The organism is uncultured Umboniibacter sp. (assembly GCF_947497555.1).
In the GTDB taxonomy this organism is placed as follows: domain Bacteria; phylum Pseudomonadota; class Gammaproteobacteria; order Pseudomonadales; family DSM-25080; genus Umboniibacter.
Map to the genome: position 1 here is coordinate 1 of NZ_CANMGY010000012.1, position 57,671 is coordinate 57,671.

Annotated in this window: 49 protein-coding genes and 1 tRNA gene (1 of these 50 running past the window's edge); 22 read left to right on the forward strand and 28 right to left on the reverse strand. The window is 48.7% G+C overall.

Annotation, left to right across the window (positions count from 1 at the left end; genetic code table 11):
* On the reverse strand, positions 1-868 hold an 868-nt coding region (locus Q0698_RS11850), incomplete at its 3' end, for a hypothetical protein (RefSeq protein WP_298636862.1).
* A 324-nt stretch (positions 869-1,192) separates the two neighbouring features.
* Entirely contained in the window at positions 1,193-1,498 is a 306-nt protein-coding gene (locus Q0698_RS11855; RefSeq protein WP_298636864.1) for a hypothetical protein, read from the reverse strand.
* Positions 1,499-2,048: 550 nt separating this feature from the next.
* On the opposite strand from Q0698_RS11855, the gene Q0698_RS11860 reads away from it, so the two are divergent.
* Positions 2,049-3,116: a hypothetical protein gene (locus Q0698_RS11860; RefSeq protein ID WP_298636865.1), complete on the forward strand. Its 1,068-nt coding sequence runs from the start codon at positions 2,049-2,051 to the stop codon at positions 3,114-3,116.
* 160 nt (positions 3,117-3,276) lie between these two features.
* On the opposite strand, the gene Q0698_RS11865 is transcribed toward Q0698_RS11860, so the two are convergent.
* Both Q0698_RS11865 and Q0698_RS11870 read right to left on the reverse strand, forming a co-directional pair.
* Positions 3,277-3,708 (reverse strand): Lrp/AsnC family transcriptional regulator, encoded by a 432-nt coding sequence (locus Q0698_RS11865; protein ID WP_298636866.1) that lies wholly within the window; start codon positions 3,706-3,708, stop codon positions 3,277-3,279.
* 25 nt (positions 3,709-3,733) lie between these two features.
* The gene (locus tag Q0698_RS11870) at positions 3,734-5,515 is read right to left on the reverse strand and encodes a PLP-dependent transferase (protein WP_298636867.1); all 1,782 of its coding nucleotides are present in this window, start codon (positions 5,513-5,515) and stop codon (positions 3,734-3,736) included.
* A gap of 204 nt (positions 5,516-5,719) precedes the next feature.
* Between Q0698_RS11870 and Q0698_RS11875 the strand changes: the two genes are divergently transcribed.
* The gene (locus Q0698_RS11875; protein ID WP_298636868.1) at positions 5,720-6,823 is read left to right on the forward strand and encodes an NADH:flavin oxidoreductase; all 1,104 of its coding nucleotides are present in this window, start codon (positions 5,720-5,722) and stop codon (positions 6,821-6,823) included.
* Between the two features lie 90 nt (positions 6,824-6,913).
* On the opposite strand, the gene Q0698_RS11880 is transcribed toward Q0698_RS11875, so the two are convergent.
* The 3 genes from Q0698_RS11880 to rlmE all read right to left on the reverse strand — a co-directional run bounded on the left by Q0698_RS11880 (position 6,914) and on the right by rlmE (position 10,413).
* Positions 6,914-8,509: an ABC-F family ATPase gene (locus Q0698_RS11880; RefSeq protein ID WP_298636869.1), complete on the reverse strand. Its 1,596-nt coding sequence runs from the start codon at positions 8,507-8,509 to the stop codon at positions 6,914-6,916.
* Between the two features lie 158 nt (positions 8,510-8,667).
* Entirely contained in the window at positions 8,668-9,789 is a 1,122-nt protein-coding gene (rluF, locus tag Q0698_RS11885; protein ID WP_298636870.1) for a 23S rRNA pseudouridine(2604) synthase RluF, read from the reverse strand.
* 3 nt (positions 9,790-9,792) lie between these two features.
* On the reverse strand, positions 9,793-10,413 hold the full coding sequence (rlmE, locus tag Q0698_RS11890; RefSeq protein ID WP_298636872.1) for a 23S rRNA (uridine(2552)-2'-O)-methyltransferase RlmE: 621 nt from the start codon (positions 10,411-10,413) through the stop codon (positions 9,793-9,795).
* 377 nt (positions 10,414-10,790) lie between these two features.
* Here rlmE and Q0698_RS11895 point away from each other — a divergent pair, with 377 nt between their 5' ends.
* Positions 10,791-11,522 (forward strand): RNA methyltransferase, encoded by a 732-nt coding sequence (locus tag Q0698_RS11895; RefSeq protein ID WP_298636873.1) that lies wholly within the window; start codon positions 10,791-10,793, stop codon positions 11,520-11,522.
* 224 nt (positions 11,523-11,746) lie between these two features.
* On the forward strand, positions 11,747-13,108 hold the full coding sequence (locus Q0698_RS11900) for an outer membrane protein transport protein (RefSeq protein WP_298636875.1): 1,362 nt from the start codon (positions 11,747-11,749) through the stop codon (positions 13,106-13,108).
* Between the two features lie 80 nt (positions 13,109-13,188).
* Here Q0698_RS11900 and Q0698_RS11905 read toward each other — a convergent pair whose 3' ends face one another.
* Positions 13,189-13,605, reverse strand: coding sequence for a hypothetical protein (locus Q0698_RS11905; protein ID WP_298636876.1), 417 nt, complete (start codon positions 13,603-13,605; stop codon positions 13,189-13,191).
* A 127-nt stretch (positions 13,606-13,732) separates the two neighbouring features.
* Positions 13,733-14,476 (reverse strand): alpha/beta hydrolase-fold protein, encoded by a 744-nt coding sequence (locus tag Q0698_RS11910; protein ID WP_298636877.1) that lies wholly within the window; start codon positions 14,474-14,476, stop codon positions 13,733-13,735.
* A gap of 156 nt (positions 14,477-14,632) precedes the next feature.
* Between Q0698_RS11910 and Q0698_RS11915 the strand changes: the two genes are divergently transcribed.
* Entirely contained in the window at positions 14,633-16,255 is a 1,623-nt protein-coding gene (locus tag Q0698_RS11915) for an NAD(P)/FAD-dependent oxidoreductase (protein WP_298636878.1), read from the forward strand.
* 158 nt (positions 16,256-16,413) lie between these two features.
* Here the strand turns inward: Q0698_RS11915 and Q0698_RS11920 are convergent, their stop codons facing one another.
* Complete coding sequence (locus Q0698_RS11920) at positions 16,414-17,769, reverse strand: M28 family metallopeptidase (RefSeq protein ID WP_298636879.1); 1,356 nt, start codon at positions 17,767-17,769, stop codon at positions 16,414-16,416.
* An 82-nt stretch (positions 17,770-17,851) separates the two neighbouring features.
* Between Q0698_RS11920 and Q0698_RS11925 the strand changes: the two genes are divergently transcribed.
* Both Q0698_RS11925 and Q0698_RS11930 read left to right on the forward strand, forming a co-directional pair.
* Positions 17,852-18,190: a DUF962 domain-containing protein gene (locus tag Q0698_RS11925; protein WP_298636880.1), complete on the forward strand. Its 339-nt coding sequence runs from the start codon at positions 17,852-17,854 to the stop codon at positions 18,188-18,190.
* A complete protein-coding gene (locus tag Q0698_RS11930) occupies positions 18,177-20,417 on the forward strand; it encodes a patatin-like phospholipase family protein (RefSeq protein WP_298636882.1) in 2,241 nt (746 codons plus the stop codon). The genes Q0698_RS11925 and Q0698_RS11930 overlap by 14 nt, the downstream gene beginning before the upstream one ends.
* A 126-nt stretch (positions 20,418-20,543) precedes the next feature.
* Here Q0698_RS11930 and Q0698_RS11935 read toward each other — a convergent pair whose 3' ends face one another.
* Positions 20,544-21,545, reverse strand: coding sequence for an ABC transporter permease (locus tag Q0698_RS11935; protein WP_298636883.1), 1,002 nt, complete (start codon positions 21,543-21,545; stop codon positions 20,544-20,546).
* Between the two features lie 8 nt (positions 21,546-21,553).
* Complete coding sequence (locus Q0698_RS11940; protein ID WP_298636884.1) at positions 21,554-22,438, reverse strand: ABC transporter ATP-binding protein; 885 nt, start codon at positions 22,436-22,438, stop codon at positions 21,554-21,556.
* A gap of 250 nt (positions 22,439-22,688) precedes the next feature.
* Between Q0698_RS11940 and Q0698_RS11945 the strand changes: the two genes are divergently transcribed.
* Complete coding sequence (locus Q0698_RS11945; protein ID WP_298636885.1) at positions 22,689-23,207, forward strand: hypothetical protein; 519 nt, start codon at positions 22,689-22,691, stop codon at positions 23,205-23,207.
* Here Q0698_RS11945 and Q0698_RS11950 read toward each other — a convergent pair.
* Positions 23,204-24,265, reverse strand: a complete 1,062-nt coding sequence (locus Q0698_RS11950) for a DUF2855 family protein (RefSeq protein ID WP_298636886.1) — start codon at positions 24,263-24,265, stop codon at positions 23,204-23,206. The genes Q0698_RS11945 and Q0698_RS11950 overlap by 4 nt on opposite strands.
* Positions 24,266-24,345: 80 nt before the next feature.
* Between Q0698_RS11950 and Q0698_RS11955 the strand changes: the two genes are divergently transcribed.
* A complete protein-coding gene (locus Q0698_RS11955; protein ID WP_298636887.1) occupies positions 24,346-24,852 on the forward strand; it encodes a DUF1543 domain-containing protein in 507 nt (168 codons plus the stop codon).
* A gap of 454 nt (positions 24,853-25,306) precedes the next feature.
* Here the strand turns inward: Q0698_RS11955 and Q0698_RS11960 are convergent, their stop codons facing one another.
* From Q0698_RS11960 to Q0698_RS11975, 4 genes are all read right to left on the reverse strand, one after another.
* On the reverse strand, positions 25,307-26,158 hold the full coding sequence (locus Q0698_RS11960; RefSeq protein WP_298636888.1) for a DUF1853 family protein: 852 nt from the start codon (positions 26,156-26,158) through the stop codon (positions 25,307-25,309).
* Positions 26,159-26,297: 139 nt separating this feature from the next.
* A tRNA-Thr gene (locus Q0698_RS11965) sits at positions 26,298-26,373 on the reverse strand.
* 55 nt (positions 26,374-26,428) lie between these two features.
* Complete coding sequence (gene gnd, locus Q0698_RS11970; RefSeq protein WP_298636889.1) at positions 26,429-27,880, reverse strand: decarboxylating NADP(+)-dependent phosphogluconate dehydrogenase; 1,452 nt, start codon at positions 27,878-27,880, stop codon at positions 26,429-26,431.
* Positions 27,881-28,279: 399 nt separating this feature from the next.
* On the reverse strand, positions 28,280-29,830 hold the full coding sequence (locus tag Q0698_RS11975) for a response regulator (protein WP_298636890.1): 1,551 nt from the start codon (positions 29,828-29,830) through the stop codon (positions 28,280-28,282).
* 112 nt (positions 29,831-29,942) lie between these two features.
* Here Q0698_RS11975 and Q0698_RS11980 point away from each other — a divergent pair, with 112 nt between their 5' ends.
* The 5 genes from Q0698_RS11980 (at position 29,943) to Q0698_RS12000 (ending at position 35,058) form a co-directional block, all read left to right on the forward strand.
* Positions 29,943-31,073 (forward strand): M14-type cytosolic carboxypeptidase, encoded by a 1,131-nt coding sequence (locus Q0698_RS11980; protein WP_298636891.1) that lies wholly within the window; start codon positions 29,943-29,945, stop codon positions 31,071-31,073.
* 6 nt (positions 31,074-31,079) lie between these two features.
* Complete coding sequence (locus Q0698_RS11985; protein WP_298636892.1) at positions 31,080-31,565, forward strand: YajQ family cyclic di-GMP-binding protein; 486 nt, start codon at positions 31,080-31,082, stop codon at positions 31,563-31,565.
* A gap of 182 nt (positions 31,566-31,747) precedes the next feature.
* Entirely contained in the window at positions 31,748-32,155 is a 408-nt protein-coding gene (locus tag Q0698_RS11990; protein ID WP_298636893.1) for a hypothetical protein, read from the forward strand.
* 93 nt (positions 32,156-32,248) lie between these two features.
* The gene (locus Q0698_RS11995) at positions 32,249-33,892 is read left to right on the forward strand and encodes an AMP-binding protein (protein WP_298636894.1); all 1,644 of its coding nucleotides are present in this window, start codon (positions 32,249-32,251) and stop codon (positions 33,890-33,892) included.
* Positions 33,892-35,058 (forward strand): GGDEF domain-containing protein, encoded by a 1,167-nt coding sequence (locus Q0698_RS12000; RefSeq protein WP_298636895.1) that lies wholly within the window; start codon positions 33,892-33,894, stop codon positions 35,056-35,058. Before Q0698_RS11995 ends, Q0698_RS12000 begins: the two co-directional genes overlap by 1 nt.
* A gap of 106 nt (positions 35,059-35,164) precedes the next feature.
* On the opposite strand, the gene Q0698_RS12005 is transcribed toward Q0698_RS12000, so the two are convergent.
* Together Q0698_RS12005 and Q0698_RS12010 are read right to left on the reverse strand one after the other, a co-directional pair.
* Complete coding sequence (locus Q0698_RS12005; protein WP_298636897.1) at positions 35,165-35,650, reverse strand: Lrp/AsnC family transcriptional regulator; 486 nt, start codon at positions 35,648-35,650, stop codon at positions 35,165-35,167.
* 14 nt (positions 35,651-35,664) lie between these two features.
* Complete coding sequence (locus Q0698_RS12010; protein WP_298636898.1) at positions 35,665-37,038, reverse strand: aminotransferase; 1,374 nt, start codon at positions 37,036-37,038, stop codon at positions 35,665-35,667.
* 244 nt (positions 37,039-37,282) lie between these two features.
* On the opposite strand from Q0698_RS12010, the gene Q0698_RS12015 reads away from it, so the two are divergent.
* The 7 genes from Q0698_RS12015 to Q0698_RS12045 all read left to right on the forward strand — a co-directional run bounded on the left by Q0698_RS12015 (position 37,283) and on the right by Q0698_RS12045 (position 45,410).
* On the forward strand, positions 37,283-38,530 hold the full coding sequence (locus tag Q0698_RS12015; RefSeq protein WP_298636899.1) for a hydrolase: 1,248 nt from the start codon (positions 37,283-37,285) through the stop codon (positions 38,528-38,530).
* Between the two features lies 1 nt (position 38,531).
* Positions 38,532-39,554, forward strand: coding sequence for an arginine N-succinyltransferase (locus Q0698_RS12020; RefSeq protein WP_298636901.1), 1,023 nt, complete (start codon positions 38,532-38,534; stop codon positions 39,552-39,554).
* Positions 39,551-40,999: a succinylglutamate-semialdehyde dehydrogenase gene (astD, locus tag Q0698_RS12025; RefSeq protein ID WP_298636902.1), complete on the forward strand. Its 1,449-nt coding sequence runs from the start codon at positions 39,551-39,553 to the stop codon at positions 40,997-40,999. Before Q0698_RS12020 ends, astD begins: the two co-directional genes overlap by 4 nt.
* Complete coding sequence (gene astB, locus Q0698_RS12030; RefSeq protein ID WP_298636903.1) at positions 40,996-42,318, forward strand: N-succinylarginine dihydrolase; 1,323 nt, start codon at positions 40,996-40,998, stop codon at positions 42,316-42,318. The genes astD and astB overlap by 4 nt, the downstream gene beginning before the upstream one ends.
* 185 nt (positions 42,319-42,503) lie before the next feature.
* A complete protein-coding gene (locus Q0698_RS12035; RefSeq protein ID WP_298636904.1) occupies positions 42,504-43,634 on the forward strand; it encodes a S8 family serine peptidase in 1,131 nt (376 codons plus the stop codon).
* A gap of 51 nt (positions 43,635-43,685) precedes the next feature.
* Positions 43,686-44,390: a 2OG-Fe(II) oxygenase gene (locus Q0698_RS12040; protein WP_298636905.1), complete on the forward strand. Its 705-nt coding sequence runs from the start codon at positions 43,686-43,688 to the stop codon at positions 44,388-44,390.
* Between the two features lie 105 nt (positions 44,391-44,495).
* Positions 44,496-45,410 carry an EamA family transporter gene (locus Q0698_RS12045; RefSeq protein WP_298636906.1) on the forward strand — a complete coding sequence of 305 codons (915 nt, stop codon included), beginning with the start codon at positions 44,496-44,498 and terminating at the stop codon, positions 45,408-45,410.
* Positions 45,411-45,447: 37 nt separating this feature from the next.
* Here the strand turns inward: Q0698_RS12045 and trxC are convergent, their stop codons facing one another.
* The 7 genes from trxC to Q0698_RS12080 all read right to left on the reverse strand — a co-directional run bounded on the left by trxC (position 45,448) and on the right by Q0698_RS12080 (position 52,644).
* Positions 45,448-45,861: a thioredoxin TrxC gene (gene trxC, locus Q0698_RS12050; RefSeq protein WP_298636946.1), complete on the reverse strand. Its 414-nt coding sequence runs from the start codon at positions 45,859-45,861 to the stop codon at positions 45,448-45,450.
* A 57-nt stretch (positions 45,862-45,918) separates the two neighbouring features.
* On the reverse strand, positions 45,919-46,617 hold the full coding sequence (locus Q0698_RS12055; RefSeq protein ID WP_298636907.1) for a HEPN domain-containing protein: 699 nt from the start codon (positions 46,615-46,617) through the stop codon (positions 45,919-45,921).
* 50 nt (positions 46,618-46,667) lie between these two features.
* Complete coding sequence (locus tag Q0698_RS12060; RefSeq protein WP_298636908.1) at positions 46,668-47,408, reverse strand: MBL fold metallo-hydrolase; 741 nt, start codon at positions 47,406-47,408, stop codon at positions 46,668-46,670.
* A gap of 169 nt (positions 47,409-47,577) precedes the next feature.
* Positions 47,578-49,173, reverse strand: coding sequence for an NAD(P)/FAD-dependent oxidoreductase (locus Q0698_RS12065; RefSeq protein ID WP_298636910.1), 1,596 nt, complete (start codon positions 49,171-49,173; stop codon positions 47,578-47,580).
* Positions 49,174-49,194: 21 nt separating this feature from the next.
* Positions 49,195-49,788, reverse strand: a complete 594-nt coding sequence (locus tag Q0698_RS12070; RefSeq protein WP_298636911.1) for a class I SAM-dependent methyltransferase — start codon at positions 49,786-49,788, stop codon at positions 49,195-49,197.
* A gap of 32 nt (positions 49,789-49,820) precedes the next feature.
* The gene (rmuC, locus tag Q0698_RS12075; protein WP_298636912.1) at positions 49,821-51,299 is read right to left on the reverse strand and encodes a DNA recombination protein RmuC; all 1,479 of its coding nucleotides are present in this window, start codon (positions 51,297-51,299) and stop codon (positions 49,821-49,823) included.
* The gene (locus Q0698_RS12080; RefSeq protein ID WP_298636913.1) at positions 51,289-52,644 is read right to left on the reverse strand and encodes an MATE family efflux transporter; all 1,356 of its coding nucleotides are present in this window, start codon (positions 52,642-52,644) and stop codon (positions 51,289-51,291) included. Before Q0698_RS12080 ends, rmuC begins: the two co-directional genes overlap by 11 nt.
* 163 nt (positions 52,645-52,807) lie before the next feature.
* Here Q0698_RS12080 and Q0698_RS12085 point away from each other — a divergent pair, with 163 nt between their 5' ends.
* On the forward strand, positions 52,808-54,202 hold the full coding sequence (locus Q0698_RS12085) for an L-serine ammonia-lyase (RefSeq protein WP_298636915.1): 1,395 nt from the start codon (positions 52,808-52,810) through the stop codon (positions 54,200-54,202).
* Between the two features lie 150 nt (positions 54,203-54,352).
* Here the strand turns inward: Q0698_RS12085 and ggt are convergent, their stop codons facing one another.
* Positions 54,353-56,002: a gamma-glutamyltransferase gene (gene ggt, locus Q0698_RS12090; protein WP_298636917.1), complete on the reverse strand. Its 1,650-nt coding sequence runs from the start codon at positions 56,000-56,002 to the stop codon at positions 54,353-54,355.
* Between the two features lie 2 nt (positions 56,003-56,004).
* On the reverse strand, positions 56,005-57,671 hold the 3' portion of the coding sequence (locus tag Q0698_RS12095) for an amidohydrolase (RefSeq protein ID WP_298636918.1). The gene runs 22 nt beyond the window's last position; only the last 1,667 of its 1,689 coding nucleotides appear in the window; its start codon lies beyond the right edge, outside the window — the gene reads right to left on this strand; it ends in the stop codon at positions 56,005-56,007.

Consider the following 57,671-nt stretch of genomic DNA (forward strand, 5'->3'; position numbering starts at 1 on the left):
CATCCCAACGGTATTGCACGTATTCAAGGTAGTTGGCGTTATCGCTGGCGAGATCAATCACTATGCCACCGGGCGACGTGATTTTGAGCATGATTTGCCCATTCACATCGAAGTAGCGGCGGACCATATTATTGTCACCACGGGCCTCGAGGACCACCTTGCCACGGGGATCGACCGCCAAGGTTTCTTGGAAGTAGTTAGTCAGCTCGCCGTTGACGCGCCGTGCGTCCCAAAGCTTGGTGACGAATCCGTATTGGTTGTATTCATACTGGACCGCACTGTCCTCGTTGGCGGCATCGAACTGCTGGAATACTCGGCCGTACTGATCGTAGTTGGTGAAGGTATGGAACATTTCCTCATCACCTGCCACGGCGAGATTGGCGTCGACCATACGCACGGTGCCCACGGCACGACCGTAGCCGTCAAGTTGGTACTGCTCGTGATACTGCGCGTCATTGGCCGCAAAGGTATCGAAACTCACCCCTGTACTGTAGGAACTGGCACCACTCGCGTGGGCCACTTCGATGAGTTGCCCTAAACGCTCCACACCACTGTTGAAAGCACTACCGTGGGAAGTGTTTGGATCCATATAACGGTACAAGGTTAGCTCGTTGATGTTATCGTCGTTCTCCGAACCGTGGACGACCTGTTGGTACGTCTTACGGCCGTATTGATCGTAGCCGATGGACGTCACGTTACCCCGAGCATCCGTTTGCTGGGTTAGCTCGCCGAAGGCGTTGGTGACATAGGCATACGTCCCTTTATCCGCATCGGTCATACCGGTTTTGACACCGCGATGATCGTAGCTAATCAACGTCTGAATCGTTGTCCCATCCGCCACGGCATCGGTACGCGTGAGATTCCCCATGGCATCGTAGGTGAAGCGGATCTCGCCATCGAGCGAATCCACAACGCGATCCACTTTGCCGTCGGCACGTTTGAGGGTGGTGGTTGAGCGACTGTCCACCGAATTACTTTCCGTCGTACTCAGGCCGTAGGTCGCGCGTTCGAATCGCGCCGAGCGGGCCATATTTATCCTTCCCATTTAGTGATCACCCGTCAACACATATACTTAGTAACCTTCGTGAAATTTGAAGTTTTTTTCAGTAGCGTTGTTATGGCGCCATCAAGAAGAAAACAGTCTACCTCCTCGCCATGCCTTTTACACTAAACTCAGCAGCGTCAAATAAGACTATTGAATAATCTCCAGTATCTCCCGAGTCGCCTCAACCAACTTGATCACGCGCCCTTCAACCTCGATGGTTAAAGCCCCATCAGCACCTAGCGGAATAACAACCTCCGCATGCGCAACCACCTCAATATCAAGCTCTCGGCCAACCGCCAATTTCTTCTGCCAACCTGGCGGTAATTCGCCTGTTCGCTTGGCCTTTTTCTCCAAGCCAGGCGGTAGCTGGTGAGCACTAACGGGCTTAGCCTGCGTTACATTAGCCCCCGCAATGAATAGTAGGCCTGCGGCCATTATTACTAGCTTTTTCATGTTTAGTTTTCCTTACATCTCGGCAAAGTTTACTCACTCGTTAGGCTGCCATCTCTGCTCTATGGTGGAATCTGTGAGCTTGGTTGGTTAATTCGCACCTTAAATTGAATCGCCTTGGAAGAACATCGAGTGGCTCATGCAAAGCCACTAATTTTTCCGAAACGTGCTGCGTCTCTCAACCTCAAATCAACCTCCGATTGCGAGGGTAATCAGCTTCCAAAAAACCATCACTGTGGGTATGATGACTCATCGACTAAAACTGGATTTTGCCGAAACATTTAAGTATGGAGCCCAGCATAAAGAGCATGTTAGCCGCCTCATTAGCCACGGCTATCCTAACATTTCTTGGAAAAGCCAAGACGAGTTCAGCCCAAATTAATCAAGCTAATCAGCAGTATGAATCGACCTTGGCCTCGAGTGACAATAACCCCGCGATAGAGAGTACGCGACTGACATAACAACTAACCGCTAGAATACCTCTCACTTCGTCGGCTCGACCCTAGAACTTAAATTACAGCAATATAATTTTGATTTTTTAATAGGAAGTACCATGTTAAATATTATTTACATTAATTCGGGCCAAAGCCTGATGTTAGGGCTTCTGATTGTTGAACACTATCGTCAACAATCAGAGGAAGCTCTGCTAGCTATAGCAGAAGGCGCTCGACCATTTGTTGAAGAGACGGGATTTATCTATCAAAAGGATTTTTTTCTCCTTGAGGACATCAAGAGCTTCCACGGTGAATCTATCAATATCGTAGTTCGCCAGCATCCTAGTACCATCGGACAAATTTCTTTAATTCTCGATGAAATCGACTTAGGCAATATTCAGGTTTCAAGCTACGAGGACAGCTTTGCGATCGGATACCTAGAACCTCATACGTTTTCCAGACTATTACGAAAGTACAAAATAGAAGCTAGACATTCTCTCAGCTTTGATCGCTTACATCTGCTTGACATCCCCGAGAAGATCGAAGGACAGCTAGTCAGTTCTGAAAACCTTCATCACATCAGGAATTCATACCCTGTTCTATTTCACGAGGCTCAGAAGGTAATGGAGCTCTTTGATCGTCTGCAGATTAAGGAATTGACGCTAGTCGCAATGAGACCTATTGGCTCCGACAAATTTCATAGAGGCCGTTATAAATCGTCGAAACCCACTCGAACATTAGTTCGTATCGTGAATGACCTTATTCCCTACTGTGATACTCAGGACATTGTTGTATACCGACAGGATAAGAGAGACCGCGTACTCACTCGTGGAGCGATAAAACACCTCATCGCCGGCCGCCCACATTTAGCGCTAAACCTCGACGATCACTTATCGGGCGCTTTTGGTTTAGACGCCATTCTTTACCTTCTCGCAATGAGTGATATTAAACTTTCAGTGATATGTTTTAACACTTCGTTTCCGTTGAGCTACTCAAGAATTGGCAGTAACAACCAATATATTGTAGGAATAGACATTGATCGCATTGAACATTACGATTTGGTAGCTTCAGCTGAACCATCGCTCATGGAAGTCTACGACCGAATGATGCGTTATATCGAGGTTCAAGAAAACCCAAGCTTCAGTGTAGATCAATTATCGCACGGTTTATTTAGGATACGTCGGTAGCTAAAAGCTTCTTTAAAAGAATATGAAGCATTTCGTTACGCCCCGCGATTCATTGACGGCCAACCCGTTGCAACTCCTCGCGTACGCAACCGTTTTACCTTTGAAATTCAAGGTTAGTTATTAGATTCCTGTTCAGGCCGACTGCTACCGCAGCTCGGCCTCAGCCAAACACCACCGCTGTTTGCACGCCCTTCACTTCCGGATGATTGGTCAAGGTATCGAAAATCCACTCTCGCAACTGGGATGTATCCACCAGAGCTACATGAGCCACCACATCATAATCACCGCCTGTATGAAAGCTTGTTAGCACCTCTTCCTGTTCATTGAGAAAATTCAGAAAGCTCATTACTGAATCACGGGTATGATGATTCAATAGAATAGAGACCAAGACCTGTAAGTGAGCACCTAACTTATGAGGATCAACCTCGCAGCGATAGCCGGTGATGACCCCGTTTTGTTCTAAGCGCTTAACTCGCTCTAGCGCCGTGGACGGAGCAACGCCTAGCTCGGCTGCCAACTGCTTGTTCGTCATTCTGCCATCACTACCGAGTAGTTGCAGAATTTTGGCATCCACGGCATCTAATGTGCTCATCAAAGCTTTCCTCAGAATAAAAGATCTATGCTAACCGTTTTTTCAGGGACTTTCCTGCCCCAACGTGCTGCTCATATACGCGTTTAGTCTCGGCCAACAGTAACGCATCCATATTGTCGATATCAAAGCCACTACTAAAGCCTTCGCACAGCGGATCAATGTGGATTTTCGCAGCCAGATATAAGTGAGCCATCAGCTCACGAACATCTTCTGTCCCCATCGAGATCCGAATGGTCGTGGGATAAATATTGGCATCAGCCAATGCACCACCGGACAGCTCAGAATGAGAAGTTAGCGCCGGGCATAGAACTAGAGTATTCGTTTGGCCAATACTCACCTGATGACTAAAACAAGGCTCCAGTGCATCAAAAAAGCGCTTAAACGCTGCCACATCTACGTTCGCATTCTCAAAATCGACGGTAAACAGAGGTGAAGGCAACCCAAGATAATGACTGTCTAAAAGTTGTTGGTGGTTAGGATGAGCCGGCACGGCATTGGAATTCACCCGCACCATTGGGTTTGACGCTAAGAACGCGGTAAACACCCGGGTAGCAATGCCCTTATGAAGCATGCGTTGCTCCAGCGTCTTCATTCCGCTCATTACCTCCGCCGCTTTATCGGCATCAAGGAAGGCGCCTTTGATGTAATAGACGTCCCAAAACATGGTATCCGACCACTTAACTCCGTTAATGGTTTCGCCCTTGGGCATAAACATGGTCTCGATCTTGCCAATCACAACCCCCGCGGTGGTAGAGCCGCCACCTGATAGATCCTTGGTGTAGCTATGCACCACATAATCGGGCCTTTCATCGGGGTTCGTCCGCTGTAGCGGTTGGTGTAAAAAGGGTGTTGCCAAGGTTGAATCTAGAATCACGCAGTGACCTTCACGATGGGAGATCGCACAGATGTTCGGCACATCTAACACGTAGCCGTGGGGGTTGCAGGGCGACTCGAGATACACATGCAGCTTTGCCTGCTGCAGTCGATCAGCATGGCGCACCTTCACGTCATGCAAGAAGGCCTCGAAACTCGAGGCATCCAGCTCGTCAAACCACTCGATCTGAATATCCAAGCGTTGGCGCTGAGCAAAATAGTCCACCAGCAGTTGGTGCACGCCGCCATACACATTACGCGATACAATCAACACATCGCCGAGGCGTAACTTATTACTCAAAATACCGTCAATGGCGGCCATCCCGGAATTATAGTTCCAAGCCAAATATTCCTGAGTAAACGGGCCTGCCTCTAAATCAACAATAGCATTGGCCAGCGCGATGGAGGTTGGGTTGAGCAGGCGACTATAAATTTGGTGCGTTGGTTCTCTACCCGTAAAGGCATCATCTACCCACTCGGTACAGGCATAAATATAGGTTGCCGTTTTAACAACCACCGGGGTTGCAGAAAAGAGCGCGGGAACATTGTCGAAAATGGGATAGCTACCCTTCGAAAGCTGTGTAGCAGGACCGAAGTCAAACTGCTGATAGACGGAGCGAAACGGGTTTTGAAGGTTATCCAGCAGTTTCGCCATTTGAAAGGCGAGGAATTTTTTAGCATTGAAGTAACGAATTCGATCACTCTGATCTAGCGCAGGCAGGGTTGCGGTAGTCACATCCCAAAGCGACTGTAAGTTGCCCTGAGCCTTATAAAGATTATTCGTGGTGGCGATCAGCGCCTCACCATATTCGCTGTTCGGGTCAATACCAAAGTGCTGTAACTGTTCCCGAGCAAGCTCTAGGGCCGACTGAGCATGGCTGGTCTTGCGCAGCGGGGAGAGGTTCTTCATTGCCGATAGATTCTTATCGCTCATAGCTATACCTTATTTTTATTCTATTTATAGTAAAATATACCGAATAAAATATAGGTTATATTGTTGATGTTCAATGTTTTATATAATCGAATACACAAATTATAATTTAAGCTCGACCCTCCCTTCGGTAATAGACTAATCCAATTTTTCGCAGACCATGTAGAATGCTTCGTCATCATGATGAGATGAATCTAAGGAATTACCATGTCTTCAAGCGCTTCACTATTTAAGCCTGTTCAACTTGGGCCGCTCGCCCTAAAAAATGCCATCGTGATGGCCCCCATGACACGCAGCTTTTCGCCAGGTGGCGTTCCCAATCAGTTAGTGATTGATTACTACCGTCGCCGCGCCGAGAACGAAGTAGGCCTGATCATTACCGAGGGAACCGTGGTGAACCACGAGGGCTCTAATGGCTATCCCAACGTGCCGCAGTTTTACGGCCAAGGCTTAGAAGGCTGGAAGGAAGTTGTTGACGCCGTGCATGCAGCTGGCGGTAAGATCGCACCGCAGCTTTGGCATGTGGGGAATGTTCGCCGCAAAGGTGTAGAACCTTTCCCTGAAGCACCCGCATATGGCCCTTCTGAGTTGCAGAAGAACGGCGAACTACTCATCAAAGGGATGTCTCAAGAAGACATCGATGAAGTGGTAGCAGCCTTCGCACAGGCCGCTGCCGATGCTAAGTCTTTAGGTTTTGACGCTATCGAACTTCATGGCGCGCACGGTTATCTGATAGATCAATTCTTCTGGGCGGGAAGTAACAAGCGTACCGATAGCTACGGCGGTGACCTTGAGGCTCGCTCTAAGTTTGCCCGAGAAGTTATCGCGGCTTGCCGCGAAGCGGTGGGCCCAGAATTCCCAATTATCTTCCGCTGGTCACAGTGGAAACAGCAAGACTACACCGCTCGCTTATGCGAAACGCCAGAAGAACTTCAGGCTTTCCTTCAGAGCTTAATTGATGCAGGCGTGGACATTCTTCACTGCAGCACACGTCGCTATTGGGTAGCAGAGTTTGAAGGTTCGAACCTAAACTTAGCGGGCTGGGCGAAGAAACTCGTTAATGTACCGGTGATTACCGTGGGCAGTGTTGGCCTAAATTCCGACTTTATGGAGTATATGGTTGAAAACGACACAACATCCGAGGCGCACAATGTCGATGAACTGTGTGAGCGTTTAGATTCTGGCGAGTTTGATGCCGTCGCAGTAGGTAGAGCGCTTATTGCTGATCCAGAATGGGCAACTAAGTTACGCGATGGACGCTTTGACGAAATCGTTGGCTTTAATCGCGAGCAGTTAATGAAGTTAGTCTAGTCACTAGAACTTGCTCTTACTATCAATCTAGGCGAATCATTCGCCTAGATTGATCTCACTGTGACGTTAGTGCATGTGGGTTTTTTAGCCTTAGAACTCAGCGTTCTGGCTAGACAGATACTCGTCGTAAGTGCCCTGGAAATCCACCACACTGTGATCTTTGATTTCAATAATACGGGTTGCCAAGCTAGACACGAACTCGCGGTCATGACTCACGAATACCAACGTACCCTCAAAACCCATCAGCCCCATGTTCAAGGCTTCAATGGATTCCATATCTAAGTGGTTGGTAGGCTCATCCATAATCAATACGTTGATATCTAACATCATCATCTTGCCGAATAACAGGCGATTCTTTTCACCACCTGAACAGACGGAAACCTTCTTATTGATGTCGTCCGAACTAAATAGCAATCGGCCAAGCATTGCCCGAACCGCCAGATCGTCATGCTTTGGTGTCCGCCATTGCGACATCCACTCAAACAGCGTCAGGTCATTGCTAAAATGTTCAGTGACATCCTGAGGGACATAGCCAATCTCAGCATTTTCCGCCCACTTAACGTTACCCTGTTGAGGGCTTAGCTGACCCATTAAACAGCGAAGCAGTGTAGTTTTACCCGCTCCGTTTTCACCAATCACTGCAATTCTTGCACCCGCTTCGATAATAGCGTTGCCTTTGGAGAACAGAAGACCTTCTTCATAGCCATGCCCCACATTTTCCAGCTCGAGCGCTAAACGATGTAACTTTTTATGCTGCTCGAAACGGATAAATGGGGTTTGACGACTAGACGGCTTAATGTCTTCTAGCTGAATTTTATCAATCTTCTTCGCTCGTGACGTGGCCTGCTTAGCTTTCGACGCATTCGCACTGAAGCGCGCGACGAACGCTTTGAGTTCCGCAATTTCAGCGGACTTCTTAGCGTTGTCCGCGTACATTTGTTGGCGCTTCATTGTGGAAGCCTCCATGAAGTCGTCATAATTTCCTGGGTAAACGCGAAGCTCACCGTAGTCAATATCTGCCATGTGCGTGCACACTGAATTTAGGAAGTGACGATCGTGCGAGATAATAATCATGGTGCACTTACGCTGATTCAGGACATTCGACAACCAACCAATAGTGTGAATATCCAAGTTGTTGGTTGGCTCATCTAAGAGCAGCACATCGGGCTCAGCGAATAACGCCTGCGCCAGGAGCACACGAACTTTCAAGCCCGGCGCTACTTCACTCATGGGGCCGAAGTGATAGCTCTCTTCAATACCCGCTTGAATAAGAATCTCACCGGCACGACTCTCGGCACTGTAGCCATCAAGCTCCATGAACTGAGTTTCAAGGTCAGCAACTAGCATCCCTTCCTCTTCACTCATCTCTGGCAGCGAGTAAATACGATCGCGCTCGCTCTTAACCTTCCACAACTCCGCATCACCTTGGATAACGGCATCCACCACACTATAAGCTTCATAGGCGAACTGATCCTGGCTTAGCACACCCAGCTTGCAGTTCGGTTCAAAGGAAACGTTGCCCGCGGTTGGAGTCAGTTCACCACTGAGGATTTTCATGAAGGTTGATTTGCCGCAACCATTCGCACCAATCAGGCCATAGCGGTTGCCGTTACCGAATTTAGCGGAAATATTTTCAAATAGCGGTTTCGCACCAAACTGCATGGTGATGTTTGCGGTAGTAATCAAAGGGAATTCCTTGTGGGCGCACACCGTCAACGTAGGATTACGGTGAAGCCAATAGTAAATGTGGCGCCACTATACGGATAGCGGCGGCGATGAACAAGTTAGCAGTTATCGGTAGTGTGCTAGGTGATTCGCATAGAACGGGAAAGCACAGGGCTAGCTTAACGGCGACTCGACTTGCCGCCTCGTCCACCCGCAGCCCTTCCTTTAGGTGCGCCACGGCCAGCACCTGCGCCTCGTGAAGCAGTTCCTGCCTTGGCCGGCCCCGCCCCTCTACCACCACTCGAACGACCTGCGGCGTTGCGCCCACCCGCTGCTTTTCCTGCGACGGCTCGCCCACCAGCTTTGTTAGTATGAGACCCGCCTTTTTTGGCTGCTGAGCCATTGCGTTGAGCGGGAGCGCCATCACCTCGTCGGCCCGTTGACTTGGCGCTAGAGCCACTATTCCTACCGCCATTTCTGCTGCTAGGCGAGTTGCTGCGCCCAGCCTGTCCGCCAGCACCCGATCTATTGGCTGAACGCCCACCTTTCGCACGACTCCGTTTGCCGGGCTGTGCTTCACTCGATGAATTTTCAATCGCTTTTTCAAGGACATCCAGCTCTTTTTGGCTGAAGTCACGCCATTCACCTACGGGTAAACCTTTGAGGTCAACGTGCATAATTCGAACACGCTGCAGCTTGACTACATCGTAGCCAAAGTATTCGGCCATACGACGAATCTGACGATTTAAGCCCTGCACTAAGGTGATACGGAAACTATTAGGGCCTTCCTTGCTGACTTTACACTTTTTAGTCACTTCACCAAGGATGGGTACGCCATTCGCCATACCATCAATGAATTTATCGGTAACTGGCTTGTGGACGGTGACCACATATTCCTTCTCATGGTTATTGCCCGCGCGAAGGATTTTATTTACCAGGTCTCCGTTCGAAGTAAGGAAAATCAGCCCCTCAGAATCTTTATCTAAACGTCCTATGGGGAAAATTCGCGTACTGTGGCGCACAAAATCAACAATATTGTTACGGTCATCACTATCGGTTGTACTAACAATACCCACCGGCTTATTCAAGGCAATTAAGACGAACTCATCGTGCTCCGGCGGCTCAATCATCTGACCGTTGACGCGAACCTGATCTCCCGGATTGACCCGATCACCTACCGATGCGCGTTTGCCGTTAATGTAGACATTACCTTGCTCGATAAATCTATCAGCATCGCGGCGGGAACAAAGGCCACTCTCACTAATGTACTTATTAAGGCGGGTATCGGTCTTAGTAAACATCAGTTAACCCTTGAATCCTTTGCCCACTAAGTAAACTTCGCGCGAACGCGGTCGGGATGCGGCTGGCTTGCGAATCAGTACTTTATCGAATGATTCTCTAACTTCCTTGAGATATTCCTCATAGCCAACGCCTTGAAAGACCTTGGCGCAGAAACTGCCGCCGGGCTTGAGTACTTTACGGGCCATATCTAATGCCAATTCCACCAAATACATAGACGAGTATTGATCAGCGGCATTCACACCACTTAAATTGGGCGCCATATCGGACACCACAACATCTACTGGCCGACCATCAATAGCGCTCATGATTTGTTCGAAGACTTCATCTTCGGTAAAGTCACCCTGAATGAAATCGACATCATTTAAGGTATCCATGGGCAAAATATCCGAGGCAATCACTTTTCCCTTAGAGCCAACCCACGGCGCCATGATTTGCGACCAGCCTCCCGGCGCTGAACCTAGATCAATCGCCAGCATGCCTGGCTTAATCAACTTATCTTTTTTATTGATTTCGATCAGCTTGTAACTTGCGCGCGAGCGATAACCGTCTACCTGAGCCTGCTTAACGTAGGGGTCATTAACGTGTTCTTGCAACCACTTAGCACTGGTCTTAGATCGGGCCATCTTTTTATCTCAACTCGCGTGGAAGATGAATAGACATTCATCCGTTAAAGGGGTTTGCCGCATTGTACCTAGCTATGACAAGCTGATCAAAGCGGAAAGCTGCTTATATCAGCGCATTTGCCTTCATCATGACTACCTTATCTGAGCAGACTGTCATCCCGTTCGAAAGTGTAGCCTAACTCTATGCCGCAGATGATGGTTCCAAACCTCAAACCTCAAACCTCAAACCTCAAACCTCAAACCTCAAACCTCAAACCTCAAACCTCAAACCTCAAACCTCAAACCCTAAAATAGTCACTTTCGCTTTAGCCCTGTTATACTGCAAGCCAAGCTACTTGCTCAATGTTAACGCCTCTTTCCACATGGACGCTCCCGCAATGAAACTCAATGACTTAAGTAAATTGAAGCACAAGAAGTATCGTCAAAGCTTTGGCTTCTACTTAGTGGAAGGTGAGCATTTAATTCTAGAACTACAAAAGGCGGCGAAGGAGCAACCTCAGCTCTTAGAAACAGTGATCTATGTCACCGAGCGATACGCTAATTGGGAGAGCGACTTTGAGGTCATCGAGGTCTCTGACACTCGGATGGCGCAATTTTCCGATACCAAAACGCCCCAGGGCATTATTGCTCGCGTGCCCCTACCCGATAAAACTCGCTCTGGGACTGAGACTGATGCGTCGTTAAAAGCCATCTATCTGTATGAGCCGCAGGACCCCGGTAACTTAGGCACTATTCTGCGATCACTAGCTTGGTTTGGGGGCTTTAAGATCATCATGAGTCCGAACAGCGCTGACCCCTTCAATCCTAAGGTAGTCAGAGCAAGCATGGGAGCTATCTTTCATGTGCCGATGGAATTTGATGTGGGTGTTGAGGATCTCTCGGCTCGATTCAAGCAAATCGCCTACCTAGATATTAATGGTAAGAATATTCGCACACCGGAGTTCAACCAGCATCAATGCTATATCTTCGGCAACGAGGCGAGGGGCGTACCCCACGAGCTTTTAGCTCCGCTCAACGCATCGCCCTTTTCCATCCTTGGCTGTGGCGCGATTGAGTCAATGAACCTCGCTAGCGCGGTAAACATCTCCGCCTTTCAACTCAGTGACTAGCTAGGCGTCCTCTTCACAAGCAAGTAAATCTCGTCGGGTGCTTGTGCCTTGGTACCCGCTCAATACGTACTTTCTATCTCCTCCCTCGATAGTGCATTCAAGTGCACAACGCCGCAAAAAAACAGTTATTTAGTTATCGCCAAACGATCTATTGATTTAATTTATTTATATCTTTGAGGCATATAAGATCACTGCTAATTATTGACGTATTGGATCTTAGTAGTATGAAAGCTTTACCTCTTGCCGCAACTATCTCGCTACTGGCAATCTCCGCCGGAGCAAACGCCACCAACGGTTACTTTACCCACGGAATTGGCAGCCATAACAAAGCTCTCGCTGGCGCAGGTCTGGCCCAGCCCTCTCAGGCTATTGATGCCGCAAGTAATCCTGCGGCAGGCGCTCTCCTAGAAGATCAATGGAACGCGGGTCTTGCGCTCTTTTCTCCACGCCGTGAATACACGGCATCATCGAGTTTAGCGAACGGCAATGGTGGGGCATTCACCCTCGAGCCCGATACGGTTAAGAGCGAAAGTAATTGGTTTGCTATCCCCTACCTAGCGAAGAACTGGCGCCTTAGCGAAGACAGCGCAGTGACCTTTTCACTCTACGGGCGTGGTGGGATGAACACCAACTACATCGATGGCAGCGCAAGCTTTGATCCTGACGGCCCAGGCCCTGCTGGCGTGGGCACTTACCCTGGAACCTTTGGTTCGGGAGACACGGGCGTTAATCTAAGTCAAATGTTTATCGAAGCCGCCTACTCTGTCCAACTCGATTCGCTAACCCTTGGCCTAGCTCCAGTGGTAGCCATCCAGCGGTTCGAAGCCACTGGACTGAGTGCATTCGGCCCCTACACAGCGAGCTTCGCTGAGAGTGGCGGTACGGTATCGCCTACCAATCTGACTAATAACGGCAGCGATTATAGCTACGGTTATGGCGCCAAAGCTGGCGTAATTTGGCAGGCAACGGACGCCCTATCTCTGGCTACGAGCTATCAAAGCAAAATCACTATGAGTGAGTTTGACCAGTACAGCGATCTCTTTGCTGAAGGGGGAAGTTTTGGCATCCCCGCCTCATTTAAAGTTGGTTCCAGCTATGCATTCTCTCCGCAGCTAAGCATCCATTTAGATGGCGAGCGCACCTTTTACAGCGATGTTCCGTCAGTCAGCAACTCATCAACCCTCGTCTTCAACTGCCCTACCGCAGGACAAGGTGGTACCAATGTCAGCAACTGTGCTGGCGGCGCTAACGGTTTCGGTTTTGGCTGGAGTGACGTTGATGCGGTTAAGCTTGGTGTGACCTGGCAGCCTGAGAGAATGGCCAATACTACCTTCCGCGGCGGATACAGCCATGCCGACCAACCTATTAGCAACGAAGATGTACTGCTAAACATTCTGGCACCCGGGGTAATTGAACAGCATTTCACCTTTGGTGTATCGCAGCAGTTAGCAAACAATCAGACTCTTTCGGTGGCACTAATGTACGCACCTGAATCGTCCGTCAAAGGAACTAGCTTGTTTGATCCTACGCAAACTATCGAGCTCACCATGAGTCAGTTTGAAATAGAAGTTGGCTTTAGCTGGTAGTTGGAATTTTTGAATCCGTAAGACTCGGAGCTTGGGCGGTGGAATCACCGCCCTTTTTTATGCCGAATACAAGGCGTCAGCTAAACTAGCCAACCCTTTTGGCCGCCTTTACGGGCAATAAACCACAGGTCAATCGCCACAATAGCCACCACGGACTGCATAATAATAACGGCAAGCGCAAGCGTTACCTCCATTGCAATCATCACTAAGGCGATATCCTGTATCACTAAGCCAACGAGTGAAATCACGAAGAATTTAACACTCCACAACTTCTTCATAGCTAACCCTACTGACCCTAATGTCCCGCCAATCACAGCTAATGCTGTGCCCAATATCATCCAGCTTGGGCGCGCCGCGTAGATAGCCTGATCGGCCTCGGGTAATGCGGCAATTAACTCTGGGGTAATCATTAGATCGATGACAAAGGCGAACAGCCCCATCAAATTCCATAACACAGCAACGATTGCGACGGGCAGTAGCCACTTTGGTGCAGCCATAACAGACTCCTTATTGTTGTTATAAGTCTTAAAATGTAATTATCAAGAGATAGTGGATGGTAGCGGGTAGGCTACGATGCAATATCTGCGGTAATTAGGTCTAGTTAACCGTGTTTCTGCGAACTTGTCACGCGGCGGTATTAACAGCATCGCTACATATTCCAGAGGATTCAAGCATTGCTGGCCACAACGCCATCCATGTTTCCCAATCGTGCCCACCGCTTTGCTGATGAACACGCTGCGGTGGCAGCATGGACGCTAACCAGCGGATACCAAAGCCTAGGCCATCCTCGGAGCCATAACCCAACACAATTTCTGGGTTGTCGCCGGCACTAGCCTGTAGATCACGCCAGATGATTGCCATCTTGTTATCATCCGCATCCTCCTCGGCATTCAGGTAAGCCGTCAATTCATCCTCGTCACCCACATAGGGCGCCATCGCCATAATGCCGCTGATTTCCTCTGGATGCTTCGCCCTATAAAGTAGCGTTCCGACCCCACCCATGGAGGTACCCAGTAGCCAAATATTGGTTTTTCCGCTGGCCATGGCGGGCAGAACAATATCTTCGCGAAGGCGGGTAACAATAGTCTTAGTTCGATAGTAGCCAAAGTAGGCTTGTGCCCCAACGAGAGAGATGTTGGCGTTACACTGCTCGATAAGACCTACTAAACCCTGCTCTTCATACTCTTCTACCCATTGGGCAGCACCCGGTAACATCACCACCAGCGTATCACTACCTTCTGGGTCACTGTAGACAACCACGTCCATTGGCGCCTTAGCCGGGGCAATGAATGTGCAGGCCGAGAGTATTAGACCCAGCGCAGCCCCCACTGCAACTGATAATTTCAAACTCAATTTTTTGCTAATCATACGCTCGCCTCTGCTCTTGCTAACCAGAGCTTCTTCCTATATCGCTAACTACAGTCTCTTCCAATCTTGGTTTAGATTATTAAGATCTGCCAGTTTAGTTTGCGCGGCTGACTTCGAGTTCGCTACACTGAGGTTAAATGATAATAAGGATCTACCATGGCTCTCACTCCAAGCTCTATTCGCGTTGGCGGGCGGTATCGCGCTAATCGATTGAAGGAATCCTATGATGTAGTGGTCATTGGTTCAGGCATCGGCGGGCTAACCACTGCTGCTTGTTTGGCTAAAATGGGTAAAAAGGTCTGCGTGTTAGAACAACACTATACGGCCGGCGGCTTAACCCATACCTACCAACGCAATGGCTATGAGTGGGATGTAGGCGTTCACTACATCGGTGATATGGGCACCGAGAACACCATGGGTCGGCGAGCTTTTGATTATATTAGTGAGGGGCGCATTAAATGGGCTCCCATGGACAGCACCTTTGATCGAATTTTCCTAGGTGATGAATCCTATGACCTCGTGGCGGGCAAAGACGCTTATATACAGTCTCTCAAGAATGAGTTCCCTGGCGAAGAACAGGCTATTGATCAATACATAGCTTGCCTCTACCGCGTCCGCAAGGCGGTTAAGCTCTACTCAGTTGCTAAGCTGTTGCCACTCTGGCTGCTAAACATCACTCAGCGATTTCTGTCTAGTAGGATTGACGATGACTTGAATCGGCCAACACGGGATGTCCTTGAGAGTCTAACCTCCAACCAAAAGCTCATTGCCGTGCTAGCTGGTCAATGGGGTGATTGTGGCTTACCGCCAGCGCAGTCGAGCTTTGTTATTCACTCGATGATCGCTCACCACTATATTAACGGTGGTTACTACCCCGTCGGCGGTTCTGCCGTCATGGCAACCGAGATTATCCCCACTATCGAAAAAGCGGGCGGTGATGTATTCACCTACGCCTCGGTAGAGGAAATCTTAGTAGACAATAACCGAGTCTCCGGGGTTCGCATGGCCGATGGACACACCATTCCCTGTGCCACGGTAGTTAGCGCGGCGGGAGTGATCAACACTTACCAAAAACTACTGAAGCCAGAAGTGGTTCCGCCTAAGGTAGTTGAAAATATGCGCCATGTTGAACCGTCAATGGCCAGTGTCTGTCTCTATATTGGTTTGCAGGAAACGGCTGAGGCGCTCGAGCTGCCCAAGACGAATCTATGGCTCTACCCCAGCGAACGTTTTGAAACGCACGTAGACGAATTTCTGAAGGATCCCGAGAGCCCTCACCCACTCGTCTATATTTCCTTCCCCTCGGCTAAAGATCCGGACTTCCTCAATCGTTATCCGGGACGGTCGACCATTGAAATTGTCGCTCCGGGATTACATGAGACCTTCGCACCTTGGGCTGATAAACCTTGGGGTAATCGCGGCGAGGATTACGAGGCGCTAAAGGAATCAATTTCTCAGCGCTTACTGGAACAACTCTACTCTCAACTGCCGCAGCTTCGCGGCAAGATTGATTACTATGAACTTTCAACCACGCTTTCTACCGATTACTTCTGTCGCTACGAGCAGGGGCAGATCTATGGGTTGAACCATGACCCTAAACGCTTTGACCAGGCATGGCTCAGGCCGAAGACTCCCATTAAGGGCCTATATCTTTCCGGGCAGGACGTGATGACCTGCGGAGTGGTAGGAGCCATGATGGGCGGGGTACTCTGCGCGATTCAACTCGGCGGCCGAAGCTCCTTGAAGCTCGCGAAGCAGATTTTTGCGAAAGCATCTTAGGTCAGTGAATGGTTAAGCCCATCGATAGCCTGTTAAAAAGAACAAGCTCGCCACGAGATCAAGGGTCACAGGTCTTCGTCGTAATGACCTGTGATCCCACTCATCCTTCGATAAAGGCCTGAGGATTCGGCTAACGTTAATCGCCAACGCCCCGTCAATTAATAGAAGTCGCCTGCAGCGCCCGGAAAGACAACTGGGCTCTCATGCCCCCCTGCTGACACCGAGCTTACGCCGAATAGATAATTATCAATAACCATGTTCTCTACGGTGAATTCGCTTACATCACCCACCCAGCGGGAATGAGTCCATTCAGATTCCGTAGTTAGCCTCCAATGAACACGATAGCCAACCGCACCCGCAACGGGCTGCCAATTTAAAGTTGTGCTTGGCGCCACTTGGCCCGATATTGTCACGTCGGCCGGCGGAGCAGGTGCCCAAGCCAAGGCAGCTAATGACAGCGTATTCAGTGAGGTCAGTTTGGCATTGAAATCAAAGTCCACATACTCAATGGTATCGCCGTAGTGCCGTCCATCTTCATTACGAAGATCTTGATGTTGGCGGTCATAGTGCTCGTTAACTTCCATGATTCTAACCGCCGGATAGCCAGCCTGGTTAAAGGGAAAGTGATGCCCACCTCGCCCGAATCGATCTAAACGGTAAACCAACATCACATCTAAGTTGGTCATGTACTGGTCTGCCTGCACCTTGATAAAACGCGCTAAGTTTCGGGAAGCTGAATCATTCTCTCCGCCGCTGAAATAGCGTTCGCGAGCCTCTTCGGGGGTTTCACTAATTTTTACCCCTTCGGAAAAAACTCTGACACTGTGATTATTAATGACACCATTGATGCCCGCGATATTACCAATCATGTCGTTATTAATCACCGCCTGCAGGTGCCAGTCTTTACCGGCAGCATAATCCGCTAAGATTTTTCCACCATATAGGCCTTGCTCCTCACCAGACAGTGCAGCAAACACCACATTTCCCTCAAATTCATACTGCGAGAGGACCCGAGCAGCCTCAAGAACTCCGGCGACACCTGAGGCGTTGTCATTCGCTCCCGGCGAACCTGAAGTACTATTTAGCGGGTCGCTCACACGCGAATCGATATCTCCTGACATGACGACATAACGATTCGAATCTTCACGCCCTTTAAGAACCGCGATCACATTGACGATCTCAGTGGGCGTTGGTATACGCCGACCTTCAACGGTATCGCTAACTAATCGTACCTCGAGGCATCCTCCGCATGCAGCTGAAATAGCCATAAACTCATCGGTAATCCAACGTCTAGCGGCACCAATCCCCGAATCATCGGAATCCGTTTCACTTAAACTGTGACGCGTTCCAAAGCCCACTAATTTCTCAACATCTTGATGCAGTCGCTCAGCATTAGCCGATTGGCCAATATCGTATAACCTGATGTCTTCCGCCGGCGGTACAGACTGAGCACTCGCGAATGGGATAGAGAGAAGCGATATTGTTGTCGCTACAATTATTTTGTTAAACGTCATCTGGGGAGTCGCCTTTTTGCATTCGATAAGCTTTACTGTACGATATAATATCGATATTGGTCTAATAAATGAGAGGGGTTTCGTGAAACGCTATTCTAGCTTTAACGATTTTTGGCCGCACTACGTGCGCGAACATGCGAAGCCGTCTACTCGAGCGCTCCACTTTGCTGGCACCTCGCTTATTTTTCCGCTTATCTATCTTGGCGTTACCAGCAGCATTTACTGGTTTATAGCTATCCCTTTTATTGCGTATGGTCTCGCTTGGACAGGTCACTTCTTTATTGAGAAGAATCGACCCGCAACCTTCCAATATCCATTGTGGTCTCTTCGGGGGGACTTCAAAATGTTCGCATATATGCTTCGGGGCAAAATGCCTGAAGAAGTTAACCGTTGTCGAGAACTAAACCGTGAAGATAGTTAACACCTCTCTACCCTCTCTTCTACTCCTTGTCGTCGCGCTGGTTGCATCAACTCAAGCAACGGCGGATTGTCCCCCTGCAGAGGAGCGACCATGCATTGGCTTAGTCCTCGGCGGAGGCGGTGCAAGGGGAGGTGCGCATGTAGGAGTACTCAAGGTACTAGAGGAAGAAGGCATTCCGATTGATATTATTACTGGTACGAGCATTGGGTCCTTCATCGGTGGTCTCTATGCCATGGGGAAGACGCCTGAAGAAATTGAAGAAATCCTTAATTCTACTGCTTGGGAAGAGGGGCTTAATGACTCGGTGAAACGTGAGGATATGCCATTTCGACGCAAGCGCCAAACCGATGAATTCCCCATCAATCCCGAGATTGGTTTCGATGGCGCTGAAATCAAATTTCCTAAAGGCGTAGCACAAGGGCAGCGTATGGGCGAGCTCATACAACGTTCTGTTGGCAGCCTTCCCGACCTTAAAAGTTTCGACGATCTCCTCATTACCTATAGAGCCGTGGCCGCAGACATCGAAACTGGAGAAGCCGTCATTATCGATAGCGGCGCGCTGTTCAGTGCCATGCAAGCATCCATGTCCATCCCAGGTGTTGTTCGCCCCTTTGAATACAATGGACGTCTACTCGTTGATGGCGGTATCGCAAATAACTTACCGGTAGATGTCGCCCAGGACCTTGGTGCCGACATTATCATAGCTGTGGATATCGGCACTGCTCTACCTACCCGCAAACAACTCACTTCATCGGTTGCAGTACTCAATCAGTTAGTCAACTTCTCTATTAAGGCTAATGTTGAACACCAAAAGACGCTACTTGGCGAGAATGACATTCTATTAACTCCAAGAAATGACACGGTAGGTATGCTTGATTTCAGCGCCTTTTCAACATCAATTCAGGTTGGCTACAACGAAGCCGATACAAAAAGAACGGCCATTGCAGAGATCGATGTTCCTCAATCCTCCTGGGATGAATTTGCCGCGGAGCGAGACGCATTAGCCGAGCCTGAATTCCGAGTTGTGGCAATTAATGTTGAGAACAACTCCCGGCTTCGAGATGACATAATCATCGAGCGCTTGGGTTTTGACATTGGCGACAAGCTCGATCACAGCGCTGTACAGGAAGGTGTTGATCGTACCTATGCACTGGATGTGTTCGAACGAATCGACTATCACGTGGTAGATGTTAGAGAAGGCCAGATTCTTAATATCGGTGCCACCGAAAAAAGCTGGGGGCCGGGCTATTTAGACTTCCAGTTCCAAATGCAGGACGACTATAAAGGTTCAAGCGAATTCTCGCTGGGTGCAGCTTGGACAATGACCAATATTAATGACCTTGGCGCCGAGTGGAGAACGGTTGTCATTGGTGGTACAGACAAATTTATCTCTACTGACCTCTACTTCCCGTTGGAATGGGCGCCACTCAATCACTACATTACTACCGGCGTCACATATGAACGCAATCAGCTCTATATTGATACAGAAAATAGCCTGCTAGCTTATAGCATTCAAAGTGATGTCACGACATCCCTAGGACAAGGCTGGAATTTCGGTGACAGATCACGAATTGAAGCGGGCTTGTTGTATACCGATGGATATGTCGCGCTACCCGATATTGGCGATGCCGTTTTTGACGGTCGCAGAGTTCAATATAATAGTGAAGGCCTCTATGCTGAATACTTTTACGACAGCTTAGATAGTGCAGCCTTCGCGAGGAAGGGGCGTATATTCCAAATGCGTTTTGAGGATCGTAGAGACTCGGTTGACGGCAGCCGAGGTACTCCGCAACTAATGGAGGCGACTTGGCTGGAGGTTCACTCCATCGGCAACCATACCTTTAGTGGTCAAGTCCGAGCAGAAAGCCTTCGGTCTGACCAAGAAGAAGTCACTATTCGACAATCCGAGCTAGGCGGATTTTTAAATTTATCAGGCCTGCCACCTTCCAGTTTAACCGGTAATCACCTGCGCTATGCGAACATCGTCTACAGGTATCGACTACTGGAAAACGATTTCGGTTTATTTAAATCGCCGATCTACCTTGGCGCAAGTTATGAGATTGGGAATGTCTGGGATAAACGAGACCAGATTGATCATCAGAGCTTAATTGAATCGGGTTCTATATTCACTGGCGTTGACAGTCCGCTTGGGCCAATTTACATCGCTTATGCAAAAGCTGAAGGGGGTTTCGATAGCTTTTACTTCTACCTGGGTAGTCAGTTTTAGTGGCCAGCTGGGGGAACCTACGTTTCTAAATAACCACCACACGGAGTCATAGCAGGCATAATTCTGGTGGCATTAAGAGTACCGTTATCATGGCCATATTTTTGTCACCCTAATTGATTAGGCTCATTAATTTTGACGCCAAACAAATAAACGGGCTGCCAGTGAAAGCGCCACAATACAGATTCCTGATAAAACCGCCAAGGGCATCGCTATGTCCGATAGAGTCGCGCCATCTAACATGATGCTCCGTGCCGCTTCTAGCATGTGCGTCAATGGAAACAATGCGGCTAACCAATGTACTGCTTCGGGCGACCCTTCGAGAGAAAACCAGACCCCAGATAGCAACATCATCGGCCACGTAATCAAGTTTAGTAGCCCTCCCGCTAATTCCTCGCTTTGTGTGCGCGAGGCCATTAATAACGAGAGGCTAATCATGGAAGCGGCTCCTAATATCACAACCAGCAACATCAGCCAGCGCGACCCCAATACCACAAAATCAAACATGAGATCCATGGCGATAAAGATTGCACTGGTTAACAGGGTAACTACCACTAAGCGCGAAACAACCTGCGCGGCTAAAAAGCTGATAGCACTCACCGGGGTAGCTTGAAATCGCTTCAAGACGCCATTTTTTCGGTAGCGAACAATCACGTAGCCCACTCCGAATAAACAACTAAACATCATATTCATTCCCAGAATTCCAGGCACCACCCAATCTAAGTAACGAATGGCTTCACCCGTAACCGGTTTCGCCTCTAAGGGCGCATCGGTTACCGATAGAATCATACGCTCAACCACGTAACTCTTTGGTGAATCACTATTCAGCCAATAGTTTCCGTCACCCAAAATAACATCAATCTGATGATGCTGAAGCCGTTGCATCGCATCCTCTAAATTAGGATATGGAACAGCCTCGAGATACTTTAACTGGGCTACTTCAGCAACGAGTGTCTCACTACTCACCGCTTCAACCACGCCAACCTTATACAGCGCCTTATCATCGCTGCCAAACATGAAGGCGAAGCCAACAATCAATAACACTGGAAAGAGTAGGTTCCAACTCAATGTAGCTCGATCGCGGATAAATTCGATGTTACGCGCCTTAAGAATGGCTAAAAATGCTTTCATCGTATCTCCTAAGCTCGCAGTGAATGACCAGTTAATAACAAGAACAAATCCTCAAGCGTTGGCGACTCAATCCGCAAGCCATCCAACGGAATACCCTTCGCCGCTAACTGATTTACCGTTTCACCAACCTCCGACGTAGAGAACTGCAGAAAGTCACCGGCGTTTATCATTACCGAGGCAATATTTAAACTCGAAAGATCTGTTCCAGCAGGCAACTTAATTAATGACCCATCAAAATGCTTCGCTAGTAATTCCCTCGGCGTACCCTGCTCCACAATCGAGCCGGAATCAACGATAGCAATTTCGTCACACAGGAATTCGGCTTCGTCCATGTAATGAGTTGTTAACAGAATACTCTTACCACGGGCTTTAATCCGTTCAATGAGCTCCCAGAAGTGTCGTCGAGCCTGAGGGTCTAAGCCAGTAGTGGGTTCATCTAGAAAAATTAAATCCGGGTCATTAACCAATGCAATCGCCAATAAGAGCCGTTGCCGCTGGCCTCCCGACAACTTACGATTATCGCGATCAATGAAATCATTCAAAGAACAGTCTTCAATTAGCTGTTCCAACGGAAGATGCTCATGATATAGGGTTGCGAATAATTCCAGTGATTCACGAACCGTTAGAAAGTCTTGCAATGCGGTACTCTGAAACTGAATCCCAATACGCTGTGCATAATCGCGACTAATGGGTTTACCTCGGAACAGGACCTCTCCGGCATCTGGAAGCTGGATACCTTCCAAGATCTCAATAGTTGTCGTCTTGCCTGCACCATTGGGGCCAAGAAGCCCAAAACACGTACCCGCTTTAATGTCGAAACTGAGGTCATTAACAGCAGTGACTTCCGCATAGTGCTTGGAAACGTGCTGTGCAGAGAGAATAACGTCGGTCATGAGAATCCATAGCTGATGGCTGTTTTGACTTAAGACTATAGCGTGAACCACGCTAACTTTCATAGCACCCAATCAAGGTAGACGAGCACGAGTAATATTTAGATTCAAAATGATCTAATTTCATTTTTTTTCACCATTTTCAGCCTTTTTTTGCATCCAAAGCGAAACTCATTGCGTCTTTCTCTACAAAGGGTCCCCCAACGGTTGTCACGAGACTTACCGCCCTTTGTTTTTTTTAAGGAAGATAATCATGAAAACTTGGATTGCTACGACTGCTGCTGTACTAATGACTTCAAATATTGCTTTGGCTGATAATTGCCAGCCTGGTTATGAGTCCGTTGAAGATGCCATTCTTTCTACGCTCAATGAAACCAACCCAAAATCAATCAGTTCCGATGCAATGGTTCTTGGTCAGGTTTATGAGTTAAACGACCGCTATTTCGCTGTTTATGACCAATTACCCACCGGCCGAAACATCGGTAAAGTTTCCGTGGGCCATCCACAGGGAGCTGAAACTGCAGCGCTTTTCCGAACATCAGGTGATTTATACTCGAATTTGGACAACCAGCGTGTAAACCACTCAGACCGCAGCGCTGCACTTCAGCACGACGTAGCCTATTATGTGGCTAACGCATCAGGCCAGCTTTTTGTCGCTGAAGTCGGTGATAGACGATATGAAGAAGTCACTACTGAGCAAGGCGAAATGCGAGTTGCGACCAACGTTGACGACGTTGCCATCGTGGCCGCAATGATTGAGGATGACTGTTAATCTACCTGCTCATTGGGTTGCACAATCAACAGCGTTGAGGGTGCAACCTCACCATTTACTAACGAATCAAAAACCTTCACCAGCGGCTCTAACGCATCAATCAACGTTAACTCAAGCCGCGGCTCAAACCACGCCGCAAATTCTCTCAGTGATGAGATCAGAGCCATTGCTAATGCACCCCCACCTATTTCGTTTTTTAGACGTTCGAACTCCGTTGGCGCGAAGAAGAATTGCGTTCTGTCTGGCACGACTTTACCCCGACTTGTCGGTGTACCGTGAGTTGCCCCGATAAGCGACGCCCATTTAAGTTTTTCGGGGCAAGTGTCAGCTAAGCGATCTACCCAGTCAATTCGCCCGGCGAAATCAGCAACTAAGCTGTCCGTGGTTAGCCATAAGTCGTCATCGTAGGTTAACACCTCTTGATAACATCCGGTCGACGTAACAAATTCAACATTCGCAGGAGAGGTAACCGCCACCAAACGAATATCATCGTCCTTCAAAGCATGCGCCAAGGCTAACGCAGTTTTACTCGAAGCACTGGTGACGTATACCGTCTTCGCTCCCAAAAAAGTCTCGCTGCGCCACCATGACGCCAACAGCCAGCTAGTCGTAAACAACCCCTTTAGCGCGTGCTCATAGTGGCTATATTTGAACCCGAAAGGAAGTCGCTCATAATGGCGGTAAATGGGCGCATTAGCACCGCGCTTCGGGTGACTGTCTACCCAGCCAGAGCCCTTAATATCGGACGGGAGGGCTATAATCTCGTCGGCCATTGGGAACCAGCCCCAAACCTGTTCACCTACCTTAACCTTCTCACACCGACTTTCGACAACGGTTGCAATCCCCATCACTGGCACTCGACCATTCTCTGCCTGAGTAGCCGGAAAGAAATCCCAGTATTTCAAACTATCTCCCGCCAACGCGTAGCTCACATTATTCGCGGTGAGGCTAAAGCTGTCGACCTTGAGGCGAACTTCATCTACCCCTACCGAATTCTTCGGACACTGCACCACGGTGCCATGGCTGATCCCCTGCTTAGCGACTTCAAATACCTTCATTGCTGATCTATCTCCTTTAGCAACATCTCTGCTGTATTGCGATATAGTAACGATAACATTAGTTTACGGAGAAACTCGAGATGAAACTCTTTATGGCTGTATTGGGCGGAAATTGTGGCAATTCTAATATTGAAGTACACGACGTCCGCTTTGTCGTAGGCGCATCAATCGATGCCTGTTTGGACCAACTGCGCAGAGAATGGTATGGGGATGCCAAGGGCTTACATCTTGATAGCTATACAGAAATTAACTCAGTTGAAGGGTATCGCATCGAGGTTTCACATCAGGCTCCTGCCGCCAATTCGCCAGCGCTATTCTTTGTGAATGTTGGTGGCTATCTTCCTGGAAAGTTCCTCGAGTTTCATGATATAGGCCTTTACGGTTGTCACAATAGCCATGAGGCGAAACAGCTTGCGCTGAAGCAGCTACTTGCGAGCTACGAACAGAATCACCGTGACGACCTTTACGATGTTGACAATTGTATTGAGGTGAATCTTCTTGAGCGTCATTACATTCATCTTATCCCGGATGCGACAGCGGTCATGCAAGGACCAACATGGTATGGGTACAGACCCATTGACCGCTAGCCAGTAACAAATCTATCAAATAGGTAACATTACTGACTTCATTTTGCGCGGCGCACAAAATCACTATAACGGCGTCAAAGCCCCCAGAAATATAGACTTTTAAAAAGTTGGCACGGTTCTAGCTAATACTCTGGCAGGACGTGTCATCTAACAATGACGTTTCGAAAAATAAAAACAATAAATAATAAAAAAAGACAACAAATATAATAAAAACAATAAATAATAAAAATAGATTACAACAACACAAAAACAATAAATAACAATAAGAATAGCAAGACAAAAACTATAAATAATAAGAGCGAATAGAAGTAGGCGCCGTTTAATAAAGTATTATAGACAGCGCGAGTTGGGGCAACCCACTCGCCACATTCTTCCCTAGATTCATTCCACCTGATACACGTTAAAAATCCTCTTAGCCTATTCAATAGACTCGTTTAAGAACCAAACGTTCATCTCAAATAGAATTATTTTCAAGTGCTGAAATAGCTTGCTGCTGCCAATCATTGGACACCACAAAACCAACCTCAATGAGCTTCCCTGCAGTAACACTAGCAACCATAACAGGCACTTCACTCAATCTACTCATCAAGTCCGTTTTGCTCAATACCTTCAACAACTTAGCTTCGCGTGGAGCTGGCCAGCAGAGTCGAGGCACGACCACCCACTCTTCGCCCACATTGTAATTAAGAAACTGTTCCTGACTCATCCAGCTCTCATCCAATCGCCCCGAAAAGGGCTGAAAAATTCTACCAGGCAGCAGCGCCGCCTGTTTTAGCTCTCCCTCGAGCTTAGCAAGCGGACTTTGTGGCGAATGTGCGCGGGGGAATTGATTTTCAATTAGATGTTTTCGTTTAAGGCGCCAACTATCTTTGAGATTTGGACCCACAGCATGGAGTTGCTCATCAAAATTAGCCGCGAGATAGAATTTCACCGCCAGCTCAATATGGGTAACTTCAGGGGAGGCTTGCGAAGAGAGGATAAAATCAAGCTCACCGAGCGTTCTACCCTCATGATGAAGCTGTAAGCCTGCGGTTAATGACTCCGTTTCCGGCAGAGTTCTCTGCCAAGCATGAGTGATGAGGTATTCACAGTATTTGCCAAGACGACTTGTACGTCGCAAGGATTCGAGGCCTTCCAGACTGTCGGATAGGCCATGGTCCCGCTCAATTGCAGCAAAGAGAGATTGAGTGTCAAACCTCTCAACCTCAGCCGTTGGCTCCCAAAGCGAAAAGCTTTCAGGATTGACAAGCCACTTCAGATTGGCGAGGTGATTGGGTTGCATCAGGTCATAAAAAAATGGATTCATAATGCCACGCTAACGGAAGAATAGACTCACCGCAAGATAGTCCATCTCAAGATAGCCCACCCAAGCGGAGCGGTGGCAAACTTCGAACTGGAAAATATACAGGCGAAAAAAAACAGGCTTACGCCTGTCTTTAAAGATATGGAGCTGGTGATAGGAGTTGAACCTACGACCTACTGATTACAAGTCAGTTGCTCTACCAACTGAGCTACACCAGCTCGATAGCGCGCATAGTAGTGCCTGCGCACCAAAATTTCAAACTATTTTTACAACTTAAACGTTGTAAGTTTGCGAACTGATGTCACCGCCCGTTCCTGTCCAGTTAGTATGGAAGAATTCACCTGCTGGGCGATCAACTCGCTCGTAGGTATGCGCGCCGAAGTAATCGCGCTGAGCCTGCAAAAGGTTAGCAGGGAGGCGTTCGCGGCGATAGCCATCATAGAATGCGAGCGCAGTGCTGAAACAGGGCGTTGGTATACCTGCTTCCACGGCCTTTGAGATAACACGGCGCCAAGCTCCTTGGCAGCGGTCGATCGCGTTTTTGAAGTAGTCATCTAACAAGAGGTTAGTGAGCGCTGGATTGTTATCGAACGCTTTCTTGATATCCGTTAAGAATTGGCTTCGAATAATACAACCACCGCGCCACATCATCGCAATAGCGCCGAAGTTTAGATCCCAACCGTATTCACTGGACGCTTCGCGAAGGAGCATATAGCCCTGCGTGTACGATATAATCTTCGAAGCGAATAGCGCTTCTTTAACATCATTGATGAAGGCTGCGCGATCCTCAACACTAATCTGTGGATTAGGACCAGATAACACCATTGCAGCAGCAGTTCGCTCTTGCTTTAGCGCTGATAGACAACGAGCAAAGACCGACTCACCAATCAACGAGACCGGCATGCCGAGATCGAGGGCACTGATACCAGTCCATTTACCGGTACCTTTTTGCCCAGCTCTATCCATAATCTTGGTGACAAGAGGTTCGCCGTCTTCATCTCGATAACCAAGGATGTGCCCGGTAATCTCGATCAGGTAGCTGTCTAGCTCGGTGCTGTTCCAATCACTAAAGACTTGATGTAATTCGTCGGCGGTTAACCCCAAACCCTCATCGAGAAGCTGGTAGGCTTCACAGATCAACTGCATATCGCCATACTCAATACCGTTATGCACCATCTTTACATAGTGACCAGCAGCACCTGAACCTACCCAATCACAGCAAGGCGCACCATCGACCTTGGCACTAATGGACTGGAATATATCCTTAATCATTGGCCACGCTGCCGCATCACCACCCGGCATAATAGACGGCCCTGTCCGCGCACCCTCTTCGCCGCCCGATACACCTGAGCCAATGAAGTGGACGCCTGACTTTTGCATTGCTTCCCAACGACGCTGCGTATCTGGGAAGTGAGAGTTACCCAGATCGATAATAAGGTCGCCTTCATCAACCAATGGGAGCAACTCTTCAATTACCGCATCGACCGCGCCGCCCGCCTTGACCAACAGGACAATTTTGCGCGGCTTAGACAATCCATTAACCAGATCCGCCAGGCTTTCAAAACCAGAGACGCTCGTTCCCTTTGCAGGACCTGATAGAAACTCTTCTGTCACGGCGGAGGTGCGATTGTAAACGCCCACCGAATAGCCATTGTCAGCCATATTTAGAACTAAGTTCTGGCCCATTACTGCTAAACCAATTAATGCCACATCACATTGACTCATGGGTCGTTGCTCTCACTTTAATGCTTATTGAAGGGGTTGGAATACGTTGTGCTCATTTAGCCAAGTATAGACATCACTGGCCGATAGCAATGAATTATCGCACAAGTCGGCAAAAGTTCGAAATGTGATCTATTATGAGTTAGTACGTACATGGAGGCGAAATTATGCCGCTAAACAAGACAAACCGAGACCGTGATCCATACGAAGAGGCCTTTGCAAAAGCGAGGGATATTCGCCTGAGGCGCACTCATCGCCCTGAACGACCCAGAATCATCATTACGACGTCGAATGAAAACGAAAAAACTAGCGTTAAAAAACTGACGCATTGAACAGCTTTCATAACGTTTAAAATAACCATTCAGACTTCTTCCTCAAGCTTGCGGCATAGCATACGACTCGCTATTTGAGTTTATTGAGCGCAACAACGATATCATCAAACGTAAAAGGCTTTCTAACACAAAGAGAGAAACCTGCCGCCTCCGCTCTCTTAAGTTGCTCTTCCGTTGCGTAACCCGTTGCTAAAATGGCCTTCGCTGTCGGCTGAATCGCCTTTAAGCTCAACCAAGTATCTACTCCGGTCACCTCCGGCATCACCATATCGATGATCGCGACATCAAAATGAAAACCTTCACTATTCACTAGCTCAATCGCCTCGTCACGGCTAGCTGCCGTTCGGATCTCGTAACCAGCGCGAGTAAAAATCTTCTCCGCATAGAGGCGCACGAAAACCTCATCATCGACCAGTAAAACCGCCGCCTTAACATTCGACTTGCTAGTTTTGATTTCAGCCAGTGGAGCACTATCCCCTTTGCCAAGAGAGGTGGTACCCTCGACGTCGCCACCAACGAGATACAGCCGAAAGCAGGTTTCGCCTTCTGAGCAAATGAGCTCTGCGCTACCTTGATGGGACGTGGCAAAGTTAAAGACACTTGCCAGCCCAAGGCCTGTCCCCTGACTGCGAACTTTAGTGGTGAAAAAGGGATCAAAAATCTTTTGCGCAATCTCCTCGGGAACCCCTACACCGTGGTCGATGACTTCGACGAGCCAATAGTCATTGGGCTTGAGGCGAACCCCGTTGTTTAAAGTCAACGCCGTTGTCACAGCAGTTTTACGTAGTCGGACTTCAATCTTACCACCGGCGTGACTTGCATCATTCGCATTAAGGAGCAGATTAATGACAGCACTGACGAGCGCTGAACGGTCAAGCCGAACCTGAGCTGACGGAATGGCGTTGCTAACCTCAATGGATACTCCTGGCTTCAAATTGATCTCTACGAGGCTAATGGCTTTTCGAACTGATGACTCGAGATCGCAGAGTTCGAATTCAGAGTTTTCGACCTTTGAGTAGCTCAGCAAATTATTAGTGAGCCGACCGACATCTGCTGCCGCGCTAATCAATCGGTCCGCCAATTCACGAATAGCTTTGGGGTCGTCCTCTTGTTTTATCATCTCGGCGAAGCCAGACATACCCTGTGCAATATTATTAAAATCGTGTGCGACACCACCCGCTAAAACACCTAGTGCGTCTAACCTCTGCATCTGACTAACCTGACGTTCCAGCTCCAATTGCCGTGTAATATCAATGCCAATCGACATCGCGCCGACAACATTTCCTTGATCATCGGTCTGGACGCAGTTTGTCCACCTGACCCAAACACGCTCGCCTGAATGTTTTATATTTTCATTAATATTGATGCGGTAGTCTTCAGGTAAATGACTGATGTCGTTAATCATTCCTTCTAGGTTGTAGCCAGCGGAGTCAGTTGGAGGCGTTATCGTCTCTAAGACCTTTGCGCCAATCAACTCATCAGCATCAAACTCAAAAAAATTAAGGGCAAAGTCATTGGCATAAGTGATGACACCGTCGGTACTGAAGCACACAATGATTGCATTAGAGTTTTCCACCAGATATTCATAATCTGGTTGTTGATATGCTGAACTTCTACCCATACTATCCTTTGCTAATTGATGACACTTGAACTAGAAATAACGTTTGAGATGTTCCCTTAGCGTTACAGTATGTAAAATATAATGCAAACAGCTAATTTACCAAGGAATAGATATGTTTTCGGTCAATAGTAACTTCGACAGTGGTAACATTCATCTTGCGGGCGAGTCCAATGGTGAGCTTCTTCTTGAGATTCGCCAAGATCGTTACTCCGAATATTTCCAATGGTTTCACTTCTCCGTTAGCGGAGACCAGGGCTCAAAGCTTCAATGCTGCATTCGCAATGCAGGCCAAGCTGCCTACCTTGAGGGTTGGCCTGACTATCGAGTGTGTTTCAGCTACGACCGCAAGACCTGGCATCGTCTAGATACAAATTTCGATGGTCAGAACCTTCGTTTTGAAACACAACTCGAGGGTAACACGATTTGGTTTGCTTACTTCGAGCCCTTTTCCTATGAGCGCCATCTCGAACTAGTCGGCAGGGCCCAGCAACATGACGAGGTAACACACGAAATACTTGGATTGACCCTTGATGGCCGCCCAATTGACCTATTACAAATTGGTACACCGGCCGACGCCAAACCGATCATTTGGGTTACCGCACGCCAACACCCCGGCGAAAGTATGGCCGAACACCTTGTTGAAGGCTTACTCAATGAATTGCTAAGTGACTCTGAGTTAGGAAAAGCTCTACGTTCCCAGGCAGTCTTTTATATTATCCCCAACATGAACCCTGATGGCAGCGTGCGTGGCCACCTTAGAACAAACGCTGCAGGCATGAATCTTAATCGCGAATGGCAATCACCATCGAAGGAAAAGAGCCCTGAGGTATTTTGGGCGCGCTCGAAGATGATATCGGTAGGCGGTGACATGTTCCTCGATATTCACGGTGACGAGGCGCTACCGTATAATTTCGTCGCAGCGAGTGAAGGCGTCGCTAATTACTCCGCTTACATGGCAGAGCTTGAAAACGCATTTCGAGGAAGCTTACTCCAACGCAGCGACCAATTTCAGACTGAATACGGTTACGATATCGATGCACCGGGTAAAGCAAACCATACCGTTGGTAGTAACTGGATGGGCAACCATTTTAAGACACTTGCATTGACCTTAGAAATGCCATTCAAAGACAACGCTAACGACCCCTGTTCTCGGTTCGGCTGGAATGGAGAACGAAGTCAACAATTAGGCAAAGACATGCTGGCCACGGTACTAGACCTTCTGCCACACATAAAGCGAGGTTAATTTACAATGCCATCATTCGATATTGTTTCAGAGGTAGACTCTTCCGAGCTATTAAATGCAGCTCAGAATACCGAACGCGAAATTGCTAATCGTTATGACTTTCGCAAAGTGGACACTCAGGTTAAGTTCGCTAACGATACGATTAGCCTGACGGCCGAAAGTGATTTTCAATGCGATCAAATGCTTGATATTCTGCGCGCGCAATTAATTAAGCGTAAGGTCGACCCATTGACCATGGATTATGAGCCCGAGCCTACCCACCGAGGCAAGGCGTTCACGGTAGACGTGAAATTTAAACAGGGTATTGAAACCGACGTCGCGAAGAAAATCGTAAAACTGATCAAAGACGCAAAACTCAAAGTACAAGCTGCTATCCAAGGCGATCAAGTGCGCGTGACGGGGAAGAAACGTGATGACCTACAGCAAACCATGCAGAAAGTAAGATCTGCAGAACTCGGCCAACCCTTTCAGTTTAATAACTTCCGCGATTAACCTCCAAAGCACTACAATTAGTGTGATCTCGCGTAGAAATACACTATATAGTGTGCTTTGGTGCATATTCTTTGTTGACACTCCCATCATCTCAACTATTATTAGGTTAGTATTCACTTTTAGCGTGATGAGACAATTATCGCTCTAATTTATTTCTTGGTACAACCGAGGGAGCTTGTTACATGAACGAAGCAAGACACTTACTGGCCAGATTTGAACCTCAGGATCTGGCACAAGAGGCCAATAACCTAATGGTTGCGCTAAATCTTTCGCTCATTGACCCTACAACTCCTTTTATCGACGACAAAACCAAAATTTCCTTAAGTGAAGACTTACTTGATCATCTGGTAGAAGTTGAAGTTCATGTAGATATCAATTCTCCCTTTGATTTTGCCCTGATGTGCGTCCGCGAGGTTTGGGAGCAAATTCTCAAGTTGGACCAAGCATCCTTCGAAAATTATCGCATTATTCGCCATCCCGAATGCGCGCTGATAGAAGCCGTTTCAGTTAACGAGTCCATTGGTTGCGCGGTGCAGTTTACTGTCTTTCCTGCGAACAACGTCGTTCCATTTAGACCTGCTGGCAGTTAGCGAAGCACCGCTATTCGAGGGTTTACTCAACGGCGAGATATGGCATACTAAAATTAAAATTATAATAATAATGGCCTATTTGGTGAGATCCCTATGACGAATTACCGCCCGTTAGCGAGCTTTGCCCTTCACGTTGCTACTCAACCGAACTCACCTTTTTTGCACCAACCACGTAATCGTGAGTGGACCTCGTATACCTTCAGAGAAGTAGATAATCAAAGCTCTCGAATGGCTGCTGCGTTGCTACAGCTTGGGTTCGAAAAAGGAGATCGTATTGCTATTCTCGGCAAGAATTGCGCGGAATGGATTATGGCCGACTTAGCGATCATGAAAGCCGGCCTCGTCAGCGTCCCCATTTATTTCAGCGCCGCCGCGGATACCATCGATTACGTCATCGAACATAGTGAAGCTAAGGCAGTTTTTGTTGGCAAACTGGATAATTATGATCATGTTGCGGGCGTATTTGCTGGCGGCATAAAAACGATCTCATTTCCGTATCCTATGCCGGCGTGCGATTTCCGCTGGCAGGATCTGGTGGAGACTAATCAAGCCATCGATAGCCCCTACCAACCTGTTGATGAAGACTTACTTTCCATTATTTACACCTCTGGTAGCACTGGAAAGCCTAAGGGGGTGATGATCTCCTTTGGTAATTGCCAGGCGATTGGCGTTGCGTCAGCCAATCTTTCTGGTGAAGTTTATAGTAACCAGGATCGAGTGGTTTCATACCTGCCGCTTGCTCATATTGCAGAGCGCGGTCTCGTAGAACTCACCGCGCTTCATTCTGGCATGCAGATTTTCTTTGTGGAGTCGCTGGATACCTTTAGAGAAGATATCTGCCATGCAGAGCCAACGGTTTTCTTTGCCGTCCCGCGGATTTGGCTAAAAATTCAACTACAGATCTTAGATAAAATCGGCCCCGACCGCTTTGCGCGACTCATCAAAGTCCCACTCATTGGTAGACTGCTGGCCAAGAAAGTTCGCAAAACCCTCGGACTTCATAAAGCTCGCGTCATTATCTCTGGCTCGGCACCAATTTCGCCAGACGTACTCAAGTGGTATCACCAAGTAGGCCTGCCAATTTCGGAAGGATGGGCGATGTCCGAGACCAGTTGTATTGGCACCATTAATCTGCCTTTCCGGGTCGAAGACATCGGTTCAATCGGCCGACCGCTTCCCGGTGCTGATATTAAACTATCGAAAGACGGAGAGATCCTTATTCGCGGCGCTTTTATCTCTCCTGGTTACTACAAGAACCCCAAGGCAACCGCCGAAACCATGGATGGAGAATGGCTCAAAACTGGAGACCTCGGGCGCTTCAGATCCAGCGGCGCGCTCGAAATAATTGGTCGCGTAAAAGAGCAGTTTAAAACCTCTAAGGGAAAGTATGTCTCTCCAGTTGGCATTGAGTCGCTTCTCTCTGCTTTCCCCCAAATTGAACAGGTTTGTGTAATGGGGAGTGGTTTACCACAACCTATCGCACTCGTCGTTCTTGCTGAAGGCATCCCCTGTAATTCTGAAACACTCACGGCAATCGCAGGCGAGGCTAACCTCAAACTCGAGGCGCATGAACACTTAGATGCCGTGATTGTCTGTTCGCAACCATGGCTTATAGAGAATGGTTTACTAACGCCAACTATGAAGCTTAAGCGCGATGCTATCGAAAAATGCCACCAGCGGACCGTTGACGCTTACCAACGAAGTGGTACTCACGTTGACGTTGTCTACGAATCCTAGTGGCTAATACAATGAAGGATCTTCCAGCATTTACTCCACAGCAAATTTCGCTGTCGCCAGCTGAGAAGACCCGCCGCAAACGAAAATCTATCATTCGTGCTGCGGAGGGATTTTTTCTCCTGCTAACAGTTATCCTTCCTTTATCAATTTTAAACGCTATCGAGCTTTCACTCGACGACTGGCTATTGGCGGTTACAGCCTGCACGATTGTATGGGGGCTGATGCTACTCATCATCATAACTAAAGCCGATCGATTCCTTGCATTTTTTGATCCACATTTTTTTGTAGTTCCCGCCCTCGGTGCGGTGATTCTCATCAGCTACTTCGCCTATTTAATGCCTGACCTACGTATTTTAGTTCTCGGAGGGTGGTTTACGGTTTTACTATTCGGTGGCGGACTGATGACCTTTCGTCAGTCAATTTTACTCTCCTTTGCCATGGGTATTGGCTATATGCTATCGGTTTATGCAATCGCTCAAAGCGGCTATCCCATCAACTTGGCCGCTGAGATTGGTCAAGTCATCCCGTTTTGGGTAGTTTGGGGCTATAGTGGCCGCGTGACTGAGCGAATGAGGATGAAACGCATTGAAAACAAGATGCTTCGCAAGGAGTTGAGTCAATATGCTTTCACAGATTCGTTAACTGGCCTTTATAACCGTCGTGCCTTTGAAAATGAATTCCAACGTCGAAAGGAACTACTCAGGGGCGGCGCATATCTCGGCGTCCTCGTATTTGATATCGATCACTTCAAACGCGTCAATGATACTAAAGGCCATGAAGCTGGCGATGTCTTACTCAAAGAGTTTGCGGCAGTACTTTCTAGATCTATGGGTGACGATGCCTGTCTCGCTAGACTGGGTGGTGACGAATTCGTCGCTATCATTTCAGTAGAATCGTTAAACGAACTTGAGCAGTTAATCGAAGATATTTTTTATGACAATCGACAGGCTATTGGGGGGCTATTCACTCATAGTTGTGGTGCAGTCCTGACTTCGAGTAAATACTCTATCTCCCGAGTACTAAGGGTTGCCGATACTTCTCTATACGAAGCTAAAGCTCGTGGTCGAGACTGTTTCGTGGTGAAGGATTTAGATGAAGTTAGCATGGCTTTAGCAACCGCTCCAAAGGTAGACGAATCCTTAGGAGACCTTGAGCAACTTCGCTAGCTATTGCGCCACTGATAGATCTTAGCTAAACGCGGCGTGATTAAAAAAGGAAGTCCATGAATGGCAACTTCCCTTCTCACGAAGCCTGGTCGAGGCGCTTAGTTAGCTATCGCGAAAGCGGATTCGCGACAAGCTCGGCGAGTGGATACCCGCTGAAACGTTTGCTTTCACGCATAATAACATGCGTGGCGATGTTATTAATCTCCGGGCAGCGATCAATCAACTGACTAGTCAGCTCCATATACCGAGTCATATTGGCGCAGGCAAAGCGAATAATAAAATCACAGTTGCCGCTCACCGTATACGCATCTAATGCTTCAGCCGTGGCTTCAACCTGTTCTTCCAATACTCTAAACGTGTCGGGAGAGTGGTTGCTGAGGCTGACCGATGCAATACATTGCACCGGTGAGCAGAGCCGCTCAATATCTACTTCAGCGCTAAAGGATTTTATCCAACCCTCTGCCTGGAGGCGCTGGAATCGCTGATGACAAGCACTTGGCGATAAATTAACAAGCTCCGCCAACTCCTTATTTGCCAAACGTCCATTAGCCTGAATAAGATTCAGAATACGTAGATCAAGCCTATCTAACATAGCGAGCCCTCGCATTAACCATTCGATGTTACCAGATCAATTGATTGCTTAAGCGTCGAAACCAGCTGATCAACTTCTTCACGACTAATGACTAACGGTGGCGAGATTGCCAGAGTTCCAACACTTGGCAATGGTCGAACAATGACTCCTGCCTCTCGACACGCATTGGCAACCTTAAGCGGCCACTTCTCAGAAGGATCAGGAAGCACTTTGTTCGCCTTGTCGGCAACGAGCTGAACACCTGCAATTAAGCCGCGGCCGCGAATCTCGGCTACATGGGGGTGATCACCAATGACCGCCTGAAGCTGCTCGTGCAAGTAGGCTCCGGTTTCACCGGCTAGCTCAACTAAGCCTTCCCGCTCAATAATTTCTAAATTTGCGAGGGCAACGGCTGCGCCAATTGGGTGACCACTATAGGTATAACCATGAGAAAACGCGCCCAACTTCTCTGAGCCTAATTTCATCACCTCCCAAATATCCTGCGTCATAAATACGGCGGACATTGGGAAGTAGCCGCTTGTTAGACCTTTTGCTGTCGCCATAAAGTCTGGCTTAATGTCGAGAACCTGTGAACCGAACCACTTACCTAAGCGCCCGTAGCCACACACCACCTCATCAGCAACTAGAAGAATATCGTTGGCTTTCAATAGTTTCTGGAGTTTTGGATAGTAGCCCTTCGGCGGCTCGATAACGCCACCCGCAGCATGAATAGGTTCTGCGAAGAATGCGCCGATATTCTCAGCACCTTCGCGTTCGATGAGCTGCGCCACTTCATCAATAAGACGATCACAAAATTGCTCCTCCGTCTCCCCGGCTTTACCTCGGGTATAGAAGTGGGGGCACTCGGTACGCAGGACAAAATCTAGCGGCAGTGGGAATTCTTTATGGAAACCACCCAGCCCGGTCAAGGATGCTGTGGATATTGAAGTGCCATGGTACCCCTGTTCACGCGCAATCATTTTGGTTTTGCTGTGCTGCCCTTTCAGTGCAAAATAGTGCCAGACCAATTTGATGATTGTATCGTTCGCATCGCTGCCCGAGCTGCCAAAAAAGATTTTAGTCATCTGTTCAGGAGCTTTGCTGAGGAGTTTCTCCGCTAGCGCGACTTGCCAAGGATTCGAGGCATTAGAAAAAGTATGGTAGTAACTAATCTGCTGAGCAGCTTGTTGCATGGCATCAGCTAATTCCTTTCGTCCATAGCCTACATTGACACACCACAAACCACCTACGGCATCCAAAAGTTCTCGTCCTTCTGCATCAGTAACTGTGGAGCCCTTAGCCGAAGTGATCATATCTGGCCCATTGGCCAGTAATGCCGTTATCGAAGAAGCTGGATGTAATAGAACTTCTGCATCCTTGGCCATCAAGTTCGCCATATTTTCTTTCATCGTCTAATCTCCTAACAGAATACTGAGCGGGTGTTAACAACGACCGCCTTGATGCGAATTTTATTCAATTAACTCGCAATCTTTTGGTCTAGAAAAGTGATAGACCATCTTTTAGCATTGATAGATTCTGGGGCATATCGTCAATTTCTTCAACGAATTTAATTCTGTTATCAATTTCTTTTCCGCAACTATTACGTCCCATTTTGATGCAGACTAGCTTTACCGATATGAATCTGAGCAACTTATGAGCGAAAAGGTATTACAAACTATTAAATCGTCACTGCTTTCCAAGCTTGAACTAGAAGCTGATTGGATAATAGCCGAAACTCGACGACTAGCCGAATTTAATTCTGGCACAACTAACGTCGACGGTCTCAATTCTGTCGCGAACGAGCTAACCCAGCTGTTTGGCGAGTGGGCTCATAATACCGAGCAGCGAGCCCTTCCGGCGATCGAATCGGTTGTCGCGGGCGGGACGCTAGATCGTTGGGAGACTTCGCCGATGCTGATCTTCTCACGCAACGAGCACGCCCCACTGCAATTGCTGTGTACCGGCCATTACGACACAGTCTTCCCAGCCGATAGCTCGTTCCAAACAACTTGGGTGGAAGGTAATCACCTGCGCGGGCCCGGCGTTGCCGACATGAAAGGTGGCCTCATGGTTCTTCTGGCCACCCTTAAGGCGATGTCACAAACGCCACTTGATTCGTTGGTTGGCATAACGGTTGCGATATCTCCCGAAGAGGAGATCGGCTCGCCTTGCTCAGCCATAGAACTCACTAAGTTAGCGAAGAATAAACACTATGGCCTAACCTACGAGCCGGCGCTTGCTGACGGTACTTTAGCGGGCGCAAGGAAGGGGAGTGGCAACTTCAGCATGGTGATCAAAGGATTAGCGAAACATGCGGGTAGGGAATTTTTCAAAGGTAAGAATGCGATCACCGCGGGGGCTGAATTTGCCACTAAGATAGAAGCCCTTAGCAACCGCGATAGTGGCCTAACAGTTAACGTAGGAAAAATTGAAGGTGGCGGCCCAGTAAATGTGGTTCCGGAGTTAGCGATTGTTCGTTTTAATATCCGTGTAGATCAACCGGCGGATACGCGTGTGATTGATACGATTAATAAGCTTGCCAAAGCTATAGCCGAAGACACCGGTTGCACGTTCGATTTACATGGCCACTTTAATCGCCCACCGAAGCCGATGACTCCGGAGCAGCAAGAAATGTTCGAGCTCCTTCGGTCCTGTGGTGCTGAGCTCGGTCTCGACGTGCAATGGAAGCCCACTGGCGGCTGCTGTGAAGGTAACAATTTGGCTGCGGCTGGATTGTTGAATATTGATACCCTCGGCGTTCGTGGAGGTCTAATCCATTCAGATGGAGAGTTTGCCTGCCTTGATAGCTTTGCTGAGCGCGCGCAATTATCCGCCTTACTCATCGCAGCACTCGCGGAGAAGACCATCCCTAACCTCAACTCACTCCTTGGAGACAGTTAATATGCTAGTTATCCGACCGGTGGAGTTAGGGGATGTCGAAGACCTGCATGCCCTCGCGCTAAAGGCGGGCAAAGGTCTGACGTCCCTCCCGCCAGATCACGAGACGTTAGCAGCCAAAGTGCAACGTTCGACTGAGAGCTTTGCGCGCTCGAAAAATCATGTAGATGATTATTTCCTTTTAGTTATGGTCGATACTGCGGCGTCTCGTGTTGTTGGCACCGCAGCGGTTTACGGTACCACGGGGACTCGTCAGGCATTCTATGCCTACCGCCTAATGTCCGTTACTCATCATTCTCATTCCTTAGATAAGCAAATTCGAGCCGAGATGCTGCACTTGAGTAACGACTATACCGACTGCGCTGAGGTTGGCACGCTCTTTCTAGACCCAGCGTATCGTGGTAACGGCCATTGGTTATCGCGCTCACGCTACCTATTGATGGGACAGCATCCGCACCGTTTTCAACCCTATGTAATCGCGGAGATGCGTGGCTGGCTGAATGAAGAGGGGGTGAGCCCATTTTGGGAAGCTATCGGGCGTCAATTCTTTGACATGAGTTTTGAGGAGGCAGATAGATTGTGCGGCATAGGCTCCAACCAGTTTATTACCGAGTTAATGCCTAAGCACCCTATTTACACCTGTATGCTTCCCGATTCGGCCCAACAGGTACTGGGTAAGCCTCACGTTGATACGGTTCGCGCCGTCGAATTACTAGAGGCTGAAGGTTTCGAATACGACAAAATGATCGATATATTTGATGGTGGCCCGATTCTTCGCGCCAAGGTTGCCAACCTATTCAGCGTCAAAGCCACTGCCCATAAAGCAGCTACGATCGACGACGAACTAGGCACTTCGCCGAAGCCCATCTATATGCTGGCTAATAGCTCTCTAAAGAGCTTCCGCGTGGTGTGTGAGCCCGCTGTCATGGCCGGGCAGACGGCAGCGATCACGAGCGCCACCGCTGCACAGCTTAACATTGCCAGTGGCGACGAAATTCACTTGCTTGATACAGGTAAGACTTCATGAGTAACTATATCAATGGGGCATGGACTGTCGCTCATGGTCCCGAGATGCGCTCTTTTACACCGTGCGAAACCAATCTAATTTGGCTGGGTAATGAATCAACCAAGGCCGATGTCAATGAGGCTATTGAAGGTGCTCGGCTAGCTTTCCCCAGCTGGTCTGCAAGACCACTTGAAGAGCGCATTGTAGTCCTTGAGGAATTTGCCGCCCAACTAGCATCCCGACGCAGCGAGCTTGCCACCACCATCCATTGCGAAACGGGTAAGCCAGAATGGGAAGCGGACACAGAAGTGACTGCCATGATCAACAAGGTAGCCATTAGTATTCGGGCCTATCACGAGCGAACTGGTCACGCTCGTAACGACAATCTTGAACTGCAGCATCGTGCTCACGGGGTGATGGCGGTATTCGGGCCGTATAATTTCCCAGGTCACCTTCCAAATGGGCACATAGTTCCAGCACTCCTGGCTGGTAATACCGTTGTCTTCAAGCCTAGCGAACAAACACCAACCGTTGCCGAACTGACTATGAAATGTTGGCAAGCGGCCGGTTTACCGGCGGGTGTTATCAACGTGGTCAATGGTGCCAAGGAGACGGGTATCGCTCTCGTAAACGGAGACATCGACGGCGTACTTTTCACTGGTTCCTCGCCAACTGGCACGGCCATTCACCGCAGCCTTGGCGGTCGACCTGAGGTCATTGCAGCGCTAGAGATGGGGGGGAATAACGCCATTATTGTATCGGCACATAGCGATCCTGTTCATGCTGCAGAGCTAGTATTACAGAGTGCATTTCTGTCGGCCGGTCAACGATGCACCTGTGCGAACCGCCTTATATTAGTTGAGAGTGACGTGAGTAACGCATTCACGGATCATTTGAGTGAATTGATGGCGCGCGTGATTGTGGATGGCGCCGTGGACCAAAGTTCCGAAGCCTTTATGGGGCCGGTAATCAATCGCCATACGGCTAGACAGTTACTCGATACTCAGGCTGCCTTGGTCGATGCAGGCGGAATATCACTACAAATCATGACAGCACTTGACGAATTTGGGGTACGTCTCAGCCCCGGGCTCATTGATGTAACGAACGTCGGCCAAGTTCCAGACGAAGAACTATTTGGCCCGCTACTTCAACTTACCCGAGTCAACTCCTTTGAAGAGGCTATCTCTCAGGCCAATCAAACTCGCTATGGACTTGCCGCCGGTTTGATCTCCACCGACGAGACAGAGCAGAGCATCTTTCTAGCCAACATTCGTGCGGGTGTTACCAGTATTAACGCTCCAACAGCAGGAGCTTCTAGCGCCCTTCCCTTTGGTGGTGTTGGCGCCAGTGGTAATCACCGCCCTAGCGCTTATTACGCCGCCGATTATGTGGCCTGGCCTCAGGCAAGCATGCACGGCGCGGCAACCCGTTCACAATCGCTAATTACACGAGGTTTAACGAAATGACGTTTCATGAGATGAACTTTGATGGTCTTATTGGGCCTACTCACAATTACAGTGGCCTCGCGGTAGGTAACTTGGCATCGGCAAAGAATGCTAAAAATACGTCATTCCCCAAGGAAGCTGCACTTCAGGGCATCGAAAAGATGCGCACGCTCGTTCGTAAGGGCTATAAACAGGGTTTCTTCCTACCTAATGCTCGCCCCGATCTGAGCGTGCTGCGAAACCTTGGCTTTACCGGAACTAATAGCCAAATGATCAACAAGGCTGCTAAACAAGCGCCAGAATTACTAAGTATGGTATACAGTGCGTCAAGTATGTGGGCCGCTAATGCGGCAACTGTCACACCCTCTTTGGATTCAAGAGACGGCAAAGTTCATTTTACGCCCGCGAACTTGTTAACCACCGCCCACCGGGCTATCGAACACCCACAAACTGAACGAATATTAAAAACCGTCTTCAACAACAGCAAATACTTTAAGGTTCATTCGGCACTCTATAGTCAGAATGAGTTCGCCGACGAAGGCGCCGCGAATCACACTCGCTTAGGCGGTACTTATCAAGAGCCCGGTGTTGGTCTGTTTGTCTACGGCCGGTCCAGTCAAGCTAATTTAACTCGTTTTCCTGCGCGCCAAACCCTAAAGGCCAGCCAAGCTATAGCACGCTCGCATGGTACGCGCGAGGCGCTATTCCTGCAGCAGAGCTCGGTCGCTATTGATGCCGGTGCCTTTCACAACGACGTGGTTGCCGTTGGGAATGGGCCAGCCCTCTTCTTCCATGAAGATGCTTTTGTCGCGGAGCAACAAACTGCGATATTTTCGTCATTAGCTGAGCAGATGCCCTTTAAGGCTATTTGCGTCTCCAGGGATGAGGTGAGTCTGGCCGATGCGATCAGCAGCTACTTATTCAATAGCCAGTTGCTCGCTAATCCGGACGGGTCAACGGGCGAGATGCACCTTATTGCCCCCACTGAGTGCCGAGATAACAAAGCGGTCTTCGCCTATTTGGAGCGTTTGATTGCAGATACCACCCAGCCCATTCGCAGCGTAACGTATGTGGATGTTCGGCAATCAATGAGTAATGGCGGCGGCCCTGCATGTTTGCGACTGCGCGTATTGTTGAGCGACGACGAAATTGCCGCAGTGAACCCCAACTTTATCGCGACAGAGGAACAGCTTAATGCGCTAAGCGATTGGGTTAATCAGCATTATCGAGACGAACTCGCACCCGCGGACTTAGCGGATCCTGAGCTGATGATTGAGAGTTACGACGCGCTCACCGACCTCGCGGATTTGTTGGGCTGTGAGGCTGCTTATAAGTTTTAGTGGTGATCTTTTACAAACTCACCCAAGTGACAGAGCGTGAATTAAATCACACTTGTGCAAATTTGAGACAATTACCTAGGTAACTTCCACTATAGTTGATGAGTCAGCAACAAAACTCATTATAGCGCTGACCATCAACTAGAGGGATTTTTAGTTGGTGTTCCACAACCCAAAAGGTATTGTTTATGTATAAAAAACTACTTGCTTCAGCGGTCCTCGCCGCTGTTGGTGCCCAAGCTTCAGCTGATGCGCCTACTTTCTCAATGAGCGATGAAGTTGCCAATGTACAGAACCGCTGTATTGTTCAGTTCAACGATTCTGTAGCGACCAACAAAGTTACTGGCCTGGCTAACGCAATGGCTCGTCGCGGCAACTCTTCAGTTCGTCACGTGTATTCCAATTCGATCAAAGGCTTCACGGTTAATATGCCATGTCACGCCGCTGCGAATGCATTTGGTGGTGACGCTGAAGTAGCTAGCATGCAGCCAGACGGTGTAGTATCTGCCTCCCGCGGTAAGCCAGGTGGCGGCGGTGGCACTGCCGGTCAAGTTGTGCCTTGGAGCGTCACCCGTGTAGGCGGAGCCGTGGATGGCACTGGCTATACAGCATGGGTAGTTGACTCAGGTATTGATCTTGATCACGGCGATCTTAACATAGACAGCTCTCGTGGCTTTAGCTCTATCTGTAAAGGCAGTACTTGCTCAATGGATGATGACAATGGTCATGGTACCCACGTTGCTGGCACCATCGCAGCGCTTGATAACGATCAAGACGTAATTGGCGTTGCTGCGGGTGCTACCGTTGTTCCTGTTCGTGTACTTGATCGTCGCGGCAGCGGCTCTTGGTCAGGCGTTATTGCTGGTGTTGACCACGTAGCAGCCAATGCTCAGCCAGGCGATTGCGTTAACATGAGTCTTGGTGGCGGTGTGACCCAAGCTCTGGATGACGCTGTTATTGCGGCAGCTCAGCAGTCGGGTGCGTTCTTTGTATTAGCAGCGGGTAACGATGGCGATGATGCAAACAATCATTCTCCTGCTCGCGCCAACGGTAACAACGTTTTCACCATCTCTGCTACCGACATCAATGACAACTTGGCCTCTTGGTCTAACTTTGGCAACCCGCCAGTTGACTACGCGGCTCCGGGTGTGAGTATTTTGTCACTCGGCAAGGGTGGCGGAACCGCTACTATGTCTGGTACCTCTATGGCCGCTCCAGCAGCCTGTGCGGTGATCATGATGCGCAATGGTAACCCATCGACTAGCGGCTTCGCTGGTAACGACAATGATGGTACGCCTGATCCAATCGTGTCACTATAATTTAGTGTCACCAAGGATTTAAGGTAAGGGGGCTTTAGGCCCCCTATTATTATGACTGAACATTTTATCGCCAAGTTTCAAAACCTACTCTCCTCCGATGAATGCACCGATTTGATCGCGTTATTTGAGCAATCTCAAGACCATCATCCTGGTCGAACGGGCAGCGGTGTGGACCCCTCGAAGAAGAACAGCCTGGATTTAAACATTTCAGCAAACGCAACATGGCATCCCTACACACAAGTCATCGAGCAGCGTGTTATGGCTGCTATCACGGACTATGCACGCAGTTATCCGCACATCGTAACGGGAGCCATTGCACCGTCCATCATAGATCCTAAATCAGGTCAGCCGCGGTCGATTACTGCAGAAGAACTCGCCGGCCTCAATGATCAAAACCTTGGACAAATCATCAAACAGATATTCCGCCTTGATGGCTTTAATATGCAGCGCTACTCACCCGAGGTGGGTGGCTACCATCACTGGCACAGTGAACAATTCCCTCACCCTAGCGACCCAACCCAAAAATCGCTCCATCGAGTTTTGCTAGTGTTAATTTACGTGAATGATATTAACGATGGTGGAGCGACCGAGTTTTTTCATCAGCAGGTTGCCATTCAACCCGAAGCTGGCGCACTGGTGTTAGCACCCTGCGGCTTTACCCACACCCATCGCGGCCTTCGCTCAGCAACACAAACAAAATATGTACTAGCGTCTTGGGTGATGTATCAACCCGCAGAGCAGCTCTATGCTTCATAAGCCGCTCTCCTAGCCTTCGTAAACCACTTAGGAATTCAACTGATCAATGCTTGCCTATCGTTGAGGATGACGCTTTAATGCACACCTCAACAGATAGGATATATTGTGAATAGCATTGCCCTCTTTATCATCGCCTCCCTTATTTGGGGCACTACCTGGATCGCAATTACTTTCCAGCTAGGCGACGTTGCTCCCGAAGCGTCTGTGAGCTATCGCTTCGCTATTGCATCTATTGGTATGTTAATCATTGCCAAGTGGCAGCGAGTAGATATTCGGGTGTCATGGCGCGCACAACTTTGGATGGCGCTGCTCGGATTGTTCTATACCATTAACTATATCTCGGTCTATCGAGCTGAAGCGGAGATCTCCTCGGGGCTCGTTGCGGTCGCCGGCAGCGGTATTTTGTTTTTTAATATCGTGCTGTCGCGCGTACTTTTCGGCTATCTCATCACACGGCAGTTGGCGATTGGCTCGCTTCTTGGTCTAGCAGGAATTGCGGTATTATTCGCACCAGACCTGATTGCCTTTGAACCGCGCTACGCAATCGGAGTTAGCTTTGCGATTGTTGCCGCACTAGCCGCTTCTAGCGCCAATATGGTGGCCGTTAAGAATGGTAACGCCGGGCATAGCATTATCACAACCAATGTCTGGTGGATGATTTGGTGCACGGTGTTCACTGCACTTGCCGTACCCTTGACCGGAAATAGCTTTAGCTTTTCCTGGGAACCTAGCTATTTAGCGTCACTCTTCTACCTAGCCATTTTCGGTTCAATCGTAGCGTTTACCAGCTACCTGTCTCTGATGAAAAATGTGGGGCCCAGCAAGGCCGGCTATATCGCGGTGATTACGCCTGTCTTAGCGCTGCTAATATCAACGGTTTTTGAGGATTTAGTTTGGAAGAGCACAGACTATCTTGGTGTCTTGCTAATTATTATTGGTCAGGTGGTAATTTTTAAACGCAAGGCGGTAACGCCTCTGAGTGACGATGAGCCACATGACGACAATAATAAGCGAAGTTGAATCTCTCGCTGCGAATATTCGGCAGAGAAATTCGATGCTAGAGATAAGGCGCTAACCACTTAGTAAACTGAGCTAAGTCCAAAGCACCCGCCAAACGATTGAGCTCTTTGCCGTTGCGATAGACTGCAATGGTCGGCAGTGAGCGAATATTGAGTTCCCTCGCCAATAATTCCTCGGCTTGCGTATCCACCTTGATGAAGCGCGCTTGCTGATCAAGCACCTCGGCAGCACGTTTAAAGGTAGGAGCGAAGCCTCTACACGGCCCACACCAGTCGGCCCAGAAATCTACCACCAGTAACTGATCGGATTTGTCTCTAGCACGGAGGAATTGAGATCGATTATAACTTACTGGCCCACCTGTGAAGATTAACTGCCGGCACATGCCGCAATGCGGTGTAGCCGCCAATTTATCCTCTGGAACTCGATTTAAACCTGAACAATGTGGACACATTAAAATCACAACGTTCTCCTCAGATTTTTACAACATTTCACAGCGCTTACTCAGCACTTACTCAGCAAGCTGACTCATAACAGGATAATAGATTTGCCCCCAATCGTCATCGGCAGACTGTAACATCACCGAAATGACTGCAGGAACTAACTCTTCCAATAATAGTGCTCCTTCCGAAACCTGAGAGCGATTCACTGAACTCTTGAACGTGGCACCACCAAACATGATCTGGTTCCTCAGCACGCTTAAGCGGTCCAATACTAAGCCTAGTATCTTTGCCCCCTCTCGCTCAGTGAAATATCGAGATGCCCGCAAACGCTGACGGGTCAAAACGGCATCCCACTCTGGGTTATTATCGCGCTGGTGTTCCCAGAATTCTTGCATCACATAGGGGTTCTCGAGTAATGATGCAACGGCATTGGGGTAGGTATTCCAGATCACACTTTCCACCAGCTTTTGCTCATCCCTTGAAATCAAACGCCGGATAAACAACTGGAACAGAGATCGCTCGCCAAGCTTGGTATGTTGCTCGTCGGCAACACCCAGACAGGCACTGAAGGCTATCCAAAGTGTAATGAAGCGCAGATCGTCAGAATCGCTCTCATTTGCGCTCGATAGCCAGCTAATCGCACGATGGAGTCGAGTGGCTAGTGGCCCATTAATTGAGCGCGACTTTAAGCTGGCCTTGAGGCTTTCGGGAGAAGTATTCATTTCACTAGAGTAACCCGAGTCGATAGCGGGATTCAATTGAAGCATAGAGTTGTTCGCGAAGATAAAACACGGCATTCATATTGCCGGTTTAAGTCCTAGGGCAACGTGACCACTTGTCCCTGCTCCGCTAGACCAGCGAAAGTGCCGTCAATGTCCTTCGCTGCTAACCGCCAATCGTCCTCATAGCTCATTAGATACAATTTTTTGCAGGTCGCTACCGAATAAGAGGACTTAAGCGATTCAAAATGAGCGTGAACGGGACTAATTTCAGCCACTGAGGCATCATGAAAACCTATTTCGAAGTTGAGTTCATTAACAACCTCTGGAATCGCCTTGGTATCCCCAGAATAAAACAAGTAGTTATCAATAAGAATGCCAAACGCCGACTTATCTGGGGCATGATCCACAGGTATTGAATGGATATGATGACCTCCGAAACTAAACTTATGGTCCTGAATGAATTGCACATCAAAGTAATCCGCTAATACTTGGCTCTTACCATTAATATTGCCCAATGACCCTTTTAGAGTTTGCTCCCAGAGCTCGTTTTCGAGTTCGGGTTCGAGGAATAACTTCGGGCGAGTGTTTAGTTTAAAGCGGCTTTCGAATGCTAACCGCTCTAGACCGAAAACATGATCGCCATGCACATGAGTGATGTAAACCGCGTCGATATCAGCCCAGCCATATCCCTGTTCATGTAATGCGAGCTTTGCAGTGTGCCCGCAATCGATAAGCAGGTTGCCACTTGTGCAGCATAGCAGTGCATTATTATTAAAATGCCTTAGTGACTCGGAATTACCACAGCCGATAATTTTAAACTGACTTACACTTTGCATGCGCCTTGCCTTATCATCCAAATTATCTTTACGTCTATTAGGAATCCAAAAAACTCTATTTAACTTTCATCTCGAATTTATTCAAGCAGACATCAGAAAAACTGACTATTGCCCTACATTTTCCACGATTTCAGCCCAAGGAGTGTGAGCCATTACTCACGCCACAAACCTATATCTGCCACCAAGTTTTGGCGTCTCGCCAGATTTCGTTAGCCGCGTTATGACCCGGTGCACCCGTTACACCTCCTCCTGGATGAGTCCCCGAGCCACAGAGATACAACCCCTTAATGGGGGTTCGATAATCCGAGTAACCATGAATAGGTCGGTTGGTATATAGCTGATCAAGCCCAAGCGAACCATGCATAATATCTCCACCAATCAAGCCAAAATCACGTTCTAAATCTAAGGGAGAGAGAATCTTTCTACCCATGACCGCGGCCCTAAAATTCGGCGCGAACTCGCTAACTAAATCAATAATGCAATCGGCGGCCTCTTCCCGATAATCGTCCCAACTACGCTCGTCTTTGAGCTCGGGAGCAAAATGCTGGCAAAATAGCGATGCCACATGCATACCAGGTGGCGCTAGACTGTCATCCACGGTACTCGGAATCAACATCTCAACAATCGGCCGCGCGGACCAACCGTCTGCCTGGGCGTCAAGATAGGCTTGGTGCATATAGTCCATAGTTGGCGACATGACGACACCGCTTTGATGGTGAGGCTGCATCGTAGTTCCTGGCTTACAGGAGAAATCTGGTAATTCAGACAGGGCAACATTCATCCGAAAGGTGGCTGAACCACATCGGTAGCCGTCGATCCTGCGCTTGAATTCAGAAGAAAGGTGTTCACTCGCGACCAACTGCTGGAATAGCAGTTTGGGATTAGTATTAGAAACCACTCGCTTAGCATAAACGATCTCACCGCTACTCAGTCTCACCCCCACAGCACTACCCTGCTCGACTAATACTTCATCAACCCCCGCTGAGGTCTGGATGTCAACGCCCAGTTCAATTGCCGCAGCCGCCATCGCTTGAGTGATGGATCCCATTCCGCCCACCGCATGACCCCAAGCTCCACTAACGCCGTTAACCTCACCAAAAACATGGTGAAGTAATACATACGCTGAACCAGGAGTGTAGGGACTAGCATAGTTGCCAACCACCGAATCGAAGGCGAAGATTGCCTTCACATGATCATTCTCGAACCATTGATCAAGGACCTCGGCCGCGCTCTTTGTAAAAAGATCAATGACATCTCGACGTCCAGAGTCTTTGATTTTATTCAGCGATCCAGCCATCCGGAAGCCACGCATGATATTGGCGAAACCTGCGCCGTAGTCTATTGGTGTTTCCAGTAACATCGCCCGCAGGAAGTCAGCGACCTGTTCTAACATATCGTAATAAGCGGGAAGTGCTTCGGCGTCTGCCGTGGAAAAGCGTGCGAACTCCTGTTGAGTTTCTTCCAAGGTTGAGCCTAGTTGTAAGCTCTCCGTGTCGTTAATAGGAAGGAAGTTCGACGTGGGGCGATTAAGAATTCTTAAACCATGACGATACAAGTCCATCTCATCAATGATCTTGGGATTGAGTAAACTTACTGTATAGCTTGCCGTAGAGTTACGAAACCCCGGATGAAACTCCTCGGTGACCGCGGCGCCACCGATCACATCACGTCGCTCCAGGATTTTCACCTTTAAGCCTTTCTTTGCCAAGTAGTAAGCACATACCAAACCGTTGTGACCACCACCGATAACTACGATATCGAGCATTAAACTAAGCCTGTATTATTACTATAAACTTTGATTCGCCCCAAAAATGGCTGTGTACATAATGGCTGAAGGGTCAATTGCATCGGGCCCTTCTACAATGAGTGCCTTTCTGAAGGGAAGATAATCTACCGGATGCTCGTTTTTATATTCCCCACCTTCTGACCAAGTCACCACTAACAAGCCGCCAGTCTTTAGCAAACCAAAAAGTCGGAGTAATGCCTGCTGCTGCTCCACTTGATTAAGTCGCGGCCACTGATTACTAACCAGAATGGCGTCATACTGTGGTTTACTAATGAGGGATAGTAAATTAGGTAATTTATCGCAGATCCATTCTACCTTGGCGTTACCATCGTAGAGTCGTTCCCATTGAGGATTGTCTTCCACCGCGGTTACCTGCCATCCACGCGAAGCGAACCAGTGTGCATCTCGCCCGCTGGCGGCACCTATATCGAGAAAACTTCCACAGCGCGAATCAAGAAACGACAACCATTCCTCGTGATGAGATTCGCTAGACACAGCCTGGATCCGACTATGCTTGGCTTTTATGAGCAACCGCTCCATTGTTACGTTACCTTCCATGGCAATATTAGAGAGCTCTAAGTTATATTTGTACATCAGTTAACATCAAAAGAAAAGTAGCTACCACATCAATTGTCTTGATTGGCTGTATCGGAAACTTCGGGCAACTCAAGATTTGCTTTGCCCACTAACTCGGCATCTAACTCTTTCGTCACCGAAACTCCGAGCTCGTTAAACTCCGCAGCCTGCTTAATAAGGTTGCCTCGCCCGGTTGCTAGCTGCCCTAATGCTTTATCATACTGTTCACGCGCTTGGTCAATGCCTTTTCCAACTCTGGACATACTTTCCAGAAATAGCCTTAGCTTGTCGTAGAATTTGGCTGCTCGGGTAGCAAGCTCTGCACTGTGCTTGCTTTGATCCTCAAATCGCCAAAGCTGCCGGACAATATTTAAGCTCGTCAAAAGTGTGGTGGGTGTTGCGACTAAGACATTTTTCTCAATTGCGCGTTGATATAGGGTTTCATCGTGCTTTAGCGCTTCCACGTAGGCCGACTCGATCGGAATAAACATGATCACGACTTCAGGCGAGTTTAACTCTGGAAGCTTGTAATAGCTCTTATCGGCAAGCTCGGTAATACGTGCACTGACGGCGGCAGCGTGCTCCCCAAGAGCCATTGTTCGAACCTCAACATCCTCAGCATTCACAAACCGCGTATAGGCAGCCAGCGATGTCTTGGCATCGATAATCAAATGCTTCCCCTGCGGCAGGTACACGATGGCGTCAGGTCGCTGCTGGCGGCCATTCCCATCGGTAAAGCCCTTCTCTCGGGTATAATCCGTGCCAATACGAAGCCCCGAGCTATCGAGGACATTCTCTAACATCAACTCACCCCAGTTACCTTGCAATTTCTTCTGACCCTGAAGTGCGTTGGTTAATGCATCAGCTTTATCGGTGATTTGTCGGTTTAACTCCTGCAGCCCAATGAGTTCCTGACGAAGCGCACTGCGCTGCTTTAATTCTTCTACGTGAATGGACTCAACTTTTTCGCGAAAACCTTTAACATCTATCTGCAATGGCTGAAGTAATTGCTTTATTGAATCTTCACTTTGCAATTTAAACGCCTGGCCTTTCCTCTCTAGAACCTCTTGCGCAAGCTGTTCGAATTCCGTCTTAAGCTGCTCTCTGCTCGCCTTGAAGTCCGCTAACTGTTGAGCGAGACTAGCCTCTCTTTCGGCAGCAGTTGCCGCCTGCTCTGCCAACCTTTCCTTCGCTGCTGAAAGCTGTTGCTGTAATGTCTTAAGGTCATTGTCTCTAATTGCTGAACGCTCTAGCAGGCGCTGTTGTTCAGTTTCCTTAGCCTCTAGCTGCGCATTGGCTCGCTGAAACTTTCGGTCATTATCTAAGCTTGTTTGCTGAAGTTCCCGCAACTCCAACACTAACTTATCTGCCTCCTGGGCGCTTAATTGCAGAGCTTGTCGTTCCAATTCTGCAGCTCTCTGTACGTGGTTAGCGCGCTGATATTGTCTCAACCAAAGCACCGCCATAGTCGCTTTTATCAACACCAATAAGGCGCAGGCGCCTACCAGAACAAGCATCTCAATCTGCATTCTTCATCTCCGCTAATAGCTGCCTCTCCAGTCTAGATTTAGCCAATCTAATACAGTAGAAAATAGCTAGCACTCCAAATATGAAACCACCTAGTGAAAAACCAACAATAGCGCCTTCGGCCCCAAACCACTCCGAGCCCAACCAAACGAAGGGGATGACTCCAATGCTGTTCCTAAGGAAGTTTGCCGCCGTTGCAAATCCCGGCCGACCCATATTATTGAAACCAGCGTTAGCCACAAATAACGCACCCATTGCGCAGGTAAGAGGAATCGCAAAGTAGCAAAATGCTTTGACCACATCGGCAACCTGACCTTCCGCGCCGAATAGCACCAAGATGTATGGCAACGTAAGCACCATCAGCAACCAGAGTATCGCCGTATAAACACAACTAAACTTCACCGATGCCTTCAAAGTTTCGATCACCCGTGGATACAAGCCAGCGCCAACATTTTGGCCAATAATTGGCCCAACTGCTCCCGACAGAGAATAAAATACCGCAAACGCGACGGGTGTAATCTTTGATATGATCGCCGATCCCGCCACCGCCGTCGTACCAATTTCGGCAAGTTTGTAGGTGAGCAACGCCATACCAATTGGCGTGGCAAAGTTAGTGAGCGTTGTCGGTAAAGCGAATCGAGCAATGATTCCTACTTCAGATCGAAATTGCTGCCAATTTATTCGTGCGAGCATAGGATGGACTTTCAAGACAGCGTATAAGGCAAAGGAAGCCATTGTCACTCTGGCCGCCGCCGACGCCATCGCCGCACCCTCAATACCCAACTCAAAATAGAAAATAAAAATAGGATCCAGAATTAAATTGACCAGTGCGCCAGCCAGCATCATTGACATCGCTCGCTTGGCATCCCCAAGCGCTCTGACAATGGCGTTCGCCGAGGTAGCAAGAACCATCACCGGAAAGAAAGGTAACAACCAGGCGCTATAACTATACGCCAACTCAGCAGAGCGACCCGTTGCGCCTAACCAAGCCAGTAGGTTCTCAAGAAAGGGAAACGTAATCAGAGCAATGGCTACCGCGATGATGGATGAAAAGAGCATGATATTCGAAGCGGTCGCCTTCATCTTCGCTTCGTCACCCTGGCCAATAGCCTTTGAAACCAACGCCAACATCGCCACTGATAACCCAATACCAATAGACTGAGTAAAGAAAAGAATAACTCCGGCAAAGCCGATGGCCGCTAAAATGTCATCGTCACCCAGCTGACTGAGAAAAATAAGGTCCGTTAAGTCCACGCCGAAGATGGCCAATAAACCGATGGTCGAGGTCGCTGACATCACTAAAATGTGATTGAGCACATTCCCCTGAGTAAAGTCCTTCTTCGCCATGTATCCCAACCTGAAAATAAATCGAATTCCTAATTTAACAGTTTTCGCGCTTAGCAACGAAACAAATTTAGGTCTAGGCTAAATAAACCTGAAGCTGCTATAGTTCGAGCAGTAAACAAAATTTCTTATTGGAAATTTTGCATCAAATTTGAATGAGACTCCTATGGCTTTAAGCATTTTCGACATCTTTAAGGTTGGCGTTGGCCCTTCCAGTTCACATACCATCGGGCCGATGTGGGCCGGACGTTACTTTTTAGACGAACTGATTGCGCGTAATGAACTTGAAAAGGTTGCTCGGATCAAAGTCGGCCTTTATGGATCGCTCGCGCTAACAGGCTTCGGTCACGCCACCGATAAAGCCGCAATTCTTGGCATTGCGGGCCTTGCTCCCGACACGATGTGTCCTGACTTTGCCGATGAAGTTTTTGACCGAGCCAAAATTGAAGGGAAGCTTCGCCTTAATGACCTGCGGGACATCGACTTCAATTACGAAAGCGATATGATTTTCCATTTTAACGAAGCTCTCCCCGAGCACCCTAATGGTATTCGCTTCTATGCGGTTGATGAAAACGGCATTGGTCTCTTCGAGAAAGCCTACTTGTCCACGGGAGGAGGCTTTGTCATCAGCGTAGATGAGTTTCATCAGACCTCATCAACTGAGACCATGGAAGTTAACGTACCTTGGGACTTTGACAATGGCGACGACATTCTCGCCATCTGCGAAGCGCAGCAATTTAGTATTGCTGAGATGGCTTACCAAAATGAAGAAGCCATCAGCGGCTTGTCTCGAAATGATATCCATGCGCGTATCGATCATATATGGGAAGTGATGAAAGCGTGTATTGACCGCGGAATGCGAATGGATGGCCAACTACCTGTGAGCGGGATTAAACGTCGCGCCAAGGACATGATGACGAGCTTAACGGCACACCCCGAGGCCATGCTCAGTGACCACTTTGCGATTATGGACTGGGTGACGCTCTTCGCTATGGCCGTAAATGAAGAGAACGCCTGCGGTGGCCGAGTGGTAACAGCACCTACGAATGGCGCCGCCGGTGTAATACCTGCAGTGCTTGCCTACTATACTCGATTCGATAAAAAGAGTAGCGAACAGGGGGTCCGAGATTTCTTAGCAACTGCCGCCGTGATCGGCATGCTCTATAAAATGAATGCGTCGATCTCGGGAGCTGAAGTGGGTTGCCAAGGTGAAGTCGGCGTGGCCTGCTCCATGGCCTCTGCCGGTTTAGCAGCGGTTATGGGCGGGACGGTTTTACAGGTGGAGAATTCCGCAGAGATTGGCATGGAGCATCACCTCGGCATGACCTGTGACCCCGTAGGCGGGCTTGTTCAGGTTCCATGTATTGAACGCAATAGCATGGCAGCAATTAAAACCATTACTGCGGCGCGCTTAGCGTTGCGTGGAAACGGTTACCACGAAGTATCTTTGGATAATGTGATTGAGACGATGTATAACACGGGGTTAGACATTCAGGCCAAGTATCGGGAAACGTCCCAAGGTGGACTAGCACTCTACGCGGGAAAGAAATCTCAGTGCTAAGCGGATTCAATGATACGTTAGCTTAGCGCAGAGCTAATACCTCACTAAGCCTTCGAAACACATACAAAAAGGGCACTTTCATGTGAGGTGAAAGTGCCCTTTTTCAATTCCACGGTTAGGTGTAACGATAGCTACCTTGCTACTGAATCCTTAAAAACTGAGCGCAACCCCGCGACCGCGTGGATCCGCCGCCGCCTCATAGGAGTCGCCATGCTTCGCAGCTACCTGGAGATCTCCCAACCACTCCACTGAATGGCTATAGCCAAGATCAGTCAACTCACTCATCGCCTGGTCAGAAAGTGCTTCGCTCATCAACAGATGATTTTCCGGAAACAATTGATGGTGGAAGCGTGAGCTAGAAACCGACTCAAGTGCGTTTTGACCAAAGACATAACGATTCAAAATAGTCTGCGCCACACTGGTGATAATGGTTGAGCCTCCCGGCGTGCCGCTGACGAAATCAACCTTACCCTCGACTAAGACTAAACTCGGCGTCATTGAAGACAGCATCCGTTTATGCGGGGCGATGGCATTCGCTTCACCACCTATTACACCGTATATGTTGGGCACGCCAGGCTTCGCAGAAAAATCATCCATTTCGTTGTTTAACAGAAATCCTGCTCCTTCAACTACATTACCACTACCGAATGACCAATTTAGGGTGTAGGTATTTGAAACGGCATTTCCGGCATTATCGACAATCGAAAAGTGTGTGGTCTGAGGACTTTCGACCGCGCCAAATCTTACGTCCGCAGTCTCAGAGATAGCCGCTAGATTTACTTCAGCAGCTCGATCGTGAAGATAGTTATTTGCCAGAAGTGCCTGCTGGGGAACGTCAACAAAGTCGGGGTCACCTAAGTATTCAGCTCGATCCGCGTAGACTCGTTTGTAGATTTCCGATAGCAGATGAACGTATTCGGTACTGTTATGCTGCGGCGTGCTATTGATTGCTGAGTACATGCCCAGTATTTGCAGTAGTGCAATACCCCCTGAACTTGGAGGCGGTGCAGTCACCACCTGCGTATTTCGCCATTCGCCCATCAATGGAGCTCGCCACTTTACCGAATAGCCTGCGAGGTCCTGCTTACTGATCAACCCTCCCGTACGCGCCATTTGAGCAACGATCAGCTCAGCTGTCTCGCCCTCATAAAAGCCGCTAGGCCCCTTGTCGGCGATACGCTGAAGAACTGAGGCCAAATCGGGCTGAACAAAACGTTCTCCAGCTATTAGCTGAGAGCCAAAATATTCATAAAAATTGGAGCTCTTTCCCATCGCCGTTTCCATGAAATAGCGCGCCTCTTGCTGCAGATGTGCTTCCACAACGAAACCATCTCGAGCAAGTGCTACGGCCGGCATGACCAAGTCTCGCCAGGGCTTACTACCATATTTTTGATGAGCCGCCCAAAGTCCCGCTACGGTTCCAGGCGTACCCGATGATGCACCACCGATCAGTGATGCGTTGGGGATCACATCGCCATTTGGATCCAAATACATATCCCTAGAGGCACCAGCTGGCGCTGTCTCTCGGTAATCTAGGAAATCATTCACACCCTCCATATGTAGTAGCATAAAACCGCCACCACCAATATTTCCCGCCTCAGGATAAGTAACACTTAAGACGAAGCCCGCCGCAACTGCAGCATCAATGGCATTACCGCCTGACTCAATGACTTCTTTGGCAACCAACGCGGCATGCTTTTCGGGCATCGCCACCGCACCGGCGTGGGAGTTATTCGCGCTAGTCAGTGATGGCAATATTAGGGCAGCGCCTATTAGCCAATGTTGGATACGTATGGACATAATTAAAGTGACCTCTGATAGCGAGTTTGTCCTGCTACGATAGTCTGCTCAACATCGACCTTAAGCAGTTCGCTAGAATCCACCGTCATGATATCGTTAGATAGAATCACCGCATCGAATAAATAGCCTTCACTCAGGCGACCTTTATAGCTTTCCTCAAAGGCGCCGACCGCAGGCCAAAACGTAATAGATTTAAGCGCCTCATCACGCGTCATCTTCTGAGCAGATTCATAACCACCGTCAGGCTGACCTGCTAAGGTCTGGCGTGTAACGGCTGCGTAGAAATTGGCGATGGGATTAATCGGCTCAATTGGGACATCGGTCCCGTTAACAATAATCGCGCCAGACTCAATCAGATCGCTCCACATATATGCGCCGCCCTCAATGCGCTCAATGCCTAAGCGATCAATAGCCCAAGGACGATCCGAACTCATATGAATGGCTTGCATAGAGGGAATTACACCCAGTGCTGCAAAACGCTTGATGTCATCGGGATGCAAATGTTGCGCGTGTTCAATCCGAAAGCGGTGATCAGTATCTGGAAATTGCCTGAGCGCGCGTTCAAAACGATCTAGCGTTTCCTGATTAGTCCTATCACCAATAGCATGGACATTTACCTGATAGCCACGTTCCAAGCCTGCGATTGCCAGCACTTCAACACCTTCCATAGGGTAGGTTGGCATCCCAAACGTATCGGGAGCATCGGAGTAGGCTTGAAGTAGCCAAGCTCCGCGTGAGCCCAAGGCGCCATCTGCATGTATTTTTATGCTTCGAACTGTTAGGTGGTTGTCATACAAGCCTACAACCGGCTCGCGCTGTAACCAACTTTCAATGAGCTCAGGTTGAGAGCTACTCAGCATGGAATAGACGCGAATAGGAAGTTGGGCTTTATCGCCGAGTAGCATCATTGCCTCGAGTTCATGCTGTAATGTCCCAGCATCGTGAAAGCTCGTGATTCCATTCGCCAAGGCATGCTCCGCCGCTCGAACAATATCTTCGCTCGCCTGTTCTTCGGTTGATGAGGCCGTAAAGGAATCTACCAGGTAGGCCGCATTTTCGTTGAGCACACCGGTCGGCTCGCCGCTGGCATTCTTTACAACTTTGCCGCCCACACCATATGCGGTCTCATGATCTATTCCTGCCAACTCCATGGCCAACTGATTAACAAGTGTAGCGTGCCCGCTGGCATGGCGAAGATCAACCGGGTGATTGGGAACCGCGGCCGAGAGTGCCTCATGCGTTGGGAATCCACCCACATATTCTGACCTGTCATTGGTCCACTTGCTCTGGTGCCAACCCCAGCCCATTACCCAGCTACCCGCTGGTTGCTGCTCCGCTGCCGCTGCGACACGATCGATGGCTTCCTCGTAACTGGAGGTCGAACTTAAATCCACCGTTACTAGCGCTTTACCAAGACCGGCCAAATGCCCGTGGCCCTCAACAAAGCCAGGGTACATTGCTCTACCATTAAGATTGATAACCTCTGTCATAGGGCCTATGAATACTTCAATTTCCTCCCAGGAGCCAGCATCCAACACTCTACCATCGTGCGCGGCCAACGCTTCAACTATCGGCTGGCTATCATCTACGGTGTAGATTGGCCCACCAAAAACAACGGTATCGGCAGGTTTTGGCGCGGCGTCGCAACCAATTAGTGATAATAGCGTTG

Excerpts from the sequence above, each read along its gene's own strand:
- Q0698_RS11855 (WP_298636864.1), bottom strand. The coding sequence starts at position 1,498 with ATGAAAAAGCTAGTAATAATGGCCGCAGGCCTACTATTCATTGCGGGG.
- Q0698_RS11860 (WP_298636865.1), top strand. The coding sequence starts at position 2,049 with ATGTTAAATATTATTTACATTAATTCGGGCCAAAGCCTGATGTTAGGG.
- Q0698_RS11865 (WP_298636866.1), bottom strand. The coding sequence starts at position 3,708 with ATGAGCACATTAGATGCCGTGGATGCCAAAATTCTGCAACTACTCGGT.
- Q0698_RS11870 (WP_298636867.1), bottom strand. The coding sequence starts at position 5,515 with ATGAGCGATAAGAATCTATCGGCAATGAAGAACCTCTCCCCGCTGCGC.
- Q0698_RS11875 (WP_298636868.1), top strand. The coding sequence starts at position 5,720 with ATGTCTTCAAGCGCTTCACTATTTAAGCCTGTTCAACTTGGGCCGCTC.
- rluF (WP_298636870.1), bottom strand. The coding sequence starts at position 9,789 with ATGTTTACTAAGACCGATACCCGCCTTAATAAGTACATTAGTGAGAGT.
- rlmE (WP_298636872.1), bottom strand. The coding sequence starts at position 10,413 with ATGGCCCGATCTAAGACCAGTGCTAAGTGGTTGCAAGAACACGTTAAT.
- Q0698_RS11895 (WP_298636873.1), top strand. The coding sequence starts at position 10,791 with ATGAAACTCAATGACTTAAGTAAATTGAAGCACAAGAAGTATCGTCAA.
- Q0698_RS11900 (WP_298636875.1), top strand. The coding sequence starts at position 11,747 with ATGAAAGCTTTACCTCTTGCCGCAACTATCTCGCTACTGGCAATCTCC.
- Q0698_RS11905 (WP_298636876.1), bottom strand. The coding sequence starts at position 13,605 with ATGGCTGCACCAAAGTGGCTACTGCCCGTCGCAATCGTTGCTGTGTTA.
- Q0698_RS11910 (WP_298636877.1), bottom strand. The coding sequence starts at position 14,476 with ATGATTAGCAAAAAATTGAGTTTGAAATTATCAGTTGCAGTGGGGGCT.
- Q0698_RS11915 (WP_298636878.1), top strand. The coding sequence starts at position 14,633 with ATGGCTCTCACTCCAAGCTCTATTCGCGTTGGCGGGCGGTATCGCGCT.
- Q0698_RS11920 (WP_298636879.1), bottom strand. The coding sequence starts at position 17,769 with ATGACGTTTAACAAAATAATTGTAGCGACAACAATATCGCTTCTCTCT.
- Q0698_RS11935 (WP_298636883.1), bottom strand. The coding sequence starts at position 21,545 with ATGAAAGCATTTTTAGCCATTCTTAAGGCGCGTAACATCGAATTTATC.
- Q0698_RS11940 (WP_298636884.1), bottom strand. The coding sequence starts at position 22,438 with ATGACCGACGTTATTCTCTCTGCACAGCACGTTTCCAAGCACTATGCG.
- Q0698_RS11945 (WP_298636885.1), top strand. The coding sequence starts at position 22,689 with ATGAAAACTTGGATTGCTACGACTGCTGCTGTACTAATGACTTCAAAT.
- Q0698_RS11950 (WP_298636886.1), bottom strand. The coding sequence starts at position 24,265 with ATGAAGGTATTTGAAGTCGCTAAGCAGGGGATCAGCCATGGCACCGTG.
- Q0698_RS11955 (WP_298636887.1), top strand. The coding sequence starts at position 24,346 with ATGAAACTCTTTATGGCTGTATTGGGCGGAAATTGTGGCAATTCTAAT.
- Q0698_RS11960 (WP_298636888.1), bottom strand. The coding sequence starts at position 26,158 with ATGAATCCATTTTTTTATGACCTGATGCAACCCAATCACCTCGCCAAT.
- gnd (WP_298636889.1), bottom strand. The coding sequence starts at position 27,880 with ATGAGTCAATGTGATGTGGCATTAATTGGTTTAGCAGTAATGGGCCAG.
- Q0698_RS11975 (WP_298636890.1), bottom strand. The coding sequence starts at position 29,830 with ATGGGTAGAAGTTCAGCATATCAACAACCAGATTATGAATATCTGGTG.
- Q0698_RS11980 (WP_298636891.1), top strand. The coding sequence starts at position 29,943 with ATGTTTTCGGTCAATAGTAACTTCGACAGTGGTAACATTCATCTTGCG.
- Q0698_RS11985 (WP_298636892.1), top strand. The coding sequence starts at position 31,080 with ATGCCATCATTCGATATTGTTTCAGAGGTAGACTCTTCCGAGCTATTA.
- Q0698_RS11990 (WP_298636893.1), top strand. The coding sequence starts at position 31,748 with ATGAACGAAGCAAGACACTTACTGGCCAGATTTGAACCTCAGGATCTG.
- Q0698_RS11995 (WP_298636894.1), top strand. The coding sequence starts at position 32,249 with ATGACGAATTACCGCCCGTTAGCGAGCTTTGCCCTTCACGTTGCTACT.
- Q0698_RS12005 (WP_298636897.1), bottom strand. The coding sequence starts at position 35,650 with ATGTTAGATAGGCTTGATCTACGTATTCTGAATCTTATTCAGGCTAAT.
- Q0698_RS12010 (WP_298636898.1), bottom strand. The coding sequence starts at position 37,038 with ATGAAAGAAAATATGGCGAACTTGATGGCCAAGGATGCAGAAGTTCTA.
- Q0698_RS12015 (WP_298636899.1), top strand. The coding sequence starts at position 37,283 with ATGAGCGAAAAGGTATTACAAACTATTAAATCGTCACTGCTTTCCAAG.
- Q0698_RS12020 (WP_298636901.1), top strand. The coding sequence starts at position 38,532 with ATGCTAGTTATCCGACCGGTGGAGTTAGGGGATGTCGAAGACCTGCAT.
- astD (WP_298636902.1), top strand. The coding sequence starts at position 39,551 with ATGAGTAACTATATCAATGGGGCATGGACTGTCGCTCATGGTCCCGAG.
- astB (WP_298636903.1), top strand. The coding sequence starts at position 40,996 with ATGACGTTTCATGAGATGAACTTTGATGGTCTTATTGGGCCTACTCAC.
- Q0698_RS12035 (WP_298636904.1), top strand. The coding sequence starts at position 42,504 with ATGTATAAAAAACTACTTGCTTCAGCGGTCCTCGCCGCTGTTGGTGCC.
- Q0698_RS12040 (WP_298636905.1), top strand. The coding sequence starts at position 43,686 with ATGACTGAACATTTTATCGCCAAGTTTCAAAACCTACTCTCCTCCGAT.
- trxC (WP_298636946.1), bottom strand. The coding sequence starts at position 45,861 with ATGTGTCCACATTGTTCAGGTTTAAATCGAGTTCCAGAGGATAAATTG.
- Q0698_RS12055 (WP_298636907.1), bottom strand. The coding sequence starts at position 46,617 with ATGCTTCAATTGAATCCCGCTATCGACTCGGGTTACTCTAGTGAAATG.
- Q0698_RS12060 (WP_298636908.1), bottom strand. The coding sequence starts at position 47,408 with ATGCAAAGTGTAAGTCAGTTTAAAATTATCGGCTGTGGTAATTCCGAG.
- Q0698_RS12065 (WP_298636910.1), bottom strand. The coding sequence starts at position 49,173 with ATGCTCGATATCGTAGTTATCGGTGGTGGTCACAACGGTTTGGTATGT.
- Q0698_RS12070 (WP_298636911.1), bottom strand. The coding sequence starts at position 49,788 with ATGTACAAATATAACTTAGAGCTCTCTAATATTGCCATGGAAGGTAAC.
- rmuC (WP_298636912.1), bottom strand. The coding sequence starts at position 51,299 with ATGCAGATTGAGATGCTTGTTCTGGTAGGCGCCTGCGCCTTATTGGTG.
- Q0698_RS12080 (WP_298636913.1), bottom strand. The coding sequence starts at position 52,644 with ATGGCGAAGAAGGACTTTACTCAGGGGAATGTGCTCAATCACATTTTA.
- Q0698_RS12085 (WP_298636915.1), top strand. The coding sequence starts at position 52,808 with ATGGCTTTAAGCATTTTCGACATCTTTAAGGTTGGCGTTGGCCCTTCC.
- ggt (WP_298636917.1), bottom strand. The coding sequence starts at position 56,002 with ATGTCCATACGTATCCAACATTGGCTAATAGGCGCTGCCCTAATATTG.